The sequence below is a fragment of the Cohnella mopanensis genome (assembly GCF_022352055.1).
Lineage (GTDB): Bacteria > Bacillota > Bacilli > Paenibacillales > Paenibacillaceae > Cohnella > Cohnella mopanensis.
In genome coordinates this window covers 230,686-287,170 of sequence record NZ_JAKRWM010000004.1, presented here as the reverse complement: position 1 = coordinate 287,170, position 56,485 = coordinate 230,686, and the positions used below count along the sequence as shown (strand labels likewise).

Below are 56,485 nucleotides of genomic sequence, written 5' to 3'. Positions count from 1 at the left end.
CGACAAAATGATCATGAAATAATATTTCTCGGACGGCGATACGCCCAATGTCGCTTGCGTAGAGATGACAAAAGGACGGATATACAGAGATGTCCCTTGCTCGGAAGGAATCCAATCCTCATCCACTCTGATCAGCTGCTTCAGCGCTTCCATGACCAAATCCTCGTCTAGGGAAGGGATGCTTAGGCGGGCATTCGAGCGATTAAGACGCTGCAGGTTCTTGAAGGGACGGAACATCAGAACCGGACCTTCCGGCGTTTTATACGCTTTCATTCCTTCGAATACGGTTTGTCCATAATGGAACACTTTGGCTGCCGGATCTAACGAGATCGGCTGATAAGGAACGATCCGAGGGTCATGCCACCCCATACCCGCATCGTAATCCATGATGAACATGTGATCGGTGAAATACTTACCAAAGCTGAGTTTTGACGTTTCCGGCTTTTGCTTGGGAGCAGAGGTACGCTCTACTGTTATCTTGAGGCCCATTCGAACATCTTCTCCTTACTATTTTCGCTTATAGTTGAATGATAGCAGAGCATTAAGTATATTGATAATATCTGTTTTGTCGGTTATCCATACCTTTAAGGTATGGAAGCGAAGGGAGCCATTACTCGAATGGACATGCGCCAACTGCGTTACTTCCTGGCTATCGCGAACGAGGGGCAAATTACCCGCGCGGCGAAGCAGCTGAACATGGAGCAACCCCCGTTAAGCCGTCAGCTTAAGCTCATGGAGCAAGAGCTCGGCGTAGTGCTGTTCGATCGCAACGGGAAGCAATTACAGCTTACTCAAGCCGGAGAGCTTCTTCGTCAGAGAGCGATCTCTCTCTTGAATCAGTTCGATGAGACCATCACCTACGTTCAAGAGCTAGGCGAAGGTGTTCAAGGCGTGCTCTCCATCGGAGCCGTCGTCTCTTGTATTTCCTTATTGCCCCCGGCCATACGACAGTTCACGATGAACTATCCGCAAGTCACCTTCAAAATCCAAGAAGGAGACCATTTCCTGTTAGGCGAGCTACTCGAAAGCCGCGATCTGGAGCTAATCGTGACGCGCCTGCCTTTTCAATCCGATTTTCAATCGCAGCACTATTCCGTATTGCCTCTGCCTTCCGACCCGTTCGTCGCTTTGCTTCCGAGCGAATGGTGCGATTCGGCAAACCAACGAACGATTACCCTTCAGGAGCTGGCCCGCTTTCCATTCCTTACGCTTAAGACCGATAGGACGACGGGAATGCACGATCGAGTGTTCCACGAATTCAAGCAGCATGGCTTGGAGCCCCGAATTATTAGCGAGTGCTCCAGTGTATCCATTACCGCATCGCTCGTCGCCTCCGGGATCGGGGTTGCCATTTTGCCTGAATCGGTTATGAGCTCCTTCGCTTCCCCCCACATTAAGCAATTAACGATTGCGAACGCCGAATTCCAAAGCGATGTCGGGATTATCTGGCTGAGGGATCGTCACCTCTCGAAGACCGCCCGCCATTTCATGGACATGTTCGTCGGCTAACCTTCGCTTCTCCGGTTCACGATGTCTCGCCTTCCGAAGACAGGTATAGATTTCTATACTTGGCGGGCGTGACTCCTTCCTTCTTCCGAAAAGTGGCGACGAAATGACTAACATCGTTAAAGCCCGTTCGCGCGGCAACCTCTTTCAATGGGAGATTCGGGTTCGTGATCATAATATGCTTGGATTCCCGAATCCGCAGTTGGATAAGGAAAGAATACGGGCTCATCCCGAACGCTTGCTGGAATAGCTCGCTTAAATACGAAACGCTCATCCCGGCATGCTCTGCCATTTCGGACAGTCCGATGTTATTCGAATAGTTTCTTTTTAACCATTGGACGACCGGGCGAACTTTATCGAAGGTTTGGGACAAGGACGGCCGATCGTTACGCATGCCGAACTTCTTGAGCATAATTAGAAAATGATATAGCTCCTTGGACGATTCGAGCCTGGAAAACTCGGAATCCACATCGACCTTCTGCAGCATGAGCCCTATTAAGTCCGATATCGATAGCTGAGTATCGGTATATACGGCGGACATGTTCATATCCAAGGAATCCAGAATCGGATCGACTGCCGCCCCGCCGAACGTAATATAGACGGTCGACCACTGGTCCGATGCCGGAAAATAGGAATGCGGCGTAAACGGCGTCAGCAATACCCCTTTACCGGGAGTCATCGCAATGCGCTCACCCGAATGAATGAACACTCCTTCTCCTCTTACCGTTTGAAGCCAATGAAAGTAAGGATACCCCTCCGGCCTTGTAAATATAAGCTCCCATGCGCTATAACCGATGCTCTCTATATATACGGGGAGAGAACGTTCCAGAGAGGTAAACACGAATCTCTTATTCTCGTTGTCCCAGTTCATCCTGTCCCTCATCCCGTCATTCGGATAGTCATGCTCAACCTAATTATAATAATCTTTCCTCCGGTTGAACATTCGCAGAGGTTGTCGGACGAGAAAAGAAGCCCCCTTGTTGGAAGCTTCCCTCGTAACAATCTATTCATCCTTGAAAACACGCAGCGAATCCAATTTATTCCCCGCATAATCGAACATCGTCAGATTGGACCAGTTGTTCTCGTGTTCCACGGACCACTGCGATTTAGATGGAATCCAGCACGGTTCCCAGTAGTAGATGCCGATGCCTCGATTGTCCGGCGTGGACTTAATCATATCCATAAGCGTCCGAAGAAAAGCCTCTTGCCCTTCCGGACTCGCAGGGTAACCCGGACACAGCCAATCTTCCGTATTGAAAATAAGGGACTTATCGTCCGGAGGCGTCATCGTCCATGGGTATGCCACTTCGACGACGACGATATCCTTGCCGTATCGGCTGGCCAGGTCATCGAGGTTTTCCTTCAATTGATCCAGCGTGCCATGCCACCAGGAATAGTACGAGAGTCCGATAATATCGAAATCGACGCCTAACTTGAATAACCGGTCGTAGAAATAACGGCTTCCTTCATTATCGCCACCCCGGTCGACGTGGATCATGACCGGAACCTTCTCCCCCTCATCCAACGCTTCGTTCAACCCAGAGATTCCGGCTTGGACCAATTCTGCAAGATTGCGCCATTGCTGATCCGTGTTCCACTCTCCGTCCACGCGCCCGTCCATCCATATCATTCCGTTCGTGATCTCATTACCGATCTGGATCATGTCCGGCAGCGTTCCTTGCTCTTTCAACTCCGCGATCACGTTCCGCGTGAACTCTCTAACGGCTGAGGCAAGCTCGGGGAAAGACAGCCCTTCCCAGGCCTTCGGTTTGAATTGTTTGCCCGGATCGGCCCAGTAGTCGGAATAGTGGAAATCGAGTAGGAAGTGCATTCCCTTCTTCTTAATCCGCTTTGCCATCTCTTTTGTTTTTTTCAAATTGACGTAATCGTACTTCGGTTCATTCCATAGTCGCAGCCTTGCCGAGTTCACGCCATTCTCTTGCAGAATATCGAGTACGTCCCGCTTTTGCCCATTATCGTAATAGGCGCCGCCCGCCGTCTCTATCTCATCCACGAATGAAATATCCATCCCTTTAAGAAAAGTCTTTTCTATCGTCATCGTTCTCACTCTCTCCCATTCTAGTTGGCAAGGAACCGGCTCCGCCGATCTTTGCTGCCAGCTTCCCCCCCAAGTATAGATGAGCTAAATCTGATTTTATATATAACAAAACCTTGAGAACGATATAAGAATATTATGCCGGACATCAATAAGAGCCACCCCATAAGGATGGCTCTGCATCTAATCCCACCAACTATTTGCCGATAAATTGCTGGGTCCAGTAAGCTTTGCCGTTCTGCACGATGTATCCGACGCCCAAGTGCGTGAAGGAGCCGTTCAGAATGTTCTTCCGGTGTCCTTCCGAATTCATCCACGACTTCACGACCTCTTCCGGGGTCGGTTGGCCCATGGCGATATTTTCGCCTGCCGATTGGTACTGTACGCCGAAACTCCTCATCATCGCAAAAGGGTCGCCATACGTAGGAGAATCATGCGAGAAATAATTGTTTGCGGCCATGTCTTGGGATTTGGCTCTCGCCGAACGATTAAGACTGGAGTCGTCTCCCGCGCAAGCCGATAGCCCCGCCTTCTGTCTTTCCTGATTCGTCAACGCCAATACTTGTTTCTCATAGCCGTCCATGCTCTCATTGGCCGGAAGCGTCACCTTTTGGTCCTTCGGAAGCGGACTGTTCAGGTTGTCGTTAGGCGCTTGGGTTTGATTGCCGCCGCTTGTATTGGAATTACCGTTTGGATTCGCATTGCCATTTGGGTTCGTATTGCCATTCGCATTGCCGTTTGGATTCGCATTGCCGCCGAGTTGCTCCTTCAAACCCGGATTGAGGCGTAACAACTCGTCAATATCTACATGATAACGCGCGGCGATATCCGAGATAGACTCGTTACCCTGAACGTTATGCTTGTTAACAGGGAGATTCGTCTCTACCGAGCTGATATGCGAACGCGGCAACAATTCCGATTGCTTGGAGTGTGTCCTCATCGGAGTAGCTTGCCGATTGTAAGATCCGCATCCCGCCAGCAGTAAGACCAAGCAAAATACCATGACTATTCGTTTCATTAGCTGTCCCCCTTATCTGGATGATTATAATTTCCCCCTTTCTCACGAAAACATGCCAATATTCAAATCCCGTTGCCGCCGGAAAACAAAAAAAATCCTCATCGGCTCGGACATGAGCAGATAAGGATTTTTTGCTTGCGTTTATGTTCCCATACGAGAAAAGATATTATTTCGCGGTTACGCCGCCATCGACAGGCAGCTCGATACCGGTCAGGTAAGATGCCGCATCGGAGGCCAAGAACAACACCGCTTCAGCCACTTCGGACGCGCGGCCGACTCTTGGCAATGCGGTCTGAGAGAGGAACCATTGAAGCATCTGTTCGTTATTGACGAATTCCGCGCTCATCGGCGTTTCAATAAACCCTGGGTGAACCGAGTTGACCCGGATATTATCCTTTCCGAAATCGACCGCGGCCGCTTTGGTGAGCATGCGAACGCCACCCTTGGAAGCGGTGTAAGCTCCAGCGCCGCTACCACCGGTTAAACCCGCGATGGACGAGATGTTTACGATCGAACCGCCCTTGTTGTCGCGCATATGCGGAATGACGTATTTCATCCCTAGAAATACGCTTGTCAGGTTGATGTTAAGCACTTTATTCCACTGCTCGACAGTCGTTTCCAGCAAGCCGGCCGCGTGGGAAATCCCCGCATTGTTGACCAGAATATCTACTTTGCCGTACTTCTGGATCGTACCGTCGACTACCTTAGTCCACTCTTCTTCCGTAGCCACGTTATGCGAGAAAGAGATCGCTTCTCCGCCGCTTGCTTCTATTTCTTTCACGACAGCCTGAACGGCAGCTTCGTTAATATCGGTAGCAACAACCTTGGCGCCTTCCTTAGCGAACAACAACGCTTCTTCGCGTCCCATTCCACTTCCCGCACCCGTAACAATCGCAACTTTGTTATTCAGCATTCCCATGGTTTGGCCTCCTAGGTGATGTTTCTAAATTCGTACAATCAAATAGAATAGACAACTGTTCGCCCAACCTAAGCGATATCTTACGCGATGATAGTTTGACTATCACTACGATATTTATTATACCACCTTTAGATCAAATATCAAACCTATCTTGTGAACGAGGGAATGCGAAGGCTATAATACTCGTAACCAATGGAACACAGGAAAGGTTCGAGCGCGAATGGATCCGAAAACAAGATATCAACAGGAACGAAACGATAACAAACAACAACGTCTATTACATATTCTTGCCTCAGCCGAAACTGTGTTTATCCTCAAAGGCATTGAGAAAACAACGATGCAGGATGTCGCCAAGGAAGCGAATATCGGCATCGCGACTTTGTTCAGGTATTTTCCCAAGAAGGAGAAAATGATCGTCGCCGTCGCCGTCAGACGAATCGAGACGGTTCATGAAGCCTTTCGTTCTATTGCGACGACTCCCGTTAGTTGCTTGGAGAAGATCGAGAAACTGCTCGACTTTTTCATCTCCCAGCTTCAGCAGCCTGATCAAGCAAGCATTAAGTTCATGGAGGATTTCGAAAGCTATGCCGCGCATTCTCCGGAGCCGTTGGAGGATATCGAAAGTTTCAACACGTTGTACCGATCTATCTCGCGCGAATTCCAGAAGATCATCGAAGACGGAATCTCGGATGGATCGATTCGGTCCGATCTGCCGATCCCAGAAACCTTGACCACCGTCATCAACGTATGCGGGATATTCTCCAGAAAACTTTCCTTGCACAATAACATCCTGACGTTCGTATCCGATCTGGAATCCGATCAGCAGCTCGCCATTCTGAAGAAAATCATGCTTGAATATTTAAGAGCTAAATAAATCGTTACTACTTAGGTTTCCCTAGGCTGCTACGGCGCAATGAAGGCACTTTTTTGGCCTTCGTACTTCAAGTGAGGCTGTTGCGGCTCAGTGAAGGCACTTTTTTGGCCTTCGTGCTTCAAGAAAGGCTGTTGTGGCTCAATGTAGGCACTTTTTTAGCCTTCGTGCTTCAAGCGAGGCTGTTGCGGCTCAATGTAGGCACTTTTTTGGCCTTCGTGCTTCAAGAAAGGCTGTTGCGGCTCAATGAAGACACTTTTTTAGCCTTCGTGCTTCAAGCGAGGCTGTTGTGACGCAATGAAGGCACTTTTTTGGCCTTCGTGCTTCAAGCGAGGCTGTTGCGGCTCAATGTAGGCACTTTTTTGGCCTTCGTGCTTCAAGAAAGGCTGTTGCGGCTCAATGAAGACACTTTTTTAGCCTTCGTGCTTCAAGCGAGGCTGTTGTGACGCAATGAAGGCACTTTTTTGGCCTTCGTGCTTCAAGCGAGGCTGTTGCGGCTCAATGTAGGCACTTTTTTGGCCTTCGTGCTTCAAGAAAGGCTGTTGCGGCTCAATGAAGACACTTTTTTAGCCTTCGTGCTTCAAGCGAGGCTGTTGTGACGCAATGAAGGCACTTTTTTGGCCTTCGTGCTTCAAGCGAGGCTGTTGCGGCTCAATGTAGGCACTTTTTTGGCCTTCGTGCTTCAAGTGAGGCTGTTGCGGCTCAACGATAGTAACGATACGTCTAAGAAAAGGCAAGCAACCGACATACGCGGCTGCTTGCCTTTTGGCTTTTACCTTCTTCGATAGAGCGGCCGAACGCTATTTCAGCAAGGCCTGCAATCTGACAATGGACGACACGGATTCCGCTCGGGTCGCCGGGGCAAGGGGAGCGAACTTATTGTCTCCCTTTCCCCCTACGATAATGATGCCTGCTTTCTCAGCAGAGGAGACGTAAGCTCTTGCCCATTTAGGAATATCCGCATCGTCCGCATAGGACGTTACCGTTTCCTTATTCGGCAGCAGTTTCGATGCCTTGAACACCATAGCCGCCATCTCCGCATGGGTAATGTTCTCGTTCGGCCTGAACGTTCCGTCCGGATACCCGCTAATGATTCCAAGCACAGCCGCCTGTGACACCGCCTTGGATGCCCAAGCACCGATCGATTGGCTATCCTTGAACTTACGAGTAGTTCCCGCGTCTGTTGGTCCTAACCCGTTCATCAACATCACGGCAAACTCGGCCCGCGTAATATTCCCGTCCGGCTTGAACGTCCCGTCCGTATATCCTTTCGCAATGCCGAGCGATACGGCTTTCTGAATATCGTCCTTCGCCCAATGACCGTTCGTATCGGTGAAGGCAGCGGTTACGACTGGTGGCAATGGCCCTCCCGTGACGGTAACCGTGCATGTGGCGATAAATCCGCCCTCTTCCGTCTTCACGATCACCTGAGTGGTACCTGCCGCAACCCCCGTTACATTACCTTTATCGTCAACTGTCGCAATAGTCCGATCGTTACTGCTCCAGGATACAATCTTATCCCCGGCATTATCCGGCAGAACCTTTGCCATTAACGGTTTGCTCTCACCTACAGATAGAGCAAGCTCGTTCCGATCCAACGTGACGCTGCTGACGGGAGATACGCCGTAACGAATGGCGAATAGACTGCCGCCGGCCTGTACGTAAACCGTATTATCTTTGCCTGCAATGGGTTTGGATATGGAGGACTCGCTAGGACGAGGATCAATGAAGTACAGCCATTTCGTCTCTCCCGTCGGATTCAAGGCGATAAGCGTGCCATCGTTCATAAGGACGTAGATCGTTCCATCGGAATCGATTGCAGGCTGTTGTGCGTAGCCATCTAGATTTATACTCGATTGGTTTTTACCATTCTGGTCTAACTTAATCAATCTGGTCGCCATAACAAAGTAAACGTTGCTGTTCTGTCCAACTGAAGGAGCGCCGACTTGCAGAGGGCCATAGGACCACTTCTGTGAACCGTCCGTATTCCATGACACGATTAAACCATTATTCTTTGGGGGGATTGCAGCATAGATTGTTCCATCCGGACCAAGAACGGGCGAGCTATAATTTTCTTTGGTGTCTATAGCAACCGCGTTTTTCCATTTCAGTGTTCCATTCGGCTTAATCGCGAACAAATACCCGCTTTGCGACATCGCATAGACCGTACCGTCGGAACTTGCCGCGAGCGAGGTAACGATAGAGCCATTGGTGGCAAACTTCCACTTCAACGTCCCTAATACCGAATCGAAAGCTTTTACTTCACCATTTAGCAACCCTACGAATAACGTGCCATCCGTCCCGAATGCAGGAGAGCCTAACATTGTACTCTCCAGGCTAAGCGTTTGTTTCAATACCCCGTCTGGTTGAATGATTAACAATTGGTTATCATCCGTTGCCAAATAAATATAACCATCCGGTCCGACGGTCGGGCTACCCGATGGTGCGCTGTTCGTCTTATAAACCCATTTCGTATCTCCTCGCCGAGCGAGCGCCCGCATGCCCATTTCCGAAGCATTAGGAGCGGACTTGAAAGACAAGTATACCGTTCCGTTCTCTCCGACCGCGGGATCGAAAACAGGAGCAGGAAGATCGTACTGCCATTGAAGCGTTGCAAATGCTGGTGGCTTTGAAGCGTCGGATTGAATAGGCTTCAACTCGATAGGCAGCTTGTTCGGTATTAACTTAATTTGCGGATCGATCGTCATTTTCGCTTCGAGCTCAAGCGGGGCGATTGCTATTGAACTAAGTACCGCTAATGATAACAGAATCGTAACGACAGGCTTGAATCTCATGGAATCCCCACCCTTTCAACACCTTATTTTATCAGCTAGAGTAAAATATACCTATTATCCTAAAGTTGTATATCAATGAAAAAAAGCACGATTTCCGCCGAATTCATTCGGAAATCGTGCCCTCTTATTTCAGTGCATGCAAGGCACCATCGAAGCTCGTATAGTAGATAATTCCCTTGGCTACGGCGGGGGTCGTCTGTATTTTATCGGAGTCGATTTTCCAAGATAACTTCCCTGTAAGAGCGTCTACGCTGTACAAATAGTCTTTCACTTTGCCGTTCGAATACGCATAGCCGGAGCCGAAGATTAATTGTCCTTTCTCGTACGCCGGCGCGGATAACACATTGCTGCTCGTCTCGAAACGCCACTTCTCCAAGCCCGTCTTCGGGTCTACTGCAGCCATGAAATACCCATTGGAGTTGCCTACATAGAGAGTGTTACCCTCGTAGATCGGCGAGGCCACCCAAGCGGGTGCGACTTGGTACCACAGCGGATTGCCGCTTAGCGCATCGATCGCATACAGCTTAAAGTCGCGAGCGCCCGCGTATAGCACGCCTTCATGAAGCACTGGAGTAGACTGAATCGCTTTATGCCGATCGTTCGGGGGCGTTTTGTAGGACCATCGCAGCTCGCCATTCTTTTTGTCTACTGCGTAGATATACCCTTCCCAATCGCCGAAGTATACCGTCTTATCGTCATGAATCGGGGAGCTTTTAATGGGAGCCGTTGCTTGGTACTCCCATAATCGCTTCCCTGTATCGACGTTAAATGCTAGCAATTCGGCATTCGCGTTTCCGATATAGAACACGTCATCGTCGAGAGAAGCGGATGAGTCGTAATAATCCCATTCATCCTGCTCTCCCTTAACAACCGGATCTGCGGCGGGTACGCTCCATATTAGGGAACCCGTCCCGGCATCCAGCCGATAGACGGTGCCTGCATGGCTTTGAAACACGATCGATGACCCGCTTAGCTTCGGATTCGAGCGGATCGCACTATCCGCTGTAAAACTCCAGTCCTTCTTCCCGGAGGCGGCATCGACCGCATACAGATGATGGTCGTCGCTGCCGAAGTAAACCTTCCCCGCGGCTATTAACGGAGATGATGTGATCCTCTCTCCCGTTTGGAACTTCCATAGCTCCCGGTGAGACGTTGCGGAAAATAACGCAGCCTTCCCGGCGTAAAATACCAAATAATTTCCCGATTGCTCTGTCCAATAGGACATATCGTGTCCGCCGGAATTCGGAACCCATTGCGCATCGATCCCTTTGGCTTCCAGAAGCTTGTATAGGCTATGATCCTTCTCGGCTAATCCGTCCCCGGTCCCGACGTCCACATATACTTGGACACCGTCTAGCTTATTTTTCTCTGCCAGCTTAAAGGGATCTCTTGTCTCGCGTAGCTTATCGTTCGGAAAGAGCCAGTCCCGCTGGCTTATGAACTGATCGGTTGGCGTGTAATTCCAGATTGCCGCGCTATGCGCGCCGATCTTGCTGAAGATGTCAGGGTGCGTAAATCCGAGAACCAAAGCCGCGTACCCTCCCATCGATGCACCGCCGACGAATCGGCCTTCGGGCGAAGTCTGCGTATTATAGTTGTTGTCGATATAAGCAACAACGTCCTTAGCGAGATAATCCCCGTAAGCCCCCTCGTCCACTCCGCCGGGATTGACTCCTTCCCCCGGCTTCGTGTTTACGCCAAAGCTATTCCCGTAATTCGGGCTGACGATGATTAACGGATCGATTTTATTTTCCAGAATCAATCGATCCGCGGTTTCGTTCAGATGTAAGTAAGTGAACCAAGAGTCCCGGTCTCCACCATACCCGTATAACAAATAAAGCACGGGGTATTTACGGCTTGCGTCTTTCGGGTCATAACCCGGGGGGACGTAAATAGACAAGCCCATTACCTTATCTAGGGCGGCACTACGAAATTCGGCATGAATGACTTGCGATGTTGCGGACTGTGCGATTGGCGTGCTCGCAGAGGGTTCGTTCTGAACAATTAAGCTTTTATTATCTGAGGTGCATCCACTAAGAATGAAAGAGCTTAGACAAATGACCATCATAACGATAACCGAAACTCTCAATCCATTCCCACCTTTTCTCCAGCTATTCCATGAAAAGAGTATAGCAAGGAACATTCGGGACAAGAGCAGGACAGGACAATACTGTCCTCGACAATATGTTAGAATGAACTAGAGGTGGTAAAATGATCCAGAAAATAACGTTCGGGGATCTATTAAAGGAGCTTCTGACGATTCGGGGATGGTCTGCCGCCCAGCTGGCCATGACGCTAAACATAGACGCCTCTTACGTCCGCAGATGGATCAGAGGCAACCGAACGCCAGCGCTGAATTCCAGCTACGTCGAGCAGATCGCGGATGCTCTGTGCGACGGCTTGGACAAAGAATATCGTAAAGCGATTCTATCGTCTTTAAGAAAAGTGTTAGAGGAAAAACAAGTTCCTATCCTGGACGATGATGAACGTCCTATTCAAGCCGGAGTGACGCGGCTTCTTCGCGAAGCGCAGGTGCATACCCTATCACTGAATAACGAATCTCGAATCAGCCGCAAGCCAGCCGGCTCCCCGAGCGAAATATCGGAATTGCTGATGCTGTCCCATCGCGGCAATCCCCGCTTCGTCACGAGAGGGGCATCAGCCAATCCGCAGGAATCTCCATCCGTTTTAGGACAAATTCCAAAGGTCATTTCGGGCAGGAAAAACATCCTTGCGGCAGCCATAACGATGCTGCAGTCGGCTCTCGATGACGAGAACTTTGCCGGAGGCGGAGAAATCGCGCTTACCTTCCAGAGCGAAAGGGAATATTTCGAAGGCTATCCCGAGCTTCACAACGAATGGCAATATACGATCGTCCGGGCCCTTAGCAAAGGCTGGTCCGTGCGGCATCTGTGCAGATTGAATAAGAACGTCCAGCGGTCGCTGCGGCTCGTCAATCAAATTCTGGATTGGACGAACTACTCCGGCGCTTATTCCTTGTACTACTTCGACAAATACGGGATTGACTTTCCTCCGTACGAGATCATTCTGGTCAACGGAAAGGGAGCTATTCTGGGCTTTGCCGCGGACAATTACAAAGAGATCGACGCCGGTCTCTACCTCGACGAATCGGAAGCCGTCGACATGATAGAGAGATACGTGGGACAGATGTTCCTGAATGTCGAACCTTTGATCAAGATTCTGAATCAAGAGGAATACTTCGAGTTGAACCCGGCCAAAGATCGGAAGTCCGGGAATCATTTGCTGAGCATGCAAGATCTCTCGTTTCTTACCGTGCCTTATCCTTTAATGGAGAAATACTTGCGAATATCGATTCCGGATGAGGAAGAGCGCGCTATACACCTTAAACGCATAGCGGACACCTTGCAGTCGTTCCATAGAGATATAAAGCATTATAAAATGAGGCACATCTATCCTATGAGAGCATTCGAGGAGCTCGTTACTAACGGAGAGTATCACCATAACGTGTTCTATCGGCCAACGGGCGAAGAGGATATCCGAGAGCATCTACTGCATTTGTTGGAACTGTTAACCACGTACGAGAAGTTCGAGATCGCCCTCGTCGACGAGCACAAATACAAGCCGCTGAGCAAAGCGCAATGCGATATCAAAGGCGATCATACGATCGTCATCAGCGTCATGCCAAAAAACGAATGGGATCACAAAGTCGAATTGATCTCCATCACGGAAGGTACGATCGTAAACGCGTTTCAGCAGCACTTCGACGATTGGTGGGATCGGATTAACCCCGTGCATCGGGATAAGGCGTTCGTCATTTCTTGGATCAAGGACAAGCTCGATTTGCTGTGATTCATGTCTTGTCGGTACTAAGTGACCCGGCTACAGTTGATCTACGATAGCCCAGCAGCAATACGATCGAGCAAACGCAGATCACGAGCAATAGATCGTACACATGCCGGAATGCCTGAGCTAACGGAATAGAAGTCTCATATTCAAGCAGAAGCCCGCACACCGCAACGGAGATGGAACCACCGAAAAATTGGATGAGCTGCATCAGCCCCATGCCTGCGCCGATCTTATTTTTCGCTAAACGATGGGAAGTTTCATTGTTCAGGGAGCTCAGAGTTGCCGATAGCGCAGGCGAGAAAAGAAGATATCCGCACAAGATCACCAGAGGAGAAACGGCGGCTTCCAACGAATAGACCGCCAGCACGACGACAAGGATACCATGTCCTATGAGCAGGAAGAGCAAATTGCCGTAACGGTCGATCCATCTTCCTACGAAACGGGTTAAGAACACCGACAGGATCGCCCCAGGCGCGATGAACAACCCGATAGCCATCGGAGATTTACCGAACAACTGCGCGAGTACGAGCGGCATAAGAAACAGATTGCCTAAATTAACGATCAAAACGCAGAAACCAATCATTAACAAAGTCGGGTAACCTTTCACCTTCAACAGGCCGGGATCGATGAACGTATCACTAGCTTTGCGCAAATACCAGAAATGCATAAGGAAGGATACGAGGCTGAACGCAAACCACAGAATCGATTGTTGGGTCACCGCAACGAGCAGCGATGCCGCATTCGCGACCGTGAATAGCGCTCCTATAATATCGAACCGGGCAGGCTTCGGCTCCTCCCGAGGGAGCAAACGAAGCAGCACCGGGAGAATAAGCAATACCAGACAAGTAACCGCGAAAAGGCCATTCCATCCAAAGTACTCGCTGATCACTCCCCCGACGATTGGACCGAGGCCGAAAGCCATCGCGCTACCCGCCGAGATCATTGCAATTGCCCTTCCGCGCCTTTCAGCGGGAACGTAACGGCTAGCCAGAACAAGCCCCAAGCCCGCCATTGCGCCCGCTCCCGCCGACTGTAGAATTCTGGCCGCCAACAAGACGCGGAATTCATGCGCGAAGATGCCTATAATTGAAGAAAGACCCAATATGATTAAACCGACCGCGAGTAATCTCCTTATCGGCACGATATCCGAGAGCCTACTGTAAATCACCGTCGATAGCGCATACCCGATGGAATAGCTAGAGATGATCCATGAACCGAGATCCGCAGTAATCTGAAGATCCGTTATAATGCTTGGAATGGATACATTAAACATAGTCGTATTCATAACGACGATAAACAACCCGGCAGCCCATATCGGCAAAACAATTTTGTCATTCATAGATGATTCAACCTCAATTCGATTCATTCAGGGATTTTGCCCTATTTTACTTGTAAAAATCCATTTCCCTTTCGACAGAGTTAACCTTTAATTGCACTCCCAATCTGCTAGTGTACTAGGTAATTACGATTAAGGGAGAGGAATGGGATGAACAATGGATTAAGATACGCCCTGTCCGTAAAGCTGTGCGTGTTATTCATGATCGCAACCCTATCCGTCGGCACGTCAGCCGCATCTTACCCCGATCATGCCTCGCTAGTCGCCGCGCAACCAGAGCCGAAGAAACCTGAAACGTTCCCAACCTTCGAGTTCGATGAGGGCGACGTTGCGATAAAATGGAACCCCGAACTGGATGCGAAAGCATGGAAGGTATACCGCTCGGAAAACAACGACGACTATCTCTTGCTGCATGATTCTTTCCTTGAAGAACCGAACTACTTAGACCAAACCGCCCTCGCGGGTAAAACGTACTATTACGTCGTAGAAGGATTCGACGATAACGAGCAACTTCTATATTACACTCCTCCGATGAAAGCCATCATTAACCCCGCCCAATTGCAACCGGCTTCCGGCAACGATGTCACCATCCTCTTGCGAATCGGCAGCCGTACCGCTAAGGTCAACGGCCAAACCCTTACGCTCTCCGTCGCTCCTACCGTTATCGATCATACTACCCTCGTCCCCCTCAGATTCGTGACCGAAGCATTGGGCGCGGACGTGAAATGGAATGGCAAAGAACAGAAGGTGACCCTTCTAATGAACGGAAACCAGATCGAGCTATGGTTAAATGACAGTATCGCCAAAGTTAACGGAAGCCAGGTTGCCCTATCCGTTCCGGCCAAGCAAATCAATGGCTCCACGATGGTGCCCCTCCGATTCGTCAGCCACAATCTCCAGCTTAAAGTCGCCTATGCCAACCAAACACAAACCCTTACCATCAGCTCTTCCGGTGTCTCCGATTCGTCCGCCGCCACAGATGACAAGCTGCCCAATGCCGGAATCGACAAGATGCTAGCCCTATTAAAATCCGGAAAGACGAACTCCGGTCGCTCTCTGCAGAATGGGCAAGTATACGGAAAGCAATTCCACATCTCCTTCCAAGACTATAACGAACAAACTAGAGAGTTTGGAGGAACGCTGGAGTGGATGGACATACCCGAGATCGACACCCTCAAGGGCAAGGTCGAAGGTAATCAGTTGGTGATCCGCCAGGTTAGCCGATACAGCAGCCTCGACGATAAGACCTCGAAGATCGACGGTCTCATCACGGTAACCGTAACCGACGCCAATCACATGAGCGGAACGTGGAGCGTTTCAGGCAACAAATCGAGCGGTACGATCCGATTCACCCTTAACCCCGAAGATATGTCCATGTTCTTTCACACTTACCGGGTATACAGTCCAAGCTCCTCCGCAACGTCGGAAACGGAGGAGGATTATACAACCCTAACGGGCGTAGGCTCGCTTAACGGTGGACTGCTGATCAAGAGCAACGGTACCTATGAATGGAACAGCCTAGTAGACGGCAAAGTCATCAGAGGTAAATGGGTAAAAACCGGTGATGTCGATTGGCCGCTCAAGCTGGTACAAGGCGAACAGGGTAACGATTGGAGCGTCGCCGAAGCGATTCATGAGACGGGCGCGTCCATCTACTTATGGGACGGAACCCACTCGCTGAATGCCAGACGAATTCAAAACTAGACGACAAAAACAAGGTGAGCCCCGCTACCGGGGGCTCACCTTAATGCCATACAGGCTATCGTTATTATGTCGTTAAAATTTCAACATTATAGTTAATGAACAAACCGGACTCAATGACTCCCGGTATGGACTTGATTTCTTTCTCGTAGTCCGACGTAATTTGATTAAAGCGAACGTCGAGGATCAGATTTCCCGCTTCCGTAATGACGGGACCATCCTTGGATACGGCCAATCTGAGATTGATGTCGTTCGCGCCCAGCTTGAGCAATTCCTCTTCGACCAGGTTTACCGCTCTTGGATCGACTTCGATCGGAGTCGCGAACTTTTCTCCTAAATACGTAACGAACTTAGACGAATCCACGAGAATATAGTTCTCGGGGGAGCTCTTCATGACGAGCTTCTCCGCGAACATTGCGCCGCCTCTACCTTTGATCAGGCTTTTCTGCGGGTCTACTTCGTCCGCACCGTCGAACGACCAATCCGGTCTTACGTTCAGCAAAGTCGACGTGTTCAAACCAAGGATGGAACAGGTTAGCGACACTTCATGCGACGTTGGAATAGCGAGAACGCTCAGGTTCTGCTCCTTCACCTTCTTGCTGATCGCCAGCAACGCCAAGAAGGACGTCGATCCGGAACCGACACCGATAACGTCTCCGTTCTTCACGCGCTCGGCAATCTTGTCCGCTACCTTTTCCTTTTGCTCTTTATTTGAAATTTCTCTCGACCACTGCAAAGTGGTCGCAATTTTATTGTCCCAAATCATGAACAAACCCTCGCTTCGATTAATGTGGACGTACCCGTAACCTGACATTTATTATAGCATGTTTGCCCGTTCCCGTTGCAATCCCGACCTATTTAATGATATGAGTTTTTTACGCTGGAACCTCGAGAGAACCTACCGTCAGCTTATAAAAAAACACCCTAGAGGGTGTCTATGTTGACGCGTTTATGCCGCTTTTTCGGATTCCATTCGGTCAGCGCTCTTAGCAAAGAACGGTAACGCACCCCATTTGCTCTCGATCAGGTGAACGGCGTACAGCGTAAGCAGCAGTCCCAGAAGCGCGCCGCAAACCGATAGCGGAATCGCCCATATGAAAGTAGGCTGGACGAAGAAGGGAACGAAGGAAACGGCCAGAATCGGAGGCGCGTTCCATTTGAGCTTCGTAATAAGCGTTATGACGATAATCGTATTAATGAACAAGGAGATCACTCCCGGGTGCAAGTACACTATAATCGTTCCGATCACCGAGCTTACGATAGCTCCGAAAGCGATCTTGCCGAGCTCCACCTTACTAAACGGCTTGGAGATAAACAGCAGGCTGAACGCCCCTATCGTCGGAAAAAATAGCGAATGCAAGGAAGGAATGTGCGTGGAAATCCAATAGATGACTACGATATAGAGACAGATTGCGATCATTTTTAAGTTCAACATTTCTCATTCTCACCCAATGAGCTATTTTATTCCCCTTATCGGATCACGTCAATGGGTGATTATAGTATCGTTATTCTGTCGCTTAAACGGTGTGCATTTCACGTAAGTCGCTAAAGTCTCCATCGGATTGCCTATTCTAACGCCCGTCTCTTCTTGAACCAACTTCGCCGCTTCCACCATGGACAATTGGGCAACGGAAATCGCCTTCCCATTCCCCTCTGCTAGAACTTCGCGCAGATATTCCGACAGCACGTGCTTGTATTGTTCATTCTGTCCCTGCATGATCAGCTCGAAGGTGTCGGGAATGACCCGAACCTCGATTGTCGGCTGTTTACCCATCGCGGTGGCATATTCGTTCAATCGCTTCATCGTACCTTCGACCGTTGCCGGATTCGTGAAGAGCAGCAGTTGCTCTTCATCCTGATGGCATACGAAGTTGAAGAATGGCTCGTCAATCTTAATAATGGGAACAGTGATGGCGAGTTGATCTTCTTGAAGAAGGGCAACGTAATTCGTACATGTAATAAGAATAGCATCCACGTTAGCTTGAGCCATCCATACCAGTTGCTCCTTCACTTTCCTTTCGGCATCGGATAAGCTGAACGACTCATCTGACGAGACTCGATAGACTAGAGCGGGGTCAACAAAATGCAGAAGCTCGGCCTCGACCGTGGAAAATGTCTTTTCTATGTAACTGATATTAGAATAATGGGCATGTAAGCAACCGATCCTTGGTTTCAAGATGACCACCCTTTATTTTTTCTTGCTATTCTAACACAACTCCTCGTGATCAGGGATGATGCTACAATAGTAAAAGAAAGAGCGAATACCCAAGAGTTCGGCATTCGCTCCCGCAAGGAGGTCTAAAAATGATACTGCATAAAGGCGAGGTGCTCTTTCGCCAAGGCGAATCCGGCTCCCTCTATCACCTCAAGAGCGGTCTTCTGAAAATCGTTCGCCTACACGAAGACGGTACCCCGGTCATGGTGAATATCATCGTCCCGAATGAAATCGTTCCCCACCATTCGTTAATTAGCCCCAATCCGAATTACGGAACGGCGATCGCGCTAGTCACCTGCGAAGTCGACGTCCTGTCTGCCAAGGAATGGTATCGGGATCTCGAAAGCAACCCGGACAAATGCCGGGACATCGCATTGCTCCTTCAAGATAAGCTGCGAATGATGCAGAGACGAATCGACCAATTGACGGAAGTCGCCCCCGCGGATAAACTTCGCAAGCTCCAAGCTTGGTTTCAGACCTTCTTCACGGACGTGATCTTAACGGAATTGCTCACTCAAGACGAGATCGCCCAATTCATCGGCCTCCGCAGGGAAACCGTAAACCGGTTGCTTCGTTCTCAAGCGAGCTCCAAGTTGCCCGCAGGACCGAAAAACTCATAGTGCACATCTGCCACAGGCACTCCCCACTCCTGTAAGGAACGATAGATCGCCTTCATGAAAGGCACAGGGCCGCAGAAATAGAAGCTGGCGTCTCGGGTCGGAATTGCGGCTTGCAACCAAGGCAAATCCACATAGCCTTCCTTATGGTAAGCATGCACCGCTTGATCTCGTTCCGTCGGCTTCTCATAACACCAATAAGCTTGTACTTGCGAATGCTTGCTGACAAGCTCCTCTACCTGATCTTTCATCGCATGCAAATTCCCGTTCTGCGCGGCGTGGATAAACGTCACCTGACGCTTTGGCTGCGTGTTCGCCAAAGTCTTGAGCATGCTGAACATAGGAGTCAAGCCAACTCCTCCACTTATTAGGACAACCGGGCGTTGATCATGCTCATTCAGAGTGAAGTCTCCAGCTGGAGCCGAAATCCGCAGCACGTCATTCTCGCCTACCTGTTGGTGCAAGTAGTTCGACACTTTGCCCGCCGGATGATCCGCGACGGCGTCTTCCCGCTTAACGGAAATACGATAATAAGGCATTCCTGAAACATCGGAAAGGCTATACTGACGAATATGCGTATTCTTCTCCCCGGGGATCTCAACCTTAACGCTTATATATTGCCCCGCTTCATAAGCTGCGATGCCTTTGCCGTCTTGCGGTACGAGATAGAAGGAAGTTATGACGTCGCTTTCCTTAACCTTCCTTGCCACCGTGAAGGCTCTAAAGTCCGCCCAGCCGCCGTCCTGCTCCTCCGACTGTTTATACATCTCTGCTTCTACGCTAATGAAGGCATCCGCAATGATCCCATAAGCCTCCGCCCATGCTTGCAGAATCTCATCCGTAGCCGCATCCCCGAGCACGTCTTTAATGGCAGCTAGCAGGTTCTGTCCAACAATCGGATAATGCTCGGCTTTAATGCCTAAGCTCCTATGCTTGTGTCCGATCTGCTTGACTACCGGAAGGATCGCTTCGAGCTTATCTATGTGTACTGCTGCGGCGTATACGGCATTCGCTAGCGCGGTTTGCTGTCTGCCCTGCTTCTGGTTGGCATGATTGAATATATTCAACAATTCGGGATGTTTAGTGAATAACATTTCATAGAACCGCTTCGTAATGGCCGTCCCATGCACCTCCAGAACCGGCACAGTGGATTTGATAATTTCAATGCTTTTTGCGCTTAGCATTCTGTTCCTCGCCCCTTTTCTATTTCGGAATGACCTAAGTATAGGCGTGGACTGCCCTCCTACTTGTGATTTCAGTCACACCAAAATGGGACAAAGTATGGCAACAAGGAAACCCGTATCCTTTCCGTGAAAAAGCACCGAAGCAGACCATGCTCCGGTGCCCACGCGCTCTAGCTCTGGTTTCTGTTATATGAGGGGTTGACTTATTTTCTGTTTTCATTTATCTTTAATTTAAGATTTATAAAATAAAGATATTTGATCAGAAGAAGGGAGTTCGTGAAAATGACTACATTTCGCAAAATAGAGGGAACGTATACGGGAGCGCCTTTCCACATGGTCGGAGACGGTTTCCGCGTATCCAACTACTTTCCGTCGGGAACCGATTTCGGCGAGCGCTTCAGCCCTTTTATATTAATGGACTATAACGCTCCTTACACTTTCCCGCCATCCGCCTCGGTAAAAGGGGTAGGAGCGCATCCGCATAGAGGTTTCGAGACGGTAACGATTGCTTACGAGGGATGGATCGAACACCACGACAACCATGGTAACCATGGGGTTATCGGTCCGGGAGACGTACAATGGATGACGGCCGGCTCCGGATTGCTGCACAAAGAATATCATGAGCCGGAATTCTCCAAGCGTGGCGGCCTCTTTCAGATGATCCAACTGTGGGTGAACTTGCCTCGCGAACATAAGATGCATCCGCCGAAATACCAAGAGCTGCTGAAGAGCGATATGGGTAAGATCGATTTACCGGAAGGCGGCGGAAGCGTGAGAGTCATCGCCGGCGATTACAACGGAGTGAAGGGCCCCGCGCAAACGTTTACCCCGATTAGCCTTTTCGATATCGCGCTTAAAGCGAACGGTAAAGCTCAATTCGAGCTGCCCTCCTCGCACAACACAGCCGCGCTGGTGCTCAAGGGATCGGCGAAAATCAACGACTCTAAAGTCGCCGGCGAAGGGGAATTCACTTTGTTCGAGAATACCGACGGGGAGATTCTCATCGAAGGCCTATCCGACGACACTCTCGTTATCGTGCTGAGCGGACAACCGTTGAATGAACCCGTTTTCCAACATGGACCTTTCGTGATGAACAGCCGCGAGGAATTAGTCGAAGCCTTCAAGGACTTCCAATCGGGGAAAATGGGCAGCTCGGACTTCTGACTTGGCTAGTCAGGTTTTGCCGGACTACAGGGTGGAATGTGCGGCTTCGACTCGCTCTAGTCAGGTTTTGCCGGACTGCGGACGAAGATGTTGATCAAATAAAAGAGCTGCCTCGACAGGTTGTGATCGCCTGTTGGGACAGCTCTTCTCTCTTATAAGCCCTTAATCTTGAGTACTTCGTATTTAACGACTCCCACGGGAGCGACGACACTGATGATATCGCCTACTTGCTTGCCGACCAATTCTTTACCGAGCGGGCTCTCGTAGGAAATTTTGTTCTCCATGACGTCCGCCTCGGCGGGGCCGACAATCTGATATTCCAATTCCTCGGCGTATTCGAGGTCGTTCAAGACGACGACCGCTCCGACTTTGACCGTAGAATGATCCAACCCGTCGGAATCGACGACTTTGGCTTTATTCAGCATTTTCTCGAGTATGATAATTCTCGTTTCCATGAATGATTGGTCGTTCTTAGCCGAGTGGTATTCGCTGTTTTCCTTGAGATCGCCATAGCTGATCGCCAGCTTGATACGGGCGGCGAGCTCCTTGCGCTTTACATATTTAAGATCATCAAGCTCCGCTTGCAGCTTGGCTAAACCTTCTTTGGTAAGAATCACTTCGTCGTTCACATTAGACATGATGTACAGCTCCCATTCGCTTTCTTCTGTATCCCATTTTAACCTATATTCCCTATAAGTACACTTTAATCGCTGAACCAGGCTTGCTTCATACGAATTACGCCTTCCTCGATTTGGCCTTCGTTCAGCCCTCCGAACCCTAGCATGAGATACGAAGATGGACATAACGATGCATCCATCCAGTGATGGATAGGCGAATAAGCTTTAACGCCCCGCTCCAACGCTCGTGCGATTAATTCCCCGCTGTCGCGATTATGCACGTCAAGCAATAGATGCAGTCCGGCTTTCTGCCCTATGATCTCTACCCGTTCCCCCATGTGATGATGGATGGATTTTATTAATATTTGGTGTTTGGTTTGGTACAGCTTTCTCATCTTGCGAATGTGCCGCTCGTAATGGCCATCCCGCATGAAATTTAGCATCGCTTTCTGCAGCAGCGGCGACACGGACTGGCTATACGGACGAATCCCTTGACGGAAAACAGCCGCAAGCTTTTCCGGCAATACGATATAACTCATGCGCACGGCGGGAAAGAAGGATTTGGAGAACGTCCCTAAGTAGATGACCCGATCGCCGCCGTCCATTGCCTTAAGCGCCGGAATAGGCTGCCCCTGATAACGAAATTCGCTATCGTAATCATCCTCGATGATCATGCCCTCGTTCTCGTATGCCCATTGCAGCAGTTGGCTTCGTTTCTGCACGGGAAGCACGCTTCCTAGCGGAAACTGGTGCGACGGCGTTACGTATACCGTACGAACGGCTTGCTGTCGCAAGGCATCGAGGTTTAAGCCGTCGGACTCCAGAGGGATCGGCACGATCTCTCGCCCATGGTTCATAAGCACCGTTCGGACTCCGTCATAGCCCGGATCCTCCATGCCCACCCGACTTGGCAACGGCAATACTTGGCAAAGCAGGCTAATCGCAATTTGCGTACCCGACGCGAGGAAGATCTGGTTCGGCGCGCAGGAGACACCTCGGAACTGGTATAAGTAGAGTGCAATCTCCTCGCGAAGTTGCTCGTTCCCTTGCGGATCGCCATAGCCGAGCACCTCGTATCCCTCGGTACCAAGCGCGTCCAGCAGACACTTCTTCCATGCCTTCATCGGGAACTTAGCCAGCTCGACGTTTCCATATTGAAAATCATACAAAACTCCCGGCTTATCCAACCGGGAATGGGACAACTCCTCCTTGCTCCTTGAAGCAACCGAACCGTTAACCAGCGTCATTCGCTCTAGAGGGAGCACGCGCAACCCGCTTCGCGGCCTGCTCTGCAAATAACCTTCGGCAAGTAGCTGCTGATAGGCCGTTTCCACCGTGTTCTTACTAAGCATTAAGTGAGCGGATAGCTGCCGAAGGGAGGGCAATCGGGTATTTTCCCGTAGGGTTCCCGTTAAAATCTCTTGTTTGATATAGCTATATAGTTGCTTATAGATTGGAATATCGCTTTGTTTGTCCAGTATCGGAGATAGTCCTATCATTTTCCCACACCCCAACTGTCCCTATGAATGAATTCAAATCTGTCACTTTCAACTATGACAGTTTGTTATTAGAATGATCTTACCACATCAGCGAGAGAGGACGGGAATGAAAATGAACCCCCTGCGAATGTACAAAAGGGAATGTAACGACCTGCGTAAAATCAACGCTTTCCTGGAACAAGCCCGAACCGGCTTTCTCGGACTATCTTCGCAAGACGTGCCTTACGTCATACCGCTGAATTACGTCTGGCGGAACGGCTCGATCTATTTCCACGGCGCTGCCGAGGGTAGAAAAGTCACTATACTCCAGCGCAATGCCTTGGCTTGCTTTACCGTATGCGAAGATCGGGGCACGGTCACCAACGTCATACCCGCCGACACGGACACCGCCTATATGAGCGTCATGGTGTTCGGATCCGTCTCGTTAGTCGCCGATCTTGAGGAGGCAACCGACGTCATGCAGGGCATGTTGGACAAATACGTGCCCGGATATTACGATAACCCCCTATCCAAGAGCCACGTCGAGAAATACGTTTCCTCGTTAGGAAGCAAAACCGCCGTGTACAAGTTAACCGCCTCCGACATTACCGCCAAAGAAAACGAAGCCCAAGAGGGTCATCTGTTCTACGCGGGCAAGACTCAGCATGATGAACCGGATTAAGCATAGACGGTTTATTTCCTCCCTCATTAAAATAAGGCACCCCGACGGGGTGCCTTTGGCCGTTCAACTGATGAGCCTCGCTCATACTTCCTTAATACTTTTATAAAGCAACAGCCTCTTCCACGGACTTCATATGATGCATAATGAATTGGGAAACGACCATGGAAAACAATTCTCTAGTCGAGCACGTATTCGTCTTTTCTTGAATTTTAGCCATATGGTTTTTTACCGTTTTCTCCGTAATGAATAGCTCGGTCGCCAACAGCCTGTTGCTATAACCGTATTTCGACAGGCAATAGACGACTTCTTGTTCCCTTTCAGTTAAACCATAGCTCTTGGAAAAGTGAGCAACGACGTCCGATAAATAGGATGATTCGTGCTGCATTACAAACAGACACCTCGATTTATACTTGATAGACTTAGGATGAGTTCCCCACAATTAACAATCATAATATAAAATTGTTAATTAACTATTTGCTCTTAATGGATATTCTATGTCATTAAGTGGGCTTTTCACTAGGAAACTCATCCCTAAGCAGTAAGTCGGGGTCTGCAGATCGTGCAAATCGCTAGTGTAGCAAGACTTCATCCAGCTTTAAAATCCCCACTAGACCATTTTGGGCTATTCCGATACCTACGAGATAATTGACATCTATGCCCCCCACCCTCTCAGGGGGCTGTTGAACGTCCGAGAACTTCGTCACTTGATTCACGCGATCGACGATAATTCCTACGGTATCCTCTAGATGATGAACAACGATAATTCGCGTCGTTCTGGAATAGTCCTTCTCTTGAAATCGTAACATATGCCGTAAGCTGACGACCGGAACAATCTTGCCCCTAAGGTTAATGACGCCTTTAACATAAGGCGTCACGTTAGGGATCGGAGTGATATCCTGAATTTTAATGATTTCATGAATATCTCGAATAGGAATCGCATATCGCTCTTGCTCTATGTCGAATTCGATGTATTGTTCATATGAAGCTGCCTGCATGCTCTCCCCCCTATATCTTGAAAATAGATACGGAGCTATTCAACTCCTCCGCGAGTTGTGCGAGAGATTGGGCAGTCGAAGCGGTTTCCTCGCTGCTGGCCGCCGCTTCTTCCGTGGCCGCCGATATGCTTTCGATGGAGAGGAATACTTCGGACGATTGAGCGGCCTGTTGTTCGCTCGCGGCGGCGATTTCCGCTACTCTGTGAGCGCTGTCATTCACCATCGCCATAATATGTTCGAAAGCTTCGCCGGTTTTCTGCGACGCAATAACGCCATCCTCCACCGCTTTCACGCTCATCTTGGTGTTGCTCTGCATCCCCTTAATAATTTTCGTAATTTGCTTGGTCGCCTCGCCGCTTCGTTCGGCCAGCTTTCTTACTTCGTCCGCGACAACCGCGAATCCCCGGCCTTGATCGCCTGCACGGGCTGCTTCTATAGCCGCGTTCAACGCAAGCAAGTTCGTCTGTTCCGCAATGTCGTCGATGACTTCGATAATTTCCCCGATCTTGTTCGAATCCTCTTCGAGCTTTGACATCTGCTCATTGACAATAGACATCCCGTTAACCGAAATCTGAACGACCTTACCTCCGTCTTGGGCGATGTTCATCGTTTGGTTGGATAGCTCCGACGCTTGCTCCGCGCTTCGCGCAACGGAATTAATGGCTACGGAAAGCTCCCGGAACAGCTCATTCATCAGTTGCGCGGAGTTTGCTTGGCTCATGCTTCCGCTGGCAATCTCCTCCGTGCTAGCCGAAATCTGCTGGGCAGCAGCAGATAGGCTTTCTGCGGAAGCCAGGATCCCGCCGACGGTCCCTCTTAGATTAAGCACCATAGCGTTAACGGATACTGCCAATTTCCCTATCTCATCCTTCGTGTCGATATCTGCCGTTTCGCTTAAATCGCCTTTGGCTACTTTGTCCACCAGCAGTACCATTCGATTTAACGGCCGAGAGATCATTCGGGAGATCACATAGCCGAATACGACGCTAATAAGCAGCGCCGCTATGATGACCGCCACTGTAATGGATCGCGAGGATTCGTATAGTTGTTCCGCAGCCTTACGGTCATCCCCCGCTATCTTAATGTTGGTAAGCACAAGGTCGACTACAATTTCCTCTAACTTATCGCCCGTTTCCTTAAACCCGCTATTGAGCAAATAATCCGTGAATTGCTCCGTATTTACATTATCCATGTTCATTTGAAGCGCTTCGTCCAAATAATCATTGTACTTTCCCCATAAAGGAGCAAACTTCTCCAGGTCATCCTTTTCCGATTCGGATAACTTATTCTGACTAAATTGGTTAATTCGCGTTTCTATCGTTTTTACTTGATCTAGAATTTGCTCCTTAAATTGCTTGTTCTCCGCCACGGTTCTAGCTATGATGTTCATATCTCTCAGGTCGACGTTAATATTATGATAGAGTGTCTGAACATAGCTCAGATCATTAATCGGCACAAGGTTCGAATCGTACATATTATCCAGAGATCGATCCAGTTTACCCAGGTTATTCAGACCGAACAATCCCGTAAAAAGCAATAAGATCGCAGATACCGTAAACGCAGTCGTCAGCTTTACCGCCGTTTTCCTATTACTGAACCATTTCATGATCCAACACCCCACCATCGCTAGATTTTCCCGAGATTTATTTAAGCGCTCTTTCCACGGACTCCAATACACGATCTGCTTGGAACGGCTTTACGATGAAATCCAAAGCTCCAGCTTGAATCGCCTGAACGACCATACCCTGTTGCCCCATTGCGGAGCACATGATGATTTTAGCTTTCGGGTACGCTGCTTTAATCTGTCTGACGGCCTCTGTTCCTTCCATGACCGGCATCGTGATGTCCATCGTGACCAGGTCCGGGTGTAATTCCTTGTACTTCGTAATGGCTTCGCTCCCGTCTCCGGCCTCGCCAACGACGGTATGCCCGCCCTTCTGCAAAATATCCTTAATCATCATCCGCATAAAAGCCGCATCATCTACGACTAGAATGTTTCCCATAGCAAACCGCTCCCTATTGTTGTAAAAGTAGAATCATATTCACTTCACCGACATCGGCTATATGTACAAGTACCGAGATTCCCTTCTCGAATCCAAACATCTGAAACTTTCCCACCACGACCGTAGGAGGCGTAATATCGATTTTATGCCCTTTTTGAAAAAGAATAGATGAAGTTTTGCCTGCGATCATATTGGCGATTTCACCCACGCAGCTATGCAGCATCTCGCCTTCAAGGGGCATTCCGAACATCGCCTCGCCTAACTTGCTGAAGGCAGGGGATTCTCCTTCAAGCACGATTCGGCCCGACACTTCTCCAGTAATGCCGATCAGTACGCTCATCTCAATCTGTGTTTCCGTTTGCTGAAAGGCTTTGGGCGGATAAATCTGCGTTACCCTCGGGATAACCTGACTTAACGATTCCACAGCGCTGTTCACCAAATCTCTAACGCCTTCCTGACTGCTCATCTGTACCCTCCTTACTAGCTATGATCGGTTCATAATTCTTAAGGACTAGCTTGATCATAAGCTCGCCATACCTATTGGTAACCGAAAATATATGGCGTGCTCACGCATTTCTTTTGCGGAACCCTGCATAGGCGCGCAAGAAAAAACCCATTCGCCGGAGATTGCAAATGGGTTCCAAGTTCCTATCGAAATTCTACGGTTGTTCTAGTCATTGAATAAAGTCCGCATCCGTCAAAAATCCCATTTGTTTCGCTTTGAGCGCCGCTTCGACTCTGGATTTCACGTTTAACTTGCTAAATAGATTCGTTAAGCAATATTCCAGTGAACGTTGGCTCATCAGAGCGAGCTCGGCAATTACCTTATTGCTCTTTCCTTTGGCAATTTCCTTCAGTATTTCGTATTCCTTATTGCTGATCGCCAGTGCCGCTTGTTTCCAATCCTTCGTCTCCAACGTCTGTAGCTTTGCTCTTCGCAATTGCTTCACCAACGAGATCGGCAAGACGGCTTCTCCCCGCAACGCGCACCTTACAGCGGTTACGAGTTGCTCGCTATTCGAGGTCTTGAGGATAAAGCCGCTTATCCCGGCTTCGATCATTAAGTTAAAATGATTATTAAATTCAAAGCCCGTATAGATAAGAATGATAGCATCAGGCCTCATTCTTAACACCTTCTTAGCTAGATCGATCCCGTTAACTTCCCCGATATGCAGGTCGAATAGCATAGCATCATACAGTTGGGCATCGATTTTCTCCAATGCCGCCTCGACCGAATTGGCTATCGATACACTCATATCGCCTTCCTGTTCCAGAATCATTCTAGTCCCTTCCATAACCGATGGATGGTCGTCCACTAACAGAATATGAATCATGCTGTCTACTCCTCGAGAAGTTATTCACTCTGCCTTATTCCCGAGTGGGGATAGTAATGAAAACCGCCAGCCCGTTATTAGCCGACGAGCTGAATTCGATAGTCCCATCCATACTCCGCACTCTCTCCTTCATTCCATAAATACCCATTGTATGGTAAGAGTCGATCGTCGTCCTAATGTCCATTCCAATTCCGTTGTCTTCATAAACCAGATGAATACGATCGGGCAAACTCGACAATGAGAGTCGAACTTCCGTTGCCTGAGAATGCTTCGTGGCATTCGCCAGCAACTCTTGCACAATCCGATAGAGGCCAATTAACTGCTCATCGCTAATTCTATGATTATATTCAACCGTGTCGAATCGGATAGCATAGTTCGTGCGCAATTGCGTAAAATCAAACAACGCTTGCAGCGACGATGTCAGACCTTCTTCTTTTAACAAAGGAGGTCTTAATTCATTACAGGTGAGACGAATTTGATAGATGACGTCCAATAAGCCCTCGGCAATTTGTCCCAATTGTTCCCGAACGTTCCCAGTCATGGATTCATCCATCATAAGAAGGTCCAGCTTACGATACCAAATAATTTGCTCTTGTAACGCCGCGTCGTGCAAATCCTGCGACAGACGCTTGCGCTCGTTCTCGGATACATTAAACAGCAGCCGGAGTAGCCACGTTGGCGCCACTTGCTTCGCTGCGCTCTGTTCCAACTCCCTGCTTAAGTCTTCTATTAATAAGAAATTATCGAATAGAACGCTGACATATCGGGCAATCGTCTGCAGCCATACTCTCTGCGTCTCTATTTGTAACGTCGACGGTTTCTCGTCGATACAGAGCAAGTAGCTCTTACTTCTAATCTCCCCGATTTTTAAGTAGTACCCCTCATCCGTCTCTATAATTTCGCATAATCTATCGTTATTGTTTTCTACCTCTCTTAAGCAGACCCGGCTGGCTTTCATAATTTCCCGAACTTCTCTTACCAGGCGCCGCTCTAGCTGGCTCACTTTCATAACCCCGAATAGATCAAGTGAAAATTGATCCAAGCTCGTTAACAGGCGGCAATGCCGAAGCTCGCTTTCGATCAGCTTCTTCTCGATCTTTACTTTCTCCGTAATATCCCTTCCCAGGGCGATAACGCTGATGACTTCCCCTTCATTACAGAAAACGGGAGTACTTAGAGTTTCAAGATAGATCGTCGTGCCGTCCGCATGAGGAATCCGATAGCGCATCAGTCTATCGTTCTTCGTCTCAATAAGCTTGCGGATTTCACTGTTCAATGTTTCCCTGTCCTCGGGATGAATATAATTCGATAGATTTTTGCCGCTAAAGGAATCCTCTGCAAACCCCAACACTTTCCCGCAGGAGGGAGATGCAAACAAGATGTTCCCTTGAAGATCGAGCATGCCCATTATATCCGTCATGTTATCGGTTATTAACCGATATTGTGCATCTCGATTAGCCAGCTCCTGCTCGATGTTCTTCTTAGCCGTAATATCTTTACAGATGACGAATGCGCCCTCGGCGCGGTTATTGACGAAGATCGGGATGAGCTTCATTTCCCAATGAAACCTATTGCCATTCTTATGGCGCGACGTCATTTCGAACGCTTCGGAGTTGCCTTGCAAAGCCATCTCGAAATACTTCGTCATTAGCTGTATATTATCATCTCCGAATACTTCATCCATCGAGAAATCGGCCCCCTCGCCTAGCAGCCGTTCTCCGGTTATTCTCTCGGCCGAGGGATTAATATCTACCACGTTTCCGTGCAGATCCAATTCGCAAATGACATCGAGATTGTATTCGAATAACGATTTGTACCGCTGCTCGCTTCGTTGCAGCTCATGCTCCATCGTTTTTCTTGCCGTGATATCGATAATGAACCCTTCGAATCGAGTGATTTCTCCCCGCTCGTCCTCGTTAGGAATAACTCCCACATGGACCCAGCGAATCTCTCCGTTCGCATGCCAAATCCGGTATTCGCTATGGTCTGGAATCCCTCTTCGTATGTTTGCCCACAACATTCTAAATAACGGTAAATCGTCAGGATATACACAATTCATCCAGCCGTCCACATCTCTAAACCTATCTATCGGATATCCGGTCATTCTAGTCAATGCTTCGAATGCGCAAACGAATGTATGGGTGAGTAAATGATACGACCAGATTGCCGCATCTATCATATTGATCATCTGTTCGAACAGTCTGTTCTGATTCTCTAATTGCTTTCGGTCGGCTATATCTACGCTGTCGATTGAACTCATTCCGCGGCCATCTTCTCCTTATGCCTGAACCTAGTAGAGTCATTGTGCTAGCCCCTTCTGACCTTTACATAATTCGACCTTATCGTCTGCTTTCCTTCATATAAAAATTAGTACTAATAGAATGCGGAATCTCATATCGTTAGACTAGGTCGGACAGGGATTAAAATACTTACAAATGGAAGACGTTATCTGTTAGAATAAGCTTTAGTAAAAATCATATGTTATCGATGAGGTGCCCTTGTTGTATCAAGGGGTAACAGGGAATCGGGTGCAAATCCCGAGCGGTCCCGCCACTGTAATCGGGGAGTTTCCTCCACTATGTCACTCGGCCCTTGGGCCGGGGAAGACGGAGGCAATGCCGATCCGAGAGCCAGGAGACCTACCTAATCGATTACACCCTATTCCTTCGCGGAGAGGAGAGGTGTGCGTATATTCAACTGACAACGGTAGGGCTTGTTGTCTTTTGCTGCGTACCCCTAGACCATCCCCACGGATCGGTCTTTTTTGTTATGCGTTAAACATTGTTAAGGAGGAAAATCGCATGAAAGCAAGTCAGAGTATTCGATTATTGCTAGTTGTCCTTGGGCTCGTTGGGTATTTTCTAATCAATGAGCCTCAATCGGCGTATGCCATGCACATTATGGAGGGTTTCCTCCCTGTCGGCTGGGCTGTCTTCTGGTGGGTAGCTTTTATTCCGTTCTTCGTATTCGGCTTGAGAGCGCTTAGGAAAATCACCAAGGAAACTCCCGAGCTTAAGCTGATGCTGGGATTAGCCGCAGCTTTCACCTTCGTGCTATCCGCTTTGAAAATCCCTTCCGTTACCGGCAGCAGCTCGCACCCGACCGGGACAGGCCTCGGATCAGTCATGTTCGGACCGCTTCCGATGAGCGTGCTGGGCTCCATTGTCCTTCTTTTCCAAGCCGTTCTTCTCGCCCATGGCGGAATTACTACGCTCGGCGCCAACGCTTTCTCCATGGCCGTCTGCGGTCCGATCATTGGTTATTTCGTGTATAAGTGGTTGATGAAGGCCACTGGCAGGCAGAATCTTGCGATTTTCTGCGCTGCGGCGCTTGCCGACCTCTCTACCTATGTTGTTACCTCAGTGCAACTCGCGCTTGCTTTTCCATCCGAGAGCGGCGGTTTCATCGCTTCGTTCTTGAAATTCGGAGGCATCTTCGCCGTTACGCAAATTCCTCTCGCGATTAGCGAAGGGTTGCTCACCGTCTTGATCTGGGGCTGGCTGAAATCCCATAGCACGGATGAATTGTCGATTCTTCAACGCAAAATGAAAGGAGCTGAAACTGCATGAAATTAGCTACGAGAAACATTCTGCTACTTATCGGCGTCGTTCTGCTCGCTGTTGTTCCCTTGATTGTGGTCAATGGCGAATTCGGAGGAGCAGATAATGCCGCCGAAGCGCTAATCCAAGAAATTCATCCTACATACGTGCCTTGGTTCTCCTCCTTCTTCGAGCTTCCTGCCGAGACCGAGAGCATGCTATTCGCACTGCAAGCGGCCATTGGCGCAGGTGTTATCGGATACGTTATCGGTTACTTCAAAGGAAAATCACGTAAAAAGCCGAACGACGATGCTTAAGCTGATTGACTCGCTCTCTTACGGCAACGCGCTGCGTTCCGCATCCCCCTTGTGGAAATGCGGCTTCGCAGCGATTTTGTTCCTGCTTGCCTATTTAACGCAGCCCCCGGTTCAATTGATGATCGTCGTCTGGATGCTCATCTGGATAACCTGGCATGCGAAGATTCCCGCCAAGCATGCTTTGCTGCTGCTCGGAGGTTCCTGCTTGTTCTTCATTGCCAGCCTTCCGGCCCTCATCATTGAGATTAAGCCCTGGACCGTATTCCTATCCCAGAGGGGCATAGATTCCGCTGGTTATTTGTTCTGCCGTATGCTCGCTTGCTTGTCCGTTATGTTCTTCCTGATCTTAACGACTCCCTTCCAACAATTGCTGCAGGTAATGACTAAGCTGAAGATTCCCTCTCTTGTGTTGGAGCTTATGTTGATTACATATCGGTTTCTGTTCCTATTTATGGACACCGCGCAAGAAATGTACGTTGCTCAGAAAGCGCGAGGAGGACATAACGGATTTCGAAACAAGCTACGCGATATGGCCATTTTGATTGTCCGATTATTCATTAAATCCATGCACCGATATAAGGGGCTATCGAATGGTCTAATCTCTAGAGGCTTTACCGACGAGATTCGCTTGGCTCCTTACGAAGCGGCGCCATTAGCCCATCGATACCGATTAGAGATCGGGATGGGGATTATTATTTTACTGCTAACGGATAGTTGGCTGCGTTGGGGGGTATAGGGATGGATTCCATATTGGAAGTAGAGAAAGTTCATTACAGCTATCCCGGTACGAAGAACGAGGCTTTGCGAGGATTGAGCTTGGCCGTACCCCAAGGCAGAAGAACCGCGATCTGCGGCCATAACGGTTCGGGCAAATCGACGTTATTCCTCCACGCGATCGGAATCCATCGTCCTGTCGCCGGACATGTTAGGTGGAAAGGCGCAAACATCGGATACTCCGGAAGCGATCTGCGAGAGCTGCGGAGGAAAATCGGGCTTGTCTTCCAGGATCCCGAGCAGCAATTGATCCTAAACACGCCCTATGAGGACGTTTCGTATGGACTGCGCAATGCCGGGCTTCCGGAGGAGGAAATCCGGCGTCGCGCGGAGCAGTCGCTAGCTGCCATGGGGCTTCAAACATGGGCTCAAACACCGATGCACCAGTTGAGCCTTGGCCTGAAGAAGAGGGTAGCCCTTGCCGGCGTGCTGGTGTTGGAACCGGAGCTGCTGCTATTGGACGAGCCGACCGCATACTTGGATCGTCAGTCCGAGCTTCAGCTTATTGAACAGTTAAATCGGGTACATGCGCAAGGGATAACCGTCGCGATGGCCACGCATGACATGAACCTAGCCTATTCTTGGGCGGATTGGATACTTGTCATGGATAGAGGCCAGTGCGTGATGGAAGGCTTGCCCGGCGAAGTGTTCGCCCAAGAACAACGAATTCGTTCGCTGGGATTGGACTTACCTATTCTTTACGAGGTGTGGCATGCCCTTCCGTACTCTATCCGTAGAGATTCCGTGCCTCCTAGGACGATGGATTCTCTAAGAAGCCTGCTAAAAGAGTTACCGGCCTTAATATGAACGTTAAAAAAAGCGATGGCGCAGAGGAGGGTGCTTCTGCGCCATCGCTTTTGCCGTTCGCGTAGGTATTTAAAGTAGATCCCCTAGCGCTTTAGCCTGCACGTCCAGTTGTTTCGCGGCTTCGCCGATCCCGACGAATTCGTCTACCGCTTGCTCGATCCGGCGTCGGCTCTCCGTGATCATGGTCTGCGTGTGAACAGTTCCGGTCCCAATCTCGTGCACGTAGGTGGCGATTCCTTCGACGAACGTGTTCACTTCTATGGTGGCATCCTGTACTTGGCCGGCAAGCTTGCGAACCTCATCCGCAACGACGTTGAATCCGCGACCGTATTCGCCCGCATGAGCCGCTTCGATCGCTGCGTTCAAGGCTAACAGATTGGTCTGCGCCGCGATTTCGCGAATGCCTTTCACGATTCCTTTGACTGAAGAAGCCTGACGCTCCAAAGACTGAAGCGATTGCATGTTAGAGTTGGACTCCTCCACGACTCGCTCGAATGCCGATGCCGCTTCACGGCTCCGGGCCACCCCATCTTCCGCCCGCTTCAAGAGGCCTTCTGCCATTCCTAGCAATTCGCTCGAAACTTTATTAGCCGCGTGCTCCCTTGCCGTAATATCCGTTGCCACCTTAAGTACCGCGATCACTTGGCCATCATCGTCCCGGATGGGGGTATACGTAGCTTCAAGGTAAAGAATCCGTCCGTCCTTGGCGACCCTCTCCAGCTTCTCCTGAAAAGCTTTCCCATTCCGGAATCCTTGCCACAATTCCGCGTACGATTCGCTATTCGCGAATTCCGGTTTACAGAATTGCCGGTGTCGCAAACCGATCATCTCGGCTGCATCATAGCCCATAGCCCGCGCGAAATTATCGTTCGCCCATAACACGTTCCCTTGCAAATCGAATTCGATCAAGGCGAGCGAACGTTCGATCGCCGCCAAGACGGAGTCTTTCCCCAGTACTTGGGTGCTATTATTGCGGATAGCGCTTAGTTGACTCATTTAGCCAATCTCCCTCTGTCCTACTCGGATATGCGAATCGCCTTTTTCATATCTTCGTAACTAAATGCTCCTAGATAACGCTCTTCGATTACGCCCGAGGGAGAGATAACATATGTCGTCGGATAGGCGCTCACCTTATATTGCTTCAGAACGGCGCCCTTCTCGTCCAATACGACGGGAAAGCTCAAGCTTTGCTTGTCCGTATACTGCCGCACATGCTGAGCGTTGCTTTCCTGACTCGTCGCGTTAACGGACAAGACCACGACGCCATCGTCTTTGTACTTCTGATAGAGCCTCTCCACATGAGGCATCTCCGCTTGGCATACCCGACACCAAGTCGCCCAGAAATTCATCAGCACCGTTTGGCCCCGATAGTCGGACAGCTTAACCCGATTTCCTTCGAGATCCGTCAGTTGGAAATCTGGAGCTTGCTGGTCCTTGCGAATGCCGATTTCGGCTCCTCCCGCCGTTCTTTCCTCTGTCGAACCTACTCCCTCTCTTACAGTGTATACCACCATCGTTGCCACGAATAGGACTAAGAAAGCCTGCACCGCATATCGCGGAGATGGGCTGAGCAGCACGGTCAGCACGGCACCGGAAAACACGAGCACCAAGTACGTAGCAATCCCCGCCGAATCAGAGAGCAGAACGAAAGCTAATGACGTCGCCGTCGCCCATCCCGCTCCCCATGTCGCGATGACCGCCGCGGTTTGACCGGTACCGAGTCTTCTAAAGTGGCGCAATCCCACAAACAGGACAACGACAATCGATGCCAGCCAAATCCCCTTTGTCCCCCCGCTAAAAAACAGCAAGGAAAGCGGATGGTCGATCACGCTAGCCGGATCGAATAGAAATAAGCTCCCCTTCCATACGGCTACCCATAGGAACACGGAGTTCCAAGCATCGGAAACGATTCGTTCCCGATCCGGGTGCCGGCGTTGCCTGTAATGTACCGCAAGCACGCCTGACATGCCGGCTATCAAATATACGAGCAACTCGATATTAAGAACGAACGTGCCTACTTGCAAATTCGGTAGCGACATAGGGCTTCCTCCTCCGAATCCATCCTTACGCGATAGGCGTACCGTTGGCCACCGGTTGTTCCGGCTGCAGCAGTACGACATCCCCTTCCTCCGGTACGGCTCCGAGCACGAGCACCTCGGACTTGAACCCCGCGATGCGCCTCGGCGGGAAATTCACCACGGCTGCAACTTGTTTGCCGATCAAAGACTCGGGCGCGTATCTATTCGTAATTTGCGCCGATGAAGCCAGAACTCCGAGAGACCCAAAATCAATTCGTAGCTTGATCGCCGGTTTCCTTGCTTCGGGGAATGGCTCCGACTCTAAGATTGTACCTATACGTATATCTAAAGCGGCAAAATCATCTATTGTAGCCATAATTAATTCCTCCAATTGCGAATCGTGAATATAATGGCGATCCGCTGATTCGCATGTATAATATAGTAAAGCCTCTGACGTACCCACAAAAGAACGGAGAGATATTGCATGAAGAAATACGGATTGCCCGCGCTAATCCTTCTCATGGGCTTGCTTTATATTTTTGTCATTCCCAAGGAGCCGCAAGGAGTTAAGCTGCTGTTTAAGCTCATCCCTATGGCCTTAATCATCGTCTATGCTTATTTTCATTTTCCCGCTTTCGGTAAGCGCTATCATTGGACGATGTTGGCCGGATTAGTCTTCTGCATGATGGGAGACGGCTTGCTCGTATGGTTCATCGTCGGATTGTCATCGTTTCTTATCGGGCACCTGTTCTATATGACCGCGTTTTTCAGCAAAAGAAGCCTATCGAAGCTCCGCGTCGCAACGATCATTCCGATAGCGTTGTACGCTGCGTTCATGGGCAACGAGCTGATCCATGCTTTAATTCGCGACGATAAGCATACTCTCATAGTACCTGTCATCGTGTACGTCGCCGTCATTTCCTTAATGGCGTGGTCCGCCATCCTATCCGGCAACAAGCTGGCGATCGCGGGAAGCCTATTGTTCGTAACCTCGGACTCCATCTTATCGTGGAACCTGTTCGTATCCGATGTGGCCTATTCGGGCGTATGGATTATGACGACCTATTACGCCGCCCAATTTCTAATGGCGCATAGCTTGAGACCGCAAACGACCGCGATCTCTCCTCCGGCGGCCGTTCACTTAAGGTAAACGGTAAACCGCGAACGGTTTGCCGTAAAGGAACGGCGTGCTGATCTCCTCCAACGCATGCGAAACTTCGGAATCGAGTTCAAGATTTACGCTGCGCAAGTTATCCTCCAATTGCTCGGTCCTGGTAGCGCCGACGATCACGGTCGACACCGCTGGCCTTCCCATGAGCCAAGCAAGGGACAATGCGCTAGAAGTAACGCCTTGCTCTGCCGCAAGCTTGCCCACTTGCTCGGCGAGTTCAAGATTCCTGTCCTCTAGAAATCTTCCGAAGCTGGGGTCCGTATTCGCTCTCGATCCGGCAGGCTCCCGATCAGACGAGCTGTACTTACCGCTTAGAATGCCTCCCGCGAGCGGGAAGTACGGGATGATGCCGACCCCTTGGTCCAAACATACCGGTACTAGCTCATGTTCGGGAGTACGATCGGCAAGCGAATAGCTCGTTTGCGTCGATACGAACCGGCTAAAGCTTCTAAGCTCGCTAATCCCGAGCGCCTTCATTAACTCCCAAGCCGCATAGTTGGAGGCTCCGATATAGCGGACTTTACCCGCGCTCACCATATCGTCTAAAGCACGTAAAGTCTCCTCGAGCGGAGTATGCGGATCGAAGGTGTGGATTTGATAGAGATCCACATAATCCGTATTCAAGCGTCTTAGGCTGCTGTCCAGCTCTTGCTGCAGATGGTAGCGCGAAGATCCTCTCTCGTTCGGTCCGCTCCCTCTCGGCAGCCCCGCTTTCGTCGCCAAGACGGCATTGTGCCGCTTGCCCGCCAGTGCCAAGCCGATGATCCTCTCCGACTCGGTTCCTGCGTAGATATTCGCCGTATCTATGAAGTTAATCCCCTTATCCATCGCGTGATGGATAATCCGAATGGATGCCTCTTGATCCGCTCTCTTCCCGAAAGCGTTGGTACCCAAGCCTAAAGCCGATACCTCCAACCCGCTATTTCCCAACCGACGATATTTCATCGCTGGCCCTCCTCGATCATTCCGTAATCAGTTCGATACGGCTTCCGCTTTAATTTGTTTGCTGCGCAGCTGTCCGCAAGCGGCATCGATGTCCACTCCGTGCTCCAGACGAACGCTGCAGCTTACCGACTGCTTCTTGAGCGTATCGTAGAACGCGCTCACCGTCGAACGCTCGGGTCTTTGATATTGGCTATGCTCGTCAACGGGATTATAAGGAATCAAGTTGACGTTCACGAGCGGCCGCCGTTCGCCGATTAATTCGGCAAGCTCCAACGCATGCTCCCGCTGATCATTGACATCCTTCAGCATAATATACTCGAACGTGATTCTCCGGTTTGTTTTATCCAAATAGTAGTCGATCGCCTTCATTAGCTTCTCGATCGGAATCGCCTTGTTAATCTTCATGATCCGCGTCCGCAGCTCATCGTTCGGGGCATGAAGGGAAATCGCCAGATTAACCCTGAGGTCGGCATCGGTGAAATCGTATATTTTGTCGGCCAGGCCGCTCGTCGATACGGTGATATGTCTTGCGGCAATCGCCAGCCCTTTCTGGTCTTTGACGGTCAAGATGAAATCCACGAGGTTCTCGAAGTTATCGAAAGGTTCGCCGATTCCCATGACGACGATGTGACTGACCAGCTCGCCCTTATCCGCGGAATCCAGATGATGTTGAACCATCATCAGTTGCTCCACGATCTCTCCGCTGGATAGATCGCGGCTTTTCTTGATCAATCCACTCGCGCAGAAGCTGCAGCCGATATTGCAACCGACTTGCGTCGTCACGCAGACGGACAACCCGAATTTATGCCTCATGAGTACGGTTTCGATCAGATTGCCGTCCTTAAGCCTGAACAGGAACTTGATCGTCCCGTCCACGGATTCCTGGCGCAGATGCTCGCTCAGCGAATGAATGACGAAATGATCCGCCAGCAGTTGCAAGCAGTCTTTATTCACGTCGGTCATCTCGGAGAACTCCGTAACGCGCTTCCGATAGAGCCAATCCCACACTTGCGAGGCCCGGGATTTCTTATGTCCTCTCTCCGCTAGCCAAGCGACTAATTGGTCAAACGTCAATCCGTATATAGATTCGTTATTCATTCATAACCCTCATTTCAGTAAATAGCCGGAGCTTGCATGAGCTTGATAACATTGTCCCAGAAATGTTTCGGATAAACAAGCTTGCAAAACCAGTTCCCCTGCCAGAAGAAAACGGCAATCGGGGATTTCTTTTGTAGGAAAAAGACTGAATACATCCTTAAAGCTTCAAAAACTATTGACAGTATCTCCTCATCACTTTAGAATGTGCAATGTAGTGAATATGATAATCATTCTCATTAGATTGTTGTGATCATACAAGTTGATCGGCAATTCACCTACATATACCCTAATTAAACAAAGCATGCAGATGCTTAAAGGAGAAAATCATTCCATGAAGAAAGTATTAATCCCTTTTGTTCTGACCCTTGTGCTCATTCTTAGCGCTTGCGGCGGCAAAACTGCCAATAACGAAAGCAGCCCTGCTCAATCCGAGCAACCAAGCGCATCGTCTTCTGCTCCTGCTGAATCGGCTTCCGCATCAGCAACTACTGAACCCGCAACAGGTACGATCGTTTACGAATCCCAGACCGGCCCCGTCGACGTCCCGGCCAACCCGCAGCGCGTCGTTGTGCTCTCGTCTTTCGCAGGTAACGTAATGGCACTTGGAGTACCTCTTGTCGGAGTAGACGATTGGTCTAAAATCAACCCTAAATTCGAAGATCGGCTGAAGGATGTTCAATCCGTTACGGATGAAAGCTTGGAAAAGATCATCGAGCTGGACCCGGACTTGATCATCGGTCTAGACAATATTAAGAACATCGATAAATTAAAACAAATCGCCCCTACGGTTACTTTCACTTATGGCAAAGTCGATTATTTAACCCAACACCTGGAGATCGGCAAACTGTTAAATAAAGAAAAAGAAGCCCAGGCTTGGGTCGACGATTTCAAAGCCCGCTCCAAGAAAGCCGGAGAAGACATTAAAGCGAAGATCGGCGCGGACAAAACCTTCTCCGTCATCGAGAGCTATGACAAGCAGCTGTACGTCTTCGGCGATAACTGGGGCCGCGGCACGGAAATTCTGTACCAAGAAATGAAGTTGGCTATGCCTGCTAAAGTTAAAGAAATGGCATTAAAAGATGGTTACTACGCCATATCGGCGGAAGTTCTTCCCGAATACGCCGGCGACTACGTCATCTTCAGCAAAAATCCGGACGCGGACAACGCTTTCCAAAATACGGATACGTACAAGAACATTCCCGCGGTTAAGGCAAACCACGTGTTCGAGGTTAACGCGAAGGAATTTTACTTTAACGATCCGTTGACGCTCGACTACCAATTGGACTTCATCATTAAAAACCTGCTTGGCTAAGCTTTATCCCTCAGGAGGAATTCTTGAACAAAGAATTCCTCCCTAATTCTATGAAGAGAAGATGAGAGAACGATGACGACTACGAAACGCCCCATTCCCTTCGTGTATAAGCTCCTTGGGAGCTTCCTTGTGTTTATTGGCATGTTTATTATTTCCTTGCTGTTCGGCGCGAAGGATACCTCGATCCATGATCTATGGCTTGCGTTGACCTCCAGCCATACCAGCGATGAGATTCTGGTCCTTCGGGAGCTCCGTATCCCACGCGAGATCGCGGCCATTCTCATCGGAGCCGCGTTTGCCGTATCCGGCGCGATCATGCAGGGCGTGACGCGCAATCCGCTGGCCGACCCCGGATTGTTGGGACTGACCTCCGGTGCCAACATGGCTCTAGCGCTGGCGTTTGTCTTTATCCCGGGGCTAAAAACTTCAGGCATAATGCTTGCCTGCTTCGTCGGAGCCGCCTTGGGAGCAAGCCTTGTACTGGTTCTCGGCTCCATGCGCAACGGCAGCCTGTCCCCCACCCGGATCGTGCTGGCCGGCGCCGCCATTTCCGCTTTCATGTATGCGATCTCGGAAGGCGTAAGCCTTACTTTCAAAATATCGAAAGACGTCAATATGTGGACGGCCGGCGGACTTATTGGAACGACATGGGCCCAATTGCAAACCATTGCCCCGGTCATTATAGGCGGAGTACTGCTTACGATTTTCCTGTCGAATCAAGTAACCATTCTAAGCTTAAGCGATGAGGTAGCGGTCGGCTTAGGCCAGAAGCTCGTTCAGATCAAAGCCATCTTATTTATCCTTGTCGTATTGCTGACCGGCGCATCGGTCGCGCTCGTCGGGAACATGGCTTTCGTAGGCCTGATGATTCCCCACATCGTCCGTCCTATCGTCGGAACCGACTATCGCTATATTATTCCGTTCTCCGCGATTACCGGAGCGTCATTCATGCTGCTCGCCGACACGCTCGGGCGCACCATTAACTTACCCTACGAAACGCCGGTGGCAGCCATTGTGGCAATGCTGGGCTTGCCTTTCTTCCTGTTCGTCGTGCATAGAGGAGGCAAAGCTCTCTCATGATCTTATCTGCGCTGGTTAGAAAACAAAGACTCATTCTATTGGTCTGCCTGGGATTAATAGCGGTTACCGCCGTACTCGGAATGGGCTTAGGGTATTCTAAACTCTCCTATGACCGTCTTATCCCCGTGCTGTTAGGACACGGAACCTTCAAGGAAGACTTCGTCCTGTACTCCGTCAGATTGCCGCGGATCGCGATTACGTTGCTTGCCGGCATGGCGCTCGCCTTATCCGGCTCCATCCTGCAGAGCGTCACGCGCAACGATCTGGCCGATCCCGGCATTATCGGCATCAACTCCGGTGCGGGCGTCGCGATCGCCTTGTTCTTCTTGTACTTCCCGATCAAAGTAGGATCATTCACCTACTTTCTTCCGGTCGTTGCTTTTGTCGGAGCTTTGGTGACCGCTTGCCTGATCTATCTGCTGTCCTATAACCGAAACCAAGGCCTTAACCCTATTCGGCTCGTGTTGGTCGGGGTCGGATTCTCGATGGCGCTATCCGGCATTATGATCGTCATCATCTCGTCCGCCGAGCGTCAGAAGGTTGATTTTATCGCCAAGTGGATCGCGGGCAACATCTGGGGAACGGACTGGCCCTTCGTGTGGACTCTTCTCCCGTGGCTCATCCTGCTGATTCCCTTCACGCTATACAAATCTACCCGGTTGAATATACTAGGGTTAACCGAAGCATCGGCGATCGGCGTCGGATTGAAGGTGGAGAAGGAGCGTCTCGTCTTGCTACTGGCCGCGGTCGCAGCTGCCGCTGCGGCGGTATCCGTCACGGGAGGAATCGCCTTCATCGGACTGATGGCCCCGCATATTGCCAAAGCGCTGGTAGGCCCCCGCAACCAACTGTTTATTCCCGTCGCGGTACTATTGGGAGGATGGCTGCTCTTGGTCGCCGACACGATTGGACGCAATATCGTAGACCCGGACGGCATCGCCGCAGGGATCATGGTTTCGTTGATCGGCGTTCCTTATTTCGCGTATCTGTTGTTGAGAAAATAAACAAAACCCGGCAGGCCATGTCCTGCCGGGTTTTGTGCGCTATGGGCGATGGTTAACCTTCAATGTCATCGTCTACCGATACGCTTAATCTCATCGGAGATTAGCGCGAACCCCGCCGCGATTTGCGACTTCTCCACCCCGATGATGCACAAGCGAATGCGATTGTCTTGACGAAACTCGGGCAGAAGATGCTGGTCCACATTGGTGGCATAAATTCCTCTAAGATTTAGTTGCTCGATTAATACGGATGCTCTCATTCGGTTCGGAAGAGTAAGGGTAATAAATACGCCCGATGACGGGGAAGTCCAGCTTACTCGATCCCCTAGCAGCCTACCGCACATTTCAACCGCATAGCTCATTTTGTCGCGGTAATGGCTGCGTATTTTTGCCGCGTGCCGCTTGAACATTCCACACTTCAGGTAGATTTCGAGAGCGCCTTGGGACAAGATCGGGCTGGAAATATCGCTCGCTTTTTTGTATTCCACGAAGGGCTGTACCAGCGACTTGGGTAGAACCGTCACTCCTAGCCTCAGCCCGGGCAACGTTGTTTTGGAGAAGCTCTTGATGTAAATAACCCTCGAATTTTGATCCATCGCGAACAAAGGGTCGGATTTCGTGTCATCCTCCAGATCCGCCAAATAGTCGTCTTCGACGATATACACGTTATACTTGTCCGCCAATTCCACGATTCTTTTTTTCTGCTCCGTGCGATAAGAGGCACCCAGAGGATTGAGAAACCTCGGCACCGTGTAGAAAAACTTAATGTCCCCGCTTCGAAAATACGACTCCAACCGTTCAAGATCAATCCCATCTTCGTCTCGTTGAAGGCCGACTATCCGGCAGCCGTGAAGATTAGCCGTATCCATAAATCCGAAGTAAGTCGGTTGTTCGATCAGAATGCTCCCTCCGCCGACGGGAAAAGGCATTCGCGTCAGAATGGCAAAGGCCTGCTGGGCCCCTGTGACTACGCAGATCTGATCCGTATTCGCGAAGATTTGATGATCGTTTAAATGCCTTTGCAACTCCGCCCTAAGAGATAGGATGCCTTGGGGATCCGTATAGCCGAACAGTTCTTCTTTGTACAGCGATACGGCTTGCCTTAAGCAATGCTCGAAATCCTGAAAGGGCAGGAAATCCCCCCTCGGCATGACTGACGCGAAATTAAAAGTCGGAGGGCTAAGTACTGCGGATGCAGTGGCTTTAGTCTCAACTATATAATAGCCGCTCTTGGATACGGAGTAGACAAGATCCTGCCGTTCCAACGTTTGATAGGCTCGCGCGACGGTATTCGGACTGCAGCGGAATCGTTCGGCAACGTCCCTGATGGATGGCAGCTTGACTCCCGGCTTGATACTTCCCTCTTCCATTTCTCGCAGTAGATGCTTAACGATTTGCTCATGCTTAGTATCCATAGTCACGCCCCACTGTATTAATACAGATGCGATAAATTGTACTTTATAAAATTTTCCACAAGGTTAGAATTTAGCTTATTCCAATCTTATTCGGATGTAAAGATAGACGTGGGAGAGATGAAGCTCATGACAAAAGACAGAGGATATGCGTGGAGAATACTAGGCTACTTGTGGGTACTAGGCTTCGTTGCGGCGATCAGCCGGTTTGTCATTTCCTATTATCAGCAGGAAATCACCGAAGCCCTGACGGTGAATCGGACGTTCATCAGCACGACTTGGTCGTTCAATGTAGCCGTTGCCGCCATTTGCTCGCCGCTTGGGGGCTGGTTAACGGATAAGTACGGCCCCAAGAAAGTGATGGTCTTAAACGCCCTATTCGGCGTGCTTTCTATGCTTACGGTTCTGACTGTTAATTCTCCTATCGGCTTCTTCATAGGTCTTGGCATATTAGCCGGACTATCCGGAATAGGCGCAACAACAGGATACGTGTTGGTGTCGAACTGGTTTTCCCGCCATCGCGCGAAGGCGCTCATGATCTTGACCAGCTCTAGCTCGCTTGGGTTAGCCATCTTAACCCCTTTATTCGTAAGCAACAGGGATTGGTTGGATTGGATGACGGCCTTCTCGATTACTTTCTGGATCGGGATCGTATCGATTCCGCTCACGATTCTGATTATCAAAGACCGGATGGAGGAACCGACCGATCAAGCTTTGGATGATACAGCGGCAAGCTCCAAATCGCAGAGCAAGCCCAAATGGAACCTCTCTATTTATAAGGAAATGATCGCCAACCGGACGGTGCTATTCGTCGTATTTGCCCTGTTCACCTGCGGATTCAGCATGGGAACGGTAGAGATGCACCTGATGGCCATTCATCAACACGCCCATGTCGAACAGGTTATGTTCGCCTCATCCTTGAGTCTCCTAGGTTTGTTGGAACTGGTCGGTGGGATGCTGTTTGCCTTTATGCTCGACCGTATTTCAAGAACGTTAGCCTTATCATTCTTATATTTCATACGTGTGGTTGCGTTTATTGCCCTGTTCCTTCATTTCGGTCTTTCCCCAATCTTGTTCTCCATCATCTTTGGCGCGAGTTACTTAGGGGCAATTCCCGGGGGGATGCTCGTTGCGGGCGAATCGCTTGGCGACCGTTCCATCGGCCTACAGATCGGAACCCTGCTTATTTTTCATCAGGCGGGGGCGGTGCTCGGGTCTTTGTCCGGAGGGATTTTATTCGATCTAACGAACAGTTATCAATGGCTTATCGGTTTAAATATGGTTTTCAGCGCCATAACCGCCGTAGGATATTACAGGATTTATCATACGGCGTCTAGAAATAAACCCCTGACGAATAGCTTATTTATTACCGATTAGCGTGAAAATATGACTTTCCAAGCAAAGGAACATGAGCCTATGGAGATGGAGCATGCACTACCTGCCTTATATGAAGGAATACAAAGGCTTTCGCCTATTCCGATTGAGGAATGGAACGTATTCCGACAATTCGCCTTCCCTAAAACCGTTGCGAAGAACGCCCATCTCGTCAGGGAGGGGGAGCAAGTCGACTCTATCGCGATCTGTATGAGCGGCTTGTTTCGGCTCTACTATACGACGCCTGACGGAGGCGAATTTAATAAGAGCTTCTGCGCAAAGCACGAATTTCTCGCCTCCTACAGTTCCTTGTTACTGGGAACGTCTTCTTTTTTCTCCATTCAAGCCTTGGTGGATAGCGAGCTGATTGTCGTTCGCTATTCCGATTTCCAATCGTTATTTACCCGGCACGTCTGTTGGGAGCGGTTAGGGCGCATCTTAACCGAGCAACTCTTCGTGAAGAAGGAAACGCGGGAGCGCGAATTGCTCCTATTGTCCGCCGAAGAGAGATACCGGCTATTTAACGCCAAGTATGGGCATCTGGCAGAGCAAATTCCGCAATACCATATCGCATCTTATCTCGGAATTACTCCAGTCGCTTTAAGCCGAATTCGCAGGAAATTAACCTAGGTTAAGGAACGGCTCCGTTTTCTGCTCTATATTGGGCTTAGGAAAGGGAGGATGTTCTATGAAACTATCCGGTCAAACCGTGCTCGTCACGGGAGGCGCCTCGGGAATTGGATTAGCGCTTGCGGAACGGTTTATTCAAAATGATAACAAGGTCATTGTTATCGGGCGTAATCCGTTTAAGTTAGATCAATTGAAAGACAAGTATCCCGGCGTCACGACCTATTGTTGCGATCTAGCCGTCAGAGATCAATTGGATACGCTCGTTCAACAGCTTCGCGACTACCATCCGGAGCTTAACGTCATCATTAACAATGCAGGCATTCAGCACAACTACTCCTTCGTCGAAGAGCCTGCCTCTACGGATCGAGTCGCGGAGGAGATTACCGTTAATTTAACCTCTCCGATCGAGCTCATCGGGAGGTTAATACCTGATCTCCTTCCTCATCAGGAAGCCGCAATCGTCAACGTCTCCTCCGGGTTAGGCTTCGTACCGAAGAAGTCCGCTCCCGTCTACTGCGCAACTAAGGCAGGATTGCATATTTTCACGAAAGCCCTTCGTTACCAGCTGGAAAATACGAATATTAAGGTGTTCGAGATCATCCCCCCCGTCGTAGATACGGAAATGACCAAAGGCAGAGGACGGAATAAAATATCCCCCGACCAGCTTGCCGCTCAGTTCTTAGCTTATTATAGAAAAAACCGAACGGAGGTCCCGATCGGCAAAGTTAAGCTGCTCGTGCATATTCAACGATGGTTCCCTGCGCTTGCGGATAAAATATTGAAGAATAGCTAATATGCCCGACCCCTGCAACCCCTATTGGAGCCGAGCGGCTAAATGCCGTATTTCGTTGCTTAGCCTGCGATTGACGGGATACGCTTCTTCTAAGTAGCTTAAGATGCGAAGAGCCGATTCCGGAACTCGGTCGTAGCCCTGGGTCATCTCTCCGATGACCTTCGCAAATCCCGGAAATCTAACTTCCAGGCGACGTTCGTTGCCGAAAGGATCAGGAAAGTAACCGACCTCTGACTCTAACAAATGTAACACGGATAGGATGCTGTCCACGGCATAGCTTTGAACAAACCGCATCGCGGACAGCTTCTCGCCTCTAGCAAACCGCCCAAGCCCCACATAGAGATTAGTTAACGCCTCGTTTAAGGGAAAATCAAGAGCATCCCTTCTCAGATTAGCTACTACTCCGGACACTTTAAAACTTTGTCCATTCGCGTACGAAGGAGCCGTCCAGACGATTCTCCCCCCGGTATAAGAAGCGTTATCCAACTCCGCTTCCTCGAATATCGCATATTCTCCGTAAATCCCGTCTTCGAACAAGATTTTGCAACCAACGTCCGAATTTTTGAACTGATAGGCCAAAGGATGGACGTCCTCAAGCCAATCTAGACAATCGATAAATCTCTTCGCATAACCCGGTTTTACGATGACGAAGAAATCCAAATCCGAGTATTCATCTAACCGATCTAACTCGCTGCCTACGGAACCAAGCCCCAATAATAACAGCGCCCCTTCTTTCGCTTCCAGCGACTTGCCGATCTCGTCGAGCCGGTTCAACAGCCGTTTTTTGAATTCCGCGACCATGCGAATCCTCCTCAAGGGTTTGAACTATGCAAAAAAGGGCTCAACCCACTTTGCAGCGAGGTTGAACCCGAAGGTTGCATTGCCTTTATGTTCTTGAGATGAACTTACCACCGCATCCCATTACTGTCAATCCTCTAGTCCGTTAAGACAAGAACAATTACCGTCTATGAGGACGGCTGAACATAGAGAATCTCGACGTTGATATGCCCCTCGTTAAGATGATCGATCAGAACGGTTAATCGAAACTCCCATGTCGCCGTCTTTCCCGTCGCGGTAATGCCTCCGTCTATCGGATCTTGTTCCTTGAACTCGTACCCTTTTTCCTTCATAAACGTACGGTACGGGGCAATAGATTGCTCGACATCGGTCTTAGTATGGTACGAAACCGAATAAGCCATATCTCCCGGAGCCGCGGCGCTATTTTCCGTATAGATCAGGTTCTCGGCATCGGCAGGTATCGGTAGATCCTCGGGAAATCCAGATGGACGCGCTTGAGGCGTGGACTGTAATTCCGGTATGGCGCTTTCGGACGCGATGGCTTCTTTCCCTTTTTCTTTTCCTGCTTCTTCTTTGCCCCCGCAGCCGGTAACGGCTCCCAGCAACAGAACGCATACCATTGATAGCCGCATGAATTTTGCTTTTATTTTTGTCATTGGTGCACCCCCCATGTCATTTTTCCAATAATTGTATCGTAGCATGGAGGGTTGGTCGCGAATATTATCCGAAAGTTGTATTTTTAAGTCGCGTGAGAGACTTAATGAGCTGTAGCCATGGCGTCCATCTCTGCCTTCGGGTCATGCCTCTCTCCGCTCATGAGACAGGCAGCGGCTATGGCAAGGACTGCGGGAATCAAACCCCATGCGAATATATTTGAGATAGAAGAAGACAACCCGCTTGAAACGGTATCCAAAGCTTGCTCCGGAATGAGCGCGCGAGCGGATGGGTTCATTAGAACATACGGGTCTTTGAAATCGATATTGTGAGCTACCGCGGTCATCGATTCGTTTCCTGCAAAGAGATCGGACAGCTTACGCGTCATCGAATGACTCTGAAGGATGCCGAAGATCGTAATTCCCAGCATCATGCCGAGCGAACGAAGGAAGTTCAAGGTCGAAGTGGCCGATCCCCGTTGATTGGGCGCTAACGAATGCATTGCGGCATTCGTCAAGATCGAGAACGATGCTCCTATTCCAAGTCCGACCAGAATCATATACAAAGTAAGAACAAGACGAGAAGTGTCTGGCGATATCGTCGTCAATAAGCCAATCCCCGCCACAAGCAGCAGCAACGTTGAAGCCATGATCGATCGGTAAGATAATCGGTTCATTACGAATCCGCCTCCGGTTGCGGTTACGACGGTACCTAACATCATCGGCAGAAGCACATACCCGGAGTTCGTGGCCGTTCCTCCCAGAACACCTTGAATGAAGATAGGAATATACACCGAAGCCGCGATGAATGCCGCCCCGCTTAAGATAGCGATCAAGTTGCTCGTAGCATATAAACGGTCCTTGAACATCCGGAATGAAATAATCGGCTCTTCGGCACGCGTCTCCGCCACTAGGAACGACACGGTTAGGACAGCGAACCCCGCGAATAAACCGATGATCTGAACCGAATCCCATGCGTACGTTTTACCGCCTAGCTCCAATGCGAAGATCAGGCATACGATCGCCCCGACCAGCGTCGCGGCACCGAGCCAATCAATACGCTGTTTTCGGTGCTCAAGCGATTCTTTGTAGTATTTGCTAACGAGGAACAACGAAGCCAATCCGATCGGTAAGTTGATGTAGAATATCCATTCCCAGCTTATGAAATCCGTAATGTAGGCGCCCAGCAACGGCCCGAAAATGCTCGACAAACCGAAGACGGCACCGAACATCCCCATCAGCTTACCGCGCTTATCCGGAGACACCGAATCGAACATGATCGTAAAAGCGATCGGAATTAACGCCCCGCCGCCAATTCCTTGAACCGCGCGATAGATGCTAAGCTCGACGATGGAATTTGCCGTTCCGCATAGAACGGAGCCCAGCATGAACATGAGAATCCCGAAAATAAAAAACCGTTTACGCCCGTACATATCGGACAGCTTCCCGAAAATCGGCATTCCAGCCATCTCCGCTACCATATATGCAGAGGTGACCCAGACGAATTTATCGAGCCCTCCGAGCTCTCCCACGATCGTTCCCATTGCGGTCGCGACGATCGTATTATCCATTGAAGCCATGAGGATCGATAGCAACAGTCCGGCTATGATCATCCCCATTTTATTATTACGATTTGTCATTTCTAATCTTCCTTTCAAGGTCGTTTATCATTTCTAAATCCATCATAAACAAAGAACACTGACAGCTTAGTGTCAGTGTTCAAGAGGAATGATTAATAATGATTTTTAAGCGAGCGCGGTTTCATGCGCATTAGTGCCGCCTCGCGGCACTATTCTGCTCGCCAGCGCGGTTTCACGCGCATTAGTGCCGTCTCGCGGCACTATTCTGCTCGCCAGCGCGGTTTCATGCGCATTAGTGCCGCCTCGCGCCACTATTCCGTTCGCCAGCGCGGTTACACGCGTATTAGTGCCGTCTCGCGGCACTATTCTGCTCGCCAGCGCGGTTTCATGCGCATTAGTGCCGCCTCACGGCACTATTCCGCTCGCGAGCGCGGTTACACGTGCATTAGTGCCGCCTCGCGGCACTATTCCGTTCGCGAGCATTAACAATAGAAGCTGCTCGAAAGTTAATCACTTTCGAAACAGCTTCTTAATCGCTTCTTATGACTCCGACACAACCGTGAACCGGGCGTTCATATGCTTAGGATTCTCGATTTCATCCACGACCGCGATCGCGTAATCCGCGTAGCTGACATGGCTTTCACCTTTGGAATTGACGATTAGATTGTCTTGGCCCGTGACGTAAGATCCCGTCCGCTTGCCTTCCGGATTGAAGAAAGCCGCCGGACTGAGGAACGTCCACTTAATTCCGCTGGCATTACGCAAATCTTCAAGATTTTTACCTTGATTGGAAGCGGTCGGCTTATAGATATCGGGGAATTCAGGCGTGTCGATCAGCCGCACCGACTTTGCTTCGTCCACGAAAAGGCTTCCCGCGCCTCCTACGACGATGAGCCGGGTAGCTGGCGTACCTTGTAAAGCCTGAATTAACACTCTTCCGGCTTCAACATGCTGATGCTCCTGACCAGGTGCTGCTCCGAATGCGTTCACGACCACATCGAACGCACCGAGTTCCTGAGACGTTAAATCAAAAATGTCTTTCTGCATAACCGTTACTTGAGATTGTTTAACTTTCGCCGCATCGCGTACAATAGCTGTCACTTCATGCCCTCTTGCCACGGCTTCCTTCGAGATTTCCGCCCCTGCTTTTCCGCTTGCTCCGATAATTGCGATTTTCATTCGTAAACGCCTCCTAATTAATATGGTTTAACGACATGTTGTAACCACTAATGTTACAACAATACCAAAAAAATAACACCGACAAAAATGCCTAAGCTTTGGACTTGATCTGGTCGGCAGAACCGTTACCCATCCAGCTTTCTTAAGTTGTCCCAAAACTCTTCGGATAATTACAGGATCTTCATCGCGTTGTAATCATTATAGTTACAACTCATCCCTCTGTCAATCTCCTATAAGAATAATCATGTCCTTCACTATTTCTGTGCCTAAATAGGAGGAAATGGTAGAATATTGTCGAATTTCATTTTTAATTGCATTATAATACGCCTCTTCCAACCGAGAAGAACAGTGACAGTGAGGGATAAGATGAAGTTGGCGAATTGGCTAAAAGTCCTGCGACTAATTGCCCTGATGTTATCGCTTTTTGTACTCCTACCTCAATTATCACAGGCACAGGATCGCCCGATCATCATTCAACAATGGCAAGTGCAATGGATTCCGGACGATGCCATATCCGACATTCCCCCCTCCGCTACGGGGCATTGGCAAGACGCTAACGTCGAGAAGCCTTTAACGGTCATTCCTACCGGGATGCAAGGAATGTGGACGCGTATTTCCGTACCTCCAACGAGTAATTGGCAACGGCCAGGCTTGCTTGTCGATCGGTTATATGGGCTTGAACTAACCGTGTATCACGATGGGCAGCTCCTATTTGAATCTAAACGAGATTTTAAATTCGACAGAAATAAGCTCTTACTCCCTATTCCTAGTTCCTCGGAATCCGGGGAATATTATGTTCGCATTATTACGACGAGCGACCGGGTAGGTTTGACCAGTGAAATTCGAGTCGACGATTACGAGAAACTATCCAAGCGTTTCGTCCTCAAGGATCTGCCCGATGTATTAATTGGAGTATCGATCGCCGTTCTTTCATTAATTATGCTGATCTGCTCCGGCTATTTGCGACGGAAACAGCGAAGCTCTTGGATTTCGCTTTGCTTAATTGCTCTGACAACAGGAACCTTATTCATTGTCTATTCCCCGTTACCTTACATTTATCTCCATAATTACGGGGCCTTGATGTTGATTCTGTTTGACGTGTCCCTGTTCGTGCTCATCCCTTCGTTAAATTATTATATTGATCAGGTTTACGAAGGCCAATTCCGATTTTTCACGAAATTCCGGCTTGTACAAGCGGGGTACTCCATCGTCTGCTTACTTGCTCTACTCATTTATACGGCTACGGGCGAGCAACATTATGAAGTTTCTTACTTAATTCTGAACGTCATTATGGGCGCTGTCATTCTCATGCAACTTCCGCTTATTATCATCTTGTCGATTCTGATCGCAAAACACGGCAACAGAGACGCTCTCATTTTATCGGTCGGATTGATTCTTTTCGCTTTATTATGCGCAGTCGACTTGATACTCTACTATTGGAGCAACAAGATCTATGTTTTATTTTTGTGGAAATTCGGGGTCGCGATCTTGTTTTTCTCCTTGGTCATTATACTCGCAAGACGTATCTCCGCCGACTACGCCAAACTTTTCACCTATTCCAAAGAATTGGAACTATATAACCATAGTCTTCAGCGTACGGAGAAAATGAAGATCATTAGCGATCTCGCCGCTTCCGTAGCGCATGAAGTACGCAACCCTTTGCAGGTAACTCGCGGATTTCTTCAATTGCTTGCAGAGAAAACCGACGAGAAGAGCAAGTCCTATTTCGAATTAGCCGTTAACGAGCTCGATCGGGCTTCCGATATTATTACCGACTTTCTCACTTTCGCTAAGCCCGAGATCGAGAAAATTAATTTGCTGAACCTCTCTCAGGAGCTTAAGAGCATCGGAGCGATCATGATGCCGTTGGCAGCGATGAACGGCGGAGTCCTCGTCTGTATCGCGGAGGGCGATCTCTATATTTACGGAAATTCTTCGAAATTAAAGCAAGCTCTAATCAACATCGTGAAAAATAGTATTGAAGCTATCGGAAATGGGGGAGTCATTAAGATCGAAGTAGTCGCCGAAGTGGATGAGGCCGTCGTTCGGCTTTCGGATAACGGTCAAGGAATGGAGCAGGAAGAAGTCGCCAAGCTGGGAGAGCCGTTCTTCTCTACGAAAACCAAAGGTACCGGACTTGGCTTGATGGTGACCTTCCGTATTATTGAGGTTATGAAAGGGACAATAACGATTCACAGCACCAAAGGAAAAGGAACCGAATTTGTCATCCGGTTCCCCTTAGTCGCTAACGAAAACATACTACCAGGGAAATCTCACGTTTGAATCACCGTCTGCAACATCCTCCGGACTTGGAGGAAGGGCAAGATAGTACAAGGATGGGCTTTCTTCAACCACTTTCAGTTCGATTTCCGCTGGAATTTCTAAGCCGAATGCCTCTTTAACCGCCTTCTTAGGTTCACTTAGCAGGCTTTTCTTGAAAGCAGGGTCTTCCCAAGCCTTTTTGATGATCTGTACCTTCAAAGATTCCAATGACATGCGGACACGACCTTCCCAATATGTGGTTGATTAACACCTTTATCATATCATGCGGTTATGACAAAATCTCTCATTCTTTTGATATTTTCGACAAAAAATAGGACAAAGATCCTCCGGATGCCAGTTTTATAGTCGTCTCCTCCGCCAACCGGGCATCTTCCCTAATTTCTTCGGCTAGGGAAAGCTGGAAAGCCGTTAAGCTCTCGGGAACGAAAGGAATCGATCCCAACCTTTTCCCATAAGCCTCTGCTAGATCTGCTAGGCAATCGAGTGCATGAGCGCGATAGATCGCTTGTTTTACCTTTCGCTCATCGAGAGGCTGATCGGGCGGTATGGAAATCCGTTGACGAACAAGCGTGAGGAACGCATTACAGCTCTCCTCGGACAAATCCTCCCGCCAATCCTTCCAATCGTCCGCTAGCTGCAACGTTGCCAGCACAAGATCTATTGCCGTCTCTAGCTCCGGCAAGCTATCTCTCCCCCCGGACAATTGAAGCATGCCCGCCGCGCATAGCTTAACCGGAGCCGACTTTGCCGCAAGCTTGCCGGGATCGTACGGATCGGCCTGTTGCTTATTTTCCTGGGATACGGCTACTCCCCAAGCTTCTATATAACGCCTGTAGTCTTTCCACATCGGCGATTCCGCGGCAAAATGCCGCCCGTAGCGCTGCCGAAACAGGTCTTGATAGAGCTGCCCGAGCACGAGAGCATCGCGTATCTCTACCTTATTCATCAGAGCTCCCGCATCCATAACGTCATCCATCAAGAAAAAATGAAGCATGGCGTATATGTTGCCGATAGCCAGATCTTCGCACATGACGTCCGAGGACCCGGAAATTCGTTCTTTAAGCCAGTAGGGTAAGAGAAAGGTAATATAATTCGTGCTAACGTTACCCTCTGTCGGGTTGACCTTGGCAAGCAAACCAAGACCGATCTCGTTCAGAGGCGCGGGGAACAAAGCGATCTCCCGCTTCGCCTCGGAGAAGATAAACTCGATCTCGCTTTCGAAGCGTTCGCGCCATTTCATGGATGAGTCTCCTATCCATATCTTCGTTAGTATTTTATACCATTATATCAATGAACTGTGCGCTTCGCTGGTTATCTCTTAATTCGTCATCATTCCCTTTTTTGTTAATGCAAACGTTTGCGCATTTATAAAAGCTGGGTTAAGATTAGGAATATTATCTCAATTATTGCTAATCGAACCTTAGAAAGGGCGGCTACTATGAAACAGATAGAGGCAAATAGGTCCAAGACAAAATTCAATCTTTTGTCTGCGTTTAGTTTTCGCTTGTCGCAGCTCAAAGTCACTCATCGCATGATTCTGCTCCTGGTTATGTTGACGATCGTTAACATCGTAGCCAGCGGCTTCGTCCTGTACCAAAATGATATTGTGCAGAAGGAAATGAACAAATCGGATAAGCTCCGGAAGGTTCAAGAACAGTACAACGTGATGTCCAAGAAATTAGAAATGTCCACGTTCATGTATATCGAAATATTAGAGTCCTACACGGCTTCGAAGAAGGATACTGTCGGCACTAACTTAGAAGAGGTGGAACGCGCGCTCCCGCAATTAGAGAGTAACCTCAAAGAGCTGGATACCGAATTGGGAGCTAAAGATTTTCGCGAGTCGTTCGAGTCGTTGGCCGCGAGATCTCTTCTAGGATATAAAGCCCTGAAGAAACAATACGATGCCTTTGAACTGATTATGGAACAAGAAATCAAAGACAAAATGCGCCGCGATCTACTTACTTCATACTCCGACGTTCTCAGCAAGACTGACATCGATGCTCAAGCCAAGTTCGCGAAAGCGACGGAATCGCGGGACAAAGCGCTATCCAAGGCCATCTCCTCTTCAAATACAAGCGTGCTCGTTAACATCATCGTTCTTGCCCTGCTTCCTGCTCTAGCTATGACGGGACTGATCTATCAGATCAGAAGAAGCCTTAGCGCGATTACCAAGCATATTGAAGCTTACAAGAATAACGACTTTACATACGACCGCGTTCTCGTTTCGAAAGATGAATTCGGGATCATTGATCGTTCATTAAGAGAGATGGGCCAAGAATTACGAGAGACCCTCTCTTCCACGGTTACAGTCAGCCAGCAGGTTCTCGACGTGGCACTGCTCATGTCCACCAGCCTGGCCGACAATAAAGAAGCTTCCCAAGCGGCAAGGCAAGAGGTTGCCGCCAGCAAGACGCTCGTCTCGTCGCAAAGTCAATCCAACGCTTCCATCTCAGCCGTCACGGAGGAAGTATCGGCAAGCTCCCAACAAATATCCGCGTCCAGTGAAGCCATCAATAACGATATGAAGGAAATGCGCAAATCTTCCTATGAAGGCAAAGAGAAAATGAACGAAGTCGTTCAACTCGTCACCGCAACTTCCAAAGAATTCGATGAGCTATCCTCCATCCTGCACTTGATGACTGAAAGATATGGCAAGGTTGCTCAGTTGCTCTCCGGAATCAGCGATATCACATACCAGACGAACCTGTTATCGCTCAATGCGTCTATTGAAGCTTCCAGAGCCGGAACGCATGGCAGCGGCTTTGCGGTCGTAGCCGGAGAGATCCGCAAGCTGTCCGGACAGACGGACGGATTGTCCAAAGCGATTGCCGAAGACCTGAAACAGATTCATGCCGATCTGAAGCAATGCGAGAGCAGCCTGGACTCGTTCGCAGGATTAATCGCCAAGACCAAAGCCATTTCCGAGACATCAAACACTACGTTCCACAGGTTAGAAAACCAAAGCGGCGAATTAGCCGTGAAGATGGACGAAATCGCCTCAGCGATTCATGAGATTTCGGTAGGAATGACGACGATCGTGGAATCGGTAGAGGAATTGAATGAATCTTCCCTTAACATCAATGGGCGGATGAACCAGGTAGGGACCCTTTCAGAGGAGCAGTATCAAATATCGGACAAGCTGATGGCAATGGCCGACAGCCTGAAAGGCGCTTCCCAATCGCTGCGTCAGAAGACCAACTCCTTTACACTCTAACTACCTAATAACGCCCTCCATGTGCCTTGACGGCTCACGGAGGGCGTTTATTATAGCTAGTTCTCATAGACATGCAGGATACCGTTTTTCGGAATTTTCAGCTTGGGACCCTTAAAGCCCCTACGGATTAGTTCTTTGCGAATATAGATCATCAATGCCGCATGGCTTACGATCAGCACGTTCTC

58 protein-coding genes and 1 riboswitch (2 of these 59 running past the window's edge) are annotated in these 56,485 nt (G+C 49.5%); of the genes, 23 read left to right on the top strand and 35 right to left on the bottom strand.

Annotation, left to right across the window (positions count from 1 at the left end; all coding sequences use genetic code 11):
- On the bottom strand, positions 1-489 hold the 5' end (the start) of the coding sequence (locus L3D05_RS08665) for a branched-chain amino acid aminotransferase (protein WP_239615632.1). 579 nt of this gene lie to the left of the window's left edge; only the first 489 of its 1,068 coding nucleotides appear in the window; its start codon is at positions 487-489; its stop codon lies beyond the left edge, outside the window.
- Positions 490-618: 129 nt separating this feature from the next.
- Between L3D05_RS08665 and L3D05_RS08660 the strand changes: the two genes are divergently transcribed.
- Positions 619-1,509, top strand: coding sequence for a LysR family transcriptional regulator (locus tag L3D05_RS08660; RefSeq protein ID WP_239615631.1), 891 nt, complete (start codon positions 619-621; stop codon positions 1,507-1,509).
- Positions 1,510-1,525: 16 nt separating this feature from the next.
- On the opposite strand, the gene L3D05_RS08655 is transcribed toward L3D05_RS08660, so the two are convergent.
- The 4 genes from L3D05_RS08655 to L3D05_RS08640 all read right to left on the bottom strand — a co-directional run bounded on the left by L3D05_RS08655 (position 1,526) and on the right by L3D05_RS08640 (position 5,499).
- Positions 1,526-2,377 carry an AraC family transcriptional regulator gene (locus L3D05_RS08655; protein WP_239615630.1) on the bottom strand — a complete coding sequence of 284 codons (852 nt, stop codon included), beginning with the start codon at positions 2,375-2,377 and terminating at the stop codon, positions 1,526-1,528.
- 132 nt (positions 2,378-2,509) lie between these two features.
- Positions 2,510-3,565 (bottom strand): glycoside hydrolase family 53 protein, encoded by a 1,056-nt coding sequence (locus L3D05_RS08650; RefSeq protein WP_239615629.1) that lies wholly within the window; start codon positions 3,563-3,565, stop codon positions 2,510-2,512.
- Positions 3,566-3,758: 193 nt separating this feature from the next.
- Complete coding sequence (locus tag L3D05_RS08645) at positions 3,759-4,580, bottom strand: CAP domain-containing protein (protein WP_239615628.1); 822 nt, start codon at positions 4,578-4,580, stop codon at positions 3,759-3,761.
- Between the two features lie 166 nt (positions 4,581-4,746).
- Entirely contained in the window at positions 4,747-5,499 is a 753-nt protein-coding gene (locus tag L3D05_RS08640) for an SDR family NAD(P)-dependent oxidoreductase (RefSeq protein WP_239615627.1), read from the bottom strand.
- Positions 5,500-5,719: 220 nt separating this feature from the next.
- Between L3D05_RS08640 and L3D05_RS08635 the strand changes: the two genes are divergently transcribed.
- The 4 genes from L3D05_RS08635 to L3D05_RS26440 are packed head-to-tail and all read left to right on the top strand — an operon-like array spanning position 5,720 to position 6,969.
- A complete protein-coding gene (locus L3D05_RS08635; protein ID WP_239615626.1) occupies positions 5,720-6,373 on the top strand; it encodes a TetR/AcrR family transcriptional regulator in 654 nt (217 codons plus the stop codon).
- Between the two features lie 53 nt (positions 6,374-6,426).
- Complete coding sequence (locus L3D05_RS08630) at positions 6,427-6,663, top strand: hypothetical protein (protein WP_239615625.1); 237 nt, start codon at positions 6,427-6,429, stop codon at positions 6,661-6,663.
- Between the two features lie 18 nt (positions 6,664-6,681).
- On the top strand, positions 6,682-6,816 hold the full coding sequence (locus tag L3D05_RS26445; RefSeq protein ID WP_255807413.1) for a hypothetical protein: 135 nt from the start codon (positions 6,682-6,684) through the stop codon (positions 6,814-6,816).
- A gap of 18 nt (positions 6,817-6,834) precedes the next feature.
- The gene (locus tag L3D05_RS26440; protein ID WP_255807413.1) at positions 6,835-6,969 is read left to right on the top strand and encodes a hypothetical protein; all 135 of its coding nucleotides are present in this window, start codon (positions 6,835-6,837) and stop codon (positions 6,967-6,969) included.
- Between the two features lie 201 nt (positions 6,970-7,170).
- Here L3D05_RS26440 and L3D05_RS08625 read toward each other — a convergent pair whose 3' ends face one another.
- Entirely contained in the window at positions 7,171-9,165 is a 1,995-nt protein-coding gene (locus L3D05_RS08625) for an S-layer homology domain-containing protein (RefSeq protein ID WP_239615624.1), read from the bottom strand.
- 124 nt (positions 9,166-9,289) lie between these two features.
- The gene (locus L3D05_RS08620; RefSeq protein ID WP_239615623.1) at positions 9,290-11,254 is read right to left on the bottom strand and encodes an outer membrane protein assembly factor BamB family protein; all 1,965 of its coding nucleotides are present in this window, start codon (positions 11,252-11,254) and stop codon (positions 9,290-9,292) included.
- Between the two features lie 122 nt (positions 11,255-11,376).
- Between L3D05_RS08620 and L3D05_RS08615 the strand changes: the two genes are divergently transcribed.
- On the top strand, positions 11,377-12,996 hold the full coding sequence (locus L3D05_RS08615) for a helix-turn-helix domain-containing protein (protein WP_239615622.1): 1,620 nt from the start codon (positions 11,377-11,379) through the stop codon (positions 12,994-12,996).
- Between the two features lies 1 nt (position 12,997).
- Here the strand turns inward: L3D05_RS08615 and L3D05_RS08610 are convergent, their stop codons facing one another.
- Complete coding sequence (locus L3D05_RS08610) at positions 12,998-14,332, bottom strand: MFS transporter (RefSeq protein WP_239615621.1); 1,335 nt, start codon at positions 14,330-14,332, stop codon at positions 12,998-13,000.
- Positions 14,333-14,479: 147 nt separating this feature from the next.
- On the opposite strand from L3D05_RS08610, the gene L3D05_RS08605 reads away from it, so the two are divergent.
- Complete coding sequence (locus L3D05_RS08605) at positions 14,480-16,033, top strand: copper amine oxidase N-terminal domain-containing protein (protein ID WP_239615620.1); 1,554 nt, start codon at positions 14,480-14,482, stop codon at positions 16,031-16,033.
- A 64-nt stretch (positions 16,034-16,097) separates the two neighbouring features.
- Here L3D05_RS08605 and rpiA read toward each other — a convergent pair whose 3' ends face one another.
- From rpiA to L3D05_RS08590, 3 genes are all read right to left on the bottom strand, one after another.
- Complete coding sequence (rpiA, locus tag L3D05_RS08600) at positions 16,098-16,796, bottom strand: ribose 5-phosphate isomerase A (RefSeq protein ID WP_239615619.1); 699 nt, start codon at positions 16,794-16,796, stop codon at positions 16,098-16,100.
- A gap of 183 nt (positions 16,797-16,979) precedes the next feature.
- Complete coding sequence (locus L3D05_RS08595) at positions 16,980-17,465, bottom strand: hypothetical protein (RefSeq protein ID WP_239615618.1); 486 nt, start codon at positions 17,463-17,465, stop codon at positions 16,980-16,982.
- A gap of 48 nt (positions 17,466-17,513) precedes the next feature.
- Positions 17,514-18,206 (bottom strand): aspartate/glutamate racemase family protein, encoded by a 693-nt coding sequence (locus L3D05_RS08590; RefSeq protein ID WP_239615617.1) that lies wholly within the window; start codon positions 18,204-18,206, stop codon positions 17,514-17,516.
- A gap of 128 nt (positions 18,207-18,334) precedes the next feature.
- Between L3D05_RS08590 and L3D05_RS08585 the strand changes: the two genes are divergently transcribed.
- Positions 18,335-18,865, top strand: coding sequence for a Crp/Fnr family transcriptional regulator (locus L3D05_RS08585; protein WP_239615616.1), 531 nt, complete (start codon positions 18,335-18,337; stop codon positions 18,863-18,865).
- On the opposite strand, the gene hmpA is transcribed toward L3D05_RS08585, so the two are convergent.
- Positions 18,823-20,046: an NO-inducible flavohemoprotein gene (gene hmpA / locus L3D05_RS08580; protein ID WP_239615615.1), complete on the bottom strand. Its 1,224-nt coding sequence runs from the start codon at positions 20,044-20,046 to the stop codon at positions 18,823-18,825. The two genes, L3D05_RS08585 and hmpA, sit on opposite strands and share 43 nt — an antisense overlap.
- Positions 20,047-20,328: 282 nt before the next feature.
- On the opposite strand from hmpA, the gene L3D05_RS08575 reads away from it, so the two are divergent.
- A complete protein-coding gene (locus tag L3D05_RS08575) occupies positions 20,329-21,210 on the top strand; it encodes a pirin family protein (RefSeq protein ID WP_239615614.1) in 882 nt (293 codons plus the stop codon).
- Positions 21,211-21,362: 152 nt separating this feature from the next.
- On the opposite strand, the gene greA is transcribed toward L3D05_RS08575, so the two are convergent.
- Positions 21,363-21,848, bottom strand: coding sequence for a transcription elongation factor GreA (gene greA / locus L3D05_RS08570; RefSeq protein ID WP_239615613.1), 486 nt, complete (start codon positions 21,846-21,848; stop codon positions 21,363-21,365).
- 65 nt (positions 21,849-21,913) lie between these two features.
- On the bottom strand, positions 21,914-23,326 hold the full coding sequence (pdxR, locus tag L3D05_RS08565) for a MocR-like pyridoxine biosynthesis transcription factor PdxR (protein WP_239615612.1): 1,413 nt from the start codon (positions 23,324-23,326) through the stop codon (positions 21,914-21,916).
- Between the two features lie 106 nt (positions 23,327-23,432).
- On the opposite strand from pdxR, the gene L3D05_RS08560 reads away from it, so the two are divergent.
- On the top strand, positions 23,433-23,987 hold the full coding sequence (locus L3D05_RS08560) for a pyridoxamine 5'-phosphate oxidase family protein (protein WP_369417960.1): 555 nt from the start codon (positions 23,433-23,435) through the stop codon (positions 23,985-23,987).
- A 100-nt stretch (positions 23,988-24,087) separates the two neighbouring features.
- Here L3D05_RS08560 and L3D05_RS08555 read toward each other — a convergent pair whose 3' ends face one another.
- The 7 genes from L3D05_RS08555 to L3D05_RS08525 all read right to left on the bottom strand — a co-directional run bounded on the left by L3D05_RS08555 (position 24,088) and on the right by L3D05_RS08525 (position 30,579).
- Positions 24,088-24,372 carry a helix-turn-helix transcriptional regulator gene (locus tag L3D05_RS08555; RefSeq protein WP_239615611.1) on the bottom strand — a complete coding sequence of 95 codons (285 nt, stop codon included), beginning with the start codon at positions 24,370-24,372 and terminating at the stop codon, positions 24,088-24,090.
- 184 nt (positions 24,373-24,556) lie between these two features.
- Entirely contained in the window at positions 24,557-24,982 is a 426-nt protein-coding gene (locus L3D05_RS08550; protein WP_239615610.1) for a chemotaxis protein CheW, read from the bottom strand.
- Between the two features lie 10 nt (positions 24,983-24,992).
- A complete protein-coding gene (locus tag L3D05_RS08545) occupies positions 24,993-26,588 on the bottom strand; it encodes a methyl-accepting chemotaxis protein (RefSeq protein ID WP_239615609.1) in 1,596 nt (531 codons plus the stop codon).
- Between the two features lie 37 nt (positions 26,589-26,625).
- Positions 26,626-26,985, bottom strand: a complete 360-nt coding sequence (locus L3D05_RS08540) for a response regulator (protein WP_239615608.1) — start codon at positions 26,983-26,985, stop codon at positions 26,626-26,628.
- A 13-nt stretch (positions 26,986-26,998) separates the two neighbouring features.
- Positions 26,999-27,451, bottom strand: coding sequence for a chemotaxis protein CheX (locus L3D05_RS08535; protein WP_239615607.1), 453 nt, complete (start codon positions 27,449-27,451; stop codon positions 26,999-27,001).
- A gap of 208 nt (positions 27,452-27,659) precedes the next feature.
- A complete protein-coding gene (locus tag L3D05_RS08530; protein ID WP_239615606.1) occupies positions 27,660-28,319 on the bottom strand; it encodes a response regulator transcription factor in 660 nt (219 codons plus the stop codon).
- 34 nt (positions 28,320-28,353) lie between these two features.
- Entirely contained in the window at positions 28,354-30,579 is a 2,226-nt protein-coding gene (locus tag L3D05_RS08525) for a PAS domain S-box protein (RefSeq protein ID WP_239615605.1), read from the bottom strand.
- A gap of 213 nt (positions 30,580-30,792) precedes the next feature.
- Positions 30,793-30,980, top strand: a riboswitch (cobalamin riboswitch).
- A gap of 140 nt (positions 30,981-31,120) precedes the next feature.
- Here L3D05_RS08525 and L3D05_RS08520 point away from each other — a divergent pair.
- Genes L3D05_RS08520 through L3D05_RS08505 form a run of 4 tightly spaced genes read left to right on the top strand, consistent with a single transcriptional unit; the run spans position 31,121 to position 33,756 of the window.
- A complete protein-coding gene (locus L3D05_RS08520; RefSeq protein ID WP_239615604.1) occupies positions 31,121-31,888 on the top strand; it encodes an energy-coupling factor ABC transporter permease in 768 nt (255 codons plus the stop codon).
- Positions 31,885-32,175, top strand: a complete 291-nt coding sequence (locus L3D05_RS08515; protein WP_239615603.1) for an energy-coupling factor ABC transporter substrate-binding protein — start codon at positions 31,885-31,887, stop codon at positions 32,173-32,175. Before L3D05_RS08520 ends, L3D05_RS08515 begins: the two co-directional genes overlap by 4 nt.
- Positions 32,168-32,911, top strand: coding sequence for a cobalt ECF transporter T component CbiQ (gene cbiQ, locus L3D05_RS08510; protein WP_239615602.1), 744 nt, complete (start codon positions 32,168-32,170; stop codon positions 32,909-32,911). The genes L3D05_RS08515 and cbiQ overlap by 8 nt, the downstream gene beginning before the upstream one ends.
- 2 nt (positions 32,912-32,913) lie before the next feature.
- A complete protein-coding gene (locus tag L3D05_RS08505) occupies positions 32,914-33,756 on the top strand; it encodes an energy-coupling factor ABC transporter ATP-binding protein (protein WP_239615601.1) in 843 nt (280 codons plus the stop codon).
- A gap of 69 nt (positions 33,757-33,825) precedes the next feature.
- On the opposite strand, the gene L3D05_RS08500 is transcribed toward L3D05_RS08505, so the two are convergent.
- Genes L3D05_RS08500 through csaA form a run of 3 tightly spaced genes read right to left on the bottom strand, consistent with a single transcriptional unit; the run spans position 33,826 to position 36,150 of the window.
- Positions 33,826-34,752, bottom strand: coding sequence for a methyl-accepting chemotaxis protein (locus L3D05_RS08500; RefSeq protein ID WP_239615600.1), 927 nt, complete (start codon positions 34,750-34,752; stop codon positions 33,826-33,828).
- A 20-nt stretch (positions 34,753-34,772) separates the two neighbouring features.
- A complete protein-coding gene (locus L3D05_RS08495) occupies positions 34,773-35,795 on the bottom strand; it encodes a redoxin domain-containing protein (protein ID WP_239615599.1) in 1,023 nt (340 codons plus the stop codon).
- A gap of 25 nt (positions 35,796-35,820) precedes the next feature.
- Complete coding sequence (gene csaA / locus L3D05_RS08490) at positions 35,821-36,150, bottom strand: chaperone CsaA (RefSeq protein WP_239615598.1); 330 nt, start codon at positions 36,148-36,150, stop codon at positions 35,821-35,823.
- 108 nt (positions 36,151-36,258) lie between these two features.
- Here csaA and L3D05_RS08485 point away from each other — a divergent pair, with 108 nt between their 5' ends.
- A complete protein-coding gene (locus L3D05_RS08485; RefSeq protein WP_239615597.1) occupies positions 36,259-36,924 on the top strand; it encodes a lysoplasmalogenase in 666 nt (221 codons plus the stop codon).
- On the opposite strand, the gene L3D05_RS08480 is transcribed toward L3D05_RS08485, so the two are convergent.
- Together L3D05_RS08480 and rlmN are read right to left on the bottom strand one after the other, a co-directional pair.
- The gene (locus L3D05_RS08480) at positions 36,916-37,890 is read right to left on the bottom strand and encodes an aldo/keto reductase (RefSeq protein ID WP_239615596.1); all 975 of its coding nucleotides are present in this window, start codon (positions 37,888-37,890) and stop codon (positions 36,916-36,918) included. The genes L3D05_RS08485 and L3D05_RS08480 overlap by 9 nt on opposite strands.
- A 27-nt stretch (positions 37,891-37,917) precedes the next feature.
- Positions 37,918-38,988: a dual-specificity RNA methyltransferase RlmN gene (gene rlmN, locus L3D05_RS08475; RefSeq protein ID WP_239615595.1), complete on the bottom strand. Its 1,071-nt coding sequence runs from the start codon at positions 38,986-38,988 to the stop codon at positions 37,918-37,920.
- A 331-nt stretch (positions 38,989-39,319) separates the two neighbouring features.
- On the opposite strand from rlmN, the gene L3D05_RS08470 reads away from it, so the two are divergent.
- From L3D05_RS08470 to L3D05_RS08460, 3 genes are all read left to right on the top strand, one after another.
- Positions 39,320-40,300, top strand: a complete 981-nt coding sequence (locus L3D05_RS08470) for an iron-hydroxamate ABC transporter substrate-binding protein (RefSeq protein WP_239615594.1) — start codon at positions 39,320-39,322, stop codon at positions 40,298-40,300.
- Between the two features lie 72 nt (positions 40,301-40,372).
- Positions 40,373-41,380, top strand: coding sequence for a FecCD family ABC transporter permease (locus L3D05_RS08465; RefSeq protein ID WP_239615593.1), 1,008 nt, complete (start codon positions 40,373-40,375; stop codon positions 41,378-41,380).
- Positions 41,377-42,384 carry a FecCD family ABC transporter permease gene (locus L3D05_RS08460; RefSeq protein ID WP_239615592.1) on the top strand — a complete coding sequence of 336 codons (1,008 nt, stop codon included), beginning with the start codon at positions 41,377-41,379 and terminating at the stop codon, positions 42,382-42,384. Before L3D05_RS08465 ends, L3D05_RS08460 begins: the two co-directional genes overlap by 4 nt.
- A gap of 65 nt (positions 42,385-42,449) precedes the next feature.
- On the opposite strand, the gene L3D05_RS08455 is transcribed toward L3D05_RS08460, so the two are convergent.
- Complete coding sequence (locus tag L3D05_RS08455; protein ID WP_239615591.1) at positions 42,450-43,796, bottom strand: aminotransferase-like domain-containing protein; 1,347 nt, start codon at positions 43,794-43,796, stop codon at positions 42,450-42,452.
- Between the two features lie 126 nt (positions 43,797-43,922).
- On the opposite strand from L3D05_RS08455, the gene L3D05_RS08450 reads away from it, so the two are divergent.
- From L3D05_RS08450 to L3D05_RS08440, 3 genes are read left to right on the top strand one after another with little or no spacing between them, the layout of a single operon-like run.
- A complete protein-coding gene (locus L3D05_RS08450) occupies positions 43,923-45,170 on the top strand; it encodes an MFS transporter (RefSeq protein ID WP_239615590.1) in 1,248 nt (415 codons plus the stop codon).
- A 39-nt stretch (positions 45,171-45,209) separates the two neighbouring features.
- Positions 45,210-45,797, top strand: a complete 588-nt coding sequence (locus tag L3D05_RS08445) for a Crp/Fnr family transcriptional regulator (protein WP_239615589.1) — start codon at positions 45,210-45,212, stop codon at positions 45,795-45,797.
- Positions 45,798-45,855: 58 nt separating this feature from the next.
- Complete coding sequence (locus L3D05_RS08440) at positions 45,856-46,590, top strand: SDR family oxidoreductase (protein WP_239615588.1); 735 nt, start codon at positions 45,856-45,858, stop codon at positions 46,588-46,590.
- Positions 46,591-46,611: 21 nt separating this feature from the next.
- On the opposite strand, the gene L3D05_RS08435 is transcribed toward L3D05_RS08440, so the two are convergent.
- The 5 genes from L3D05_RS08435 to L3D05_RS08415 form a co-directional block, all read right to left on the bottom strand.
- A complete protein-coding gene (locus L3D05_RS08435; RefSeq protein WP_239615587.1) occupies positions 46,612-47,391 on the bottom strand; it encodes a hypothetical protein in 780 nt (259 codons plus the stop codon).
- Positions 47,392-47,555: 164 nt separating this feature from the next.
- A complete protein-coding gene (locus tag L3D05_RS08430) occupies positions 47,556-48,044 on the bottom strand; it encodes a hypothetical protein (RefSeq protein ID WP_239615586.1) in 489 nt (162 codons plus the stop codon).
- 101 nt (positions 48,045-48,145) lie between these two features.
- Complete coding sequence (locus tag L3D05_RS08425) at positions 48,146-49,681, bottom strand: MDR family MFS transporter (protein ID WP_239615585.1); 1,536 nt, start codon at positions 49,679-49,681, stop codon at positions 48,146-48,148.
- Between the two features lie 105 nt (positions 49,682-49,786).
- The gene (locus tag L3D05_RS08420; RefSeq protein WP_239615584.1) at positions 49,787-49,984 is read right to left on the bottom strand and encodes a hypothetical protein; all 198 of its coding nucleotides are present in this window, start codon (positions 49,982-49,984) and stop codon (positions 49,787-49,789) included.
- A gap of 177 nt (positions 49,985-50,161) precedes the next feature.
- On the bottom strand, positions 50,162-50,800 hold the full coding sequence (locus L3D05_RS08415; RefSeq protein ID WP_239615583.1) for an NAD(P)-dependent oxidoreductase: 639 nt from the start codon (positions 50,798-50,800) through the stop codon (positions 50,162-50,164).
- A gap of 366 nt (positions 50,801-51,166) precedes the next feature.
- On the opposite strand from L3D05_RS08415, the gene L3D05_RS08410 reads away from it, so the two are divergent.
- Positions 51,167-53,083, top strand: coding sequence for an ATP-binding protein (locus L3D05_RS08410; RefSeq protein ID WP_239615582.1), 1,917 nt, complete (start codon positions 51,167-51,169; stop codon positions 53,081-53,083).
- Here L3D05_RS08410 and L3D05_RS08405 read toward each other — a convergent pair.
- Positions 53,060-53,296 carry an NHLP leader peptide family RiPP precursor gene (locus L3D05_RS08405; protein WP_239615581.1) on the bottom strand — a complete coding sequence of 79 codons (237 nt, stop codon included), beginning with the start codon at positions 53,294-53,296 and terminating at the stop codon, positions 53,060-53,062. The two genes, L3D05_RS08410 and L3D05_RS08405, sit on opposite strands and share 24 nt — an antisense overlap.
- A 70-nt stretch (positions 53,297-53,366) precedes the next feature.
- Entirely contained in the window at positions 53,367-54,323 is a 957-nt protein-coding gene (locus L3D05_RS08400; protein ID WP_239615580.1) for a hypothetical protein, read from the bottom strand.
- Between the two features lie 198 nt (positions 54,324-54,521).
- Here L3D05_RS08400 and L3D05_RS08395 point away from each other — a divergent pair, with 198 nt between their 5' ends.
- The gene (locus L3D05_RS08395) at positions 54,522-56,300 is read left to right on the top strand and encodes a methyl-accepting chemotaxis protein (RefSeq protein WP_239615579.1); all 1,779 of its coding nucleotides are present in this window, start codon (positions 54,522-54,524) and stop codon (positions 56,298-56,300) included.
- Positions 56,301-56,356: 56 nt separating this feature from the next.
- On the opposite strand, the gene L3D05_RS08390 is transcribed toward L3D05_RS08395, so the two are convergent.
- A protein-coding gene (locus L3D05_RS08390; RefSeq protein WP_239615578.1) for a phosphoglycerate mutase family protein crosses the window boundary here: on the bottom strand, positions 56,357-56,485 show its 3' portion. It continues 414 nt past the right edge of the window; only the last 129 of its 543 coding nucleotides appear in the window; its start codon lies off the right edge, out of view — the gene reads right to left on this strand; its stop codon occupies positions 56,357-56,359.

Excerpts from the sequence above, each read along its gene's own strand:
- L3D05_RS08660 (WP_239615631.1), top strand. The coding sequence starts at position 619 with ATGGACATGCGCCAACTGCGTTACTTCCTGGCTATCGCGAACGAGGGG.
- L3D05_RS08655 (WP_239615630.1), bottom strand. The coding sequence starts at position 2,377 with ATGAACTGGGACAACGAGAATAAGAGATTCGTGTTTACCTCTCTGGAA.
- L3D05_RS08650 (WP_239615629.1), bottom strand. The coding sequence starts at position 3,565 with ATGACGATAGAAAAGACTTTTCTTAAAGGGATGGATATTTCATTCGTG.
- L3D05_RS08645 (WP_239615628.1), bottom strand. The coding sequence starts at position 4,580 with ATGAAACGAATAGTCATGGTATTTTGCTTGGTCTTACTGCTGGCGGGA.
- L3D05_RS08640 (WP_239615627.1), bottom strand. The coding sequence starts at position 5,499 with ATGGGAATGCTGAATAACAAAGTTGCGATTGTTACGGGTGCGGGAAGT.
- L3D05_RS08635 (WP_239615626.1), top strand. The coding sequence starts at position 5,720 with ATGGATCCGAAAACAAGATATCAACAGGAACGAAACGATAACAAACAA.
- L3D05_RS08625 (WP_239615624.1), bottom strand. The coding sequence starts at position 9,165 with ATGAGATTCAAGCCTGTCGTTACGATTCTGTTATCATTAGCGGTACTT.
- L3D05_RS08615 (WP_239615622.1), top strand. The coding sequence starts at position 11,377 with ATGATCCAGAAAATAACGTTCGGGGATCTATTAAAGGAGCTTCTGACG.
- L3D05_RS08610 (WP_239615621.1), bottom strand. The coding sequence starts at position 14,332 with ATGAATGACAAAATTGTTTTGCCGATATGGGCTGCCGGGTTGTTTATC.
- L3D05_RS08605 (WP_239615620.1), top strand. The coding sequence starts at position 14,480 with ATGAACAATGGATTAAGATACGCCCTGTCCGTAAAGCTGTGCGTGTTA.
- rpiA (WP_239615619.1), bottom strand. The coding sequence starts at position 16,796 with ATGATTTGGGACAATAAAATTGCGACCACTTTGCAGTGGTCGAGAGAA.
- L3D05_RS08595 (WP_239615618.1), bottom strand. The coding sequence starts at position 17,465 with ATGTTGAACTTAAAAATGATCGCAATCTGTCTCTATATCGTAGTCATC.
- L3D05_RS08585 (WP_239615616.1), top strand. The coding sequence starts at position 18,335 with ATGATACTGCATAAAGGCGAGGTGCTCTTTCGCCAAGGCGAATCCGGC.
- hmpA (WP_239615615.1), bottom strand. The coding sequence starts at position 20,046 with ATGCTAAGCGCAAAAAGCATTGAAATTATCAAATCCACTGTGCCGGTT.
- L3D05_RS08575 (WP_239615614.1), top strand. The coding sequence starts at position 20,329 with ATGACTACATTTCGCAAAATAGAGGGAACGTATACGGGAGCGCCTTTC.
- greA (WP_239615613.1), bottom strand. The coding sequence starts at position 21,848 with ATGTCTAATGTGAACGACGAAGTGATTCTTACCAAAGAAGGTTTAGCC.
- pdxR (WP_239615612.1), bottom strand. The coding sequence starts at position 23,326 with ATGATAGGACTATCTCCGATACTGGACAAACAAAGCGATATTCCAATC.
- L3D05_RS08560 (WP_369417960.1), top strand. The coding sequence starts at position 23,433 with ATGAAAATGAACCCCCTGCGAATGTACAAAAGGGAATGTAACGACCTG.
- L3D05_RS08555 (WP_239615611.1), bottom strand. The coding sequence starts at position 24,372 with ATGCAGCACGAATCATCCTATTTATCGGACGTCGTTGCTCACTTTTCC.
- L3D05_RS08550 (WP_239615610.1), bottom strand. The coding sequence starts at position 24,982 with ATGCAGGCAGCTTCATATGAACAATACATCGAATTCGACATAGAGCAA.
- L3D05_RS08545 (WP_239615609.1), bottom strand. The coding sequence starts at position 26,588 with ATGAAATGGTTCAGTAATAGGAAAACGGCGGTAAAGCTGACGACTGCG.
- L3D05_RS08540 (WP_239615608.1), bottom strand. The coding sequence starts at position 26,985 with ATGGGAAACATTCTAGTCGTAGATGATGCGGCTTTTATGCGGATGATG.
- L3D05_RS08535 (WP_239615607.1), bottom strand. The coding sequence starts at position 27,451 with ATGAGCAGTCAGGAAGGCGTTAGAGATTTGGTGAACAGCGCTGTGGAA.
- L3D05_RS08530 (WP_239615606.1), bottom strand. The coding sequence starts at position 28,319 with ATGATTCATATTCTGTTAGTGGACGACCATCCATCGGTTATGGAAGGG.
- L3D05_RS08525 (WP_239615605.1), bottom strand. The coding sequence starts at position 30,579 with ATGAGTTCAATCGACAGCGTAGATATAGCCGACCGAAAGCAATTAGAG.
- L3D05_RS08520 (WP_239615604.1), top strand. The coding sequence starts at position 31,121 with ATGAAAGCAAGTCAGAGTATTCGATTATTGCTAGTTGTCCTTGGGCTC.
- L3D05_RS08515 (WP_239615603.1), top strand. The coding sequence starts at position 31,885 with ATGAAATTAGCTACGAGAAACATTCTGCTACTTATCGGCGTCGTTCTG.
- cbiQ (WP_239615602.1), top strand. The coding sequence starts at position 32,168 with ATGCTTAAGCTGATTGACTCGCTCTCTTACGGCAACGCGCTGCGTTCC.
- L3D05_RS08505 (WP_239615601.1), top strand. The coding sequence starts at position 32,914 with ATGGATTCCATATTGGAAGTAGAGAAAGTTCATTACAGCTATCCCGGT.
- L3D05_RS08500 (WP_239615600.1), bottom strand. The coding sequence starts at position 34,752 with ATGAGTCAACTAAGCGCTATCCGCAATAATAGCACCCAAGTACTGGGG.
- L3D05_RS08495 (WP_239615599.1), bottom strand. The coding sequence starts at position 35,795 with ATGTCGCTACCGAATTTGCAAGTAGGCACGTTCGTTCTTAATATCGAG.
- csaA (WP_239615598.1), bottom strand. The coding sequence starts at position 36,150 with ATGGCTACAATAGATGATTTTGCCGCTTTAGATATACGTATAGGTACA.
- L3D05_RS08485 (WP_239615597.1), top strand. The coding sequence starts at position 36,259 with ATGAAGAAATACGGATTGCCCGCGCTAATCCTTCTCATGGGCTTGCTT.
- L3D05_RS08480 (WP_239615596.1), bottom strand. The coding sequence starts at position 37,890 with ATGAAATATCGTCGGTTGGGAAATAGCGGGTTGGAGGTATCGGCTTTA.
- rlmN (WP_239615595.1), bottom strand. The coding sequence starts at position 38,988 with ATGAATAACGAATCTATATACGGATTGACGTTTGACCAATTAGTCGCT.
- L3D05_RS08470 (WP_239615594.1), top strand. The coding sequence starts at position 39,320 with ATGAAGAAAGTATTAATCCCTTTTGTTCTGACCCTTGTGCTCATTCTT.
- L3D05_RS08465 (WP_239615593.1), top strand. The coding sequence starts at position 40,373 with ATGACGACTACGAAACGCCCCATTCCCTTCGTGTATAAGCTCCTTGGG.
- L3D05_RS08460 (WP_239615592.1), top strand. The coding sequence starts at position 41,377 with ATGATCTTATCTGCGCTGGTTAGAAAACAAAGACTCATTCTATTGGTC.
- L3D05_RS08455 (WP_239615591.1), bottom strand. The coding sequence starts at position 43,796 with ATGGATACTAAGCATGAGCAAATCGTTAAGCATCTACTGCGAGAAATG.
- L3D05_RS08450 (WP_239615590.1), top strand. The coding sequence starts at position 43,923 with ATGACAAAAGACAGAGGATATGCGTGGAGAATACTAGGCTACTTGTGG.
- L3D05_RS08445 (WP_239615589.1), top strand. The coding sequence starts at position 45,210 with ATGGAGATGGAGCATGCACTACCTGCCTTATATGAAGGAATACAAAGG.
- L3D05_RS08440 (WP_239615588.1), top strand. The coding sequence starts at position 45,856 with ATGAAACTATCCGGTCAAACCGTGCTCGTCACGGGAGGCGCCTCGGGA.
- L3D05_RS08435 (WP_239615587.1), bottom strand. The coding sequence starts at position 47,391 with ATGGTCGCGGAATTCAAAAAACGGCTGTTGAACCGGCTCGACGAGATC.
- L3D05_RS08430 (WP_239615586.1), bottom strand. The coding sequence starts at position 48,044 with ATGACAAAAATAAAAGCAAAATTCATGCGGCTATCAATGGTATGCGTT.
- L3D05_RS08425 (WP_239615585.1), bottom strand. The coding sequence starts at position 49,681 with ATGACAAATCGTAATAATAAAATGGGGATGATCATAGCCGGACTGTTG.
- L3D05_RS08415 (WP_239615583.1), bottom strand. The coding sequence starts at position 50,800 with ATGAAAATCGCAATTATCGGAGCAAGCGGAAAAGCAGGGGCGGAAATC.
- L3D05_RS08410 (WP_239615582.1), top strand. The coding sequence starts at position 51,167 with ATGAAGTTGGCGAATTGGCTAAAAGTCCTGCGACTAATTGCCCTGATG.
- L3D05_RS08405 (WP_239615581.1), bottom strand. The coding sequence starts at position 53,296 with ATGTCATTGGAATCTTTGAAGGTACAGATCATCAAAAAGGCTTGGGAA.
- L3D05_RS08400 (WP_239615580.1), bottom strand. The coding sequence starts at position 54,323 with ATGAAATGGCGCGAACGCTTCGAAAGCGAGATCGAGTTTATCTTCTCC.
- L3D05_RS08395 (WP_239615579.1), top strand. The coding sequence starts at position 54,522 with ATGAAACAGATAGAGGCAAATAGGTCCAAGACAAAATTCAATCTTTTG.